Raw genomic sequence first — 57,671 nt, forward strand, 5'->3', positions numbered from 1 at the left:
CCGCTACATCGACGGGCTGATCGGACCGCTCCCGGAGGCGCTCGACCTGTACCGCACGCGCGCACCGGTCAACAACGTGGACGGCTTGTCGTGCCCGGTTCTGTTGCTGCAGGGTCTGGCGGATCCGATCGTTCCACCGTCGCAAGCCGAACGATTCCGGGATGCACTGGTGAAGAAGGGAATTCCACACGCCTACCTGGCCTACGAGGGTGAATCACACGGATTCCGCACACTCGAAACACAGGTGAACGCACGAGAGTCCGAACTGTCCTTCTACGGTCAGGTGCTCGGCTTCACGCCTCCCGGCATTCCTGAACTGGAGCTGTGGCGACCGTGAGCGGTGCTGGCTGGTTCGGGAGCTAGCACCCTTTTTGTGGGGTCGGCACACGTGCTCGGACCTGATTCGGCGTGTCAGGTCGGCAAAAAAGGTGCTAGCTCAGGCGAACAGCAGAGTGGGGCGCGGGGAGTTCCTGGCACGATCGGCAGCCGCACGTATCAGTCGGTCGATGTGCTCCGGTCGGTCGAGATCGGACCAGGTCAGCCGAACCACCTGCGCTCCGCCTGAACGCATCCGATCCTCGCGGACCTTCTCCTTCCAGGCTACGTCCGCCGGTGTTTCGCCCGCGGGTACCAGCCGACCGTATTTGACGAACCCGTCGAACTCGATCACGGTGAAGGTGCCGTCCAGGTAGAAGTCGACGCGGGCGAAGACGCCGTTGCCGTCGGACACTCGAACCTGAAGCCTCGGGGTGTAGCCGAGCTGGTGCAGCACCACCCGGCACCGGGATTCGCCGACGCTCTCGGACTTCCCGTTCATGAACTCCGCCACCCGACGGGCCTGACGATTGTTCGGATGGTTCGCGCATGCGTCGAGCGCCGCGACAACCTGTTCCGGAGTCAGATTTTTCGTTCTGGCAGCAAGATCGGCGATGCAGACGGCGTCTGCGAACGACAGCAATCGCGCCACGTCGGCAATGGTGCGAGGTAAGGCGGTCACCCGAACGCCATCGACGACGGCCACGTCAGAGGTGGAGTACGACGCTCCGTGCACGATGCGATAACCGTTGCGTCGGCCGCCGCCGGCTCTGTTCCGCGTGATGTGCACGTGCCGTAGGTCCGACGCGTTCACATCGAGACCGTGGAAGACCGCAGCCGTCGTATGGCTGAGTATCGCATCGTCAGCAGTAGCGGCGTCGAATACTGCTTCAGCGATGACGCGGTGTTTCTCGGCGGGCACGAGCGCATCGAATTCGCTTCGGCTGACGAATCTTCCAGGCCGAAGTCGTCGCCAGGCCTTTGTACGGCAGAAGCGCTGCAATTCAGCGTCGGACACTCCGCGTGTCAAAGCGTCGGACCTGGAAACGATTCGAGTCATGAGCGAATCGTGGCAAGCGCTCCGAGGCGGAACAAGAGCCGTTTCCGAAATGTGGACAAAGACGGGGGCTGTGGATAACTCGGGCTTTCGCGTGCACATTCGCGGAGTGGCGAGGGCGGAGTGTGCTAACGGACCTAACACCCCTACTGACGACTCCGCACGCCTGCTCTGAGGCGAACAGGCGTGCGGAGTCGGTAAAAAGGGTGTCAGGTTACTTCTTGCGTCCCGGAACCTTGGTGCCCGGACGGAACCCGAGTCCACCCGGCTTCGCCGGAGGAGGCGTCCTGGTGTCCCCGTTGGATTCCGTGCCGTTGCTCGACGCCTCGGCCTTAGTCGCTTCGGCCGTAGTCGCTTCGGCCTCGGCAGCGTTGTCGGACGCGTCGGCTGGTGCCTCGGGTTCGGTCGACTCGGGTGCCGGGGTTTCAGCAGGTGACTCGGCTGGTGCGGGTGCCGCAGCCTTGCCCGGTGTGCGTGCGCCCGGTTTCTTGAATCCGGACTTCACGGCCAGGCCTTTGGGCGCGACCGTCGGCTTGGACTCGACCGGTGCGGAACCGTCGACCTCCGTGTTCCGAGGTTCCGTGTTCCGAGTCTCCGGTGCCGACGTCTCCGGTGCCGACGTCTCCGGTACCGACGTCTCCGACGCGGATGCTTCGGGTTCAGCCGGCGTTTCGGTTGCGGTGTCCGAGGCTGCCGCAGCTTTACCGGGTGTCTTTGCGCCTGGCTTCTTGAAGCCCGACTTCACGGCCAGACCCTTGGGCTTGACCGTCGGCAACGACTCCGACGACGCAGCAGGTGCCGCCGACTCGGATGCCGCCGATTCAGTAGCTTCTGCTGCCGGCTCGGACGGTGCAGTCGCCTCGGACGGTGCTGCAGGCTTACCCGGTGCCTTGGCACCTGGCTTCTTGAACCCGGACTTCACCGCGAGGCCCCTGGGCTGAACGGTCGGCTTGGACTCGGCAGTCTCCGCTGCGGCTTCGGCAGTCGTGTCCGAAGCTTCTGGCTCCGCTACGTTTTCGGGCTCAGTTGCCTCGGCGGGCTTGCCCGGTGCTTTCGCGCCCGGCTTCTTGAAACCGGACTTGACCGCGAGTCCCTTGGGCTTGACCGTCGGCGTCGACTCGGATGCTTCGGCGGGTGCCGCTGCAGTGTCGTCCGTGTCGGCGGGCGCGGGGGCTGCTGCCTTCGCTCCTGGCGCCTTGCCCTTGATCGCGAGGCCCTTGCCGCCCGGCTTCGCGCCCCCGGCAATTCCGAGCCCCTTGGGCTTGGCCGGAGCATCGGTGCTCGCCTGAGGTGCCTCGGTGGCGTCGGGCTTGGCGTTTCCTGGTGCTTTCGCTCCGGGAGCCTTCGCGAGACCCTTCATCTTCAAGCCGCCGGCCTTGGGAGCCGGAGCAGCAGGGGCGGACTTGGCCTCTGCAGGCTCTTCGACGGGTTCGATTCGCTCGGCCTCTTCGACCTCGGCGGCTTCCTCGGACTCCAGCTTCTCCTCTGGAGTGAGCTCACGCGGGATCACCTTGATGTTCTCGCTGAGAACGGACGACTCGACGCGAGTGATCGACTCGAGCATCAGCTGCGCGACGTCGACGACCTCGACACCCTCGTGAGCGCCGCCTTCCTGACGTGCAGTGACGCCGTCGGTGAGCATGACGCGACAGAACGGGCAACCCGTGGCGATCTTCTGTGCTGGTGCCCCGCTCCCACCCAAGGTCTCCAGGGCTTCGTCGACCCGGTCGATGTTGATGCGCTTGCCGATGTTCTCTTCCATCCACATGCGTGCGCCACCGGCACCACAGCACATGGACCGCTCACCGTGACGCGGCATTTCCTTCAGGTTCGAACCCGACGCAGCCATGAGCTCGCGGGGAGCGTCGTAGACCTTGTTGTGACGACCCAGGTAGCAAGGGTCGTGGTACGTGATGTCCTGGCTGACGGACGCCACCGGGATGAGCTTCTTCTGCCGCACGAGACGGTTGAGGAGCTGCGTGTGGTGCACCACCTCGTAATCACCGCCGACCTGCGGGTACTCGTTGCCGAGCGCGTTGAAGCAGTGCGCACAGGTGACGACGATCTTGCGCTTCTTCTGCTCGACACCCTCGAACACGCTGTTGAGCGTCTCGATGTTCTGCATTGCGAGCTGCTGGAACAGGAACTCGTTGCCTGCGCGACGAGCGGAGTCGCCGGTGCAGGTCTCGTCCGCTCCGAGCACCATGAACTTCACGCCTGCGGTGGCCAGCAGCTCCGCGACGGCCTTGGTGGTCTTCTTCGCGCGGTCCTCGTAGGCGCCTGCGCAGCCGACCCAGAAGAGGTACTCGTAGTCACGGAAGGAATCTGCGTCCTGGCCGAAGACCGGGATGTCGAAGTCCATCTCGTTGATCCAGTTGAGACGGTCCTTGGAGTTCTGGCCCCAGGGGTTGCCCTTGTTCTCGAGATTCTTGAACAGGCCTGCCAACTCGGACGGGAACTCCGACTCGATGAGCACCTGGTAGCGACGCATGTCGATGATGTGGTCGACGTGCTCGATGTCCACGGGGCACTGTTCGACGCAGGCACCACACGTGGTGCAGCTCCACAGAACCTCGGGATCGATGATGCCGCCCTCGATGGCGTCGGCGACGAGCTTGCGATCCGCTTCGTCACGAGCCGACTGCGGGATCTTGTCCAGCTTCGCCTGATCGGGATTGCCGTCGGCGTCGACGAGACCGACCTCGTCACCTGCCATGTCTTTCTTGCCGCCGGCGAGGAGGTACGGAGCCTTCTCGTTTCCGTGATCGCGGAGCGACATGATGAGCAGCTTCGGCGACAGTGGCTTGCCGGTGTTCCAGGCGGGGCACTGCGACTGGCAGCGACCGCACTCGGTGCACGTGGTGAAGTCGAGCCAGCCCTTCCACGTGAAGTCCTCGATCTTGCCCGCGCCGAATGCGTCGACGTCGGGGTCAGCGTCCTCCATCACGAGGACCTTGCCGCCGGACATCATGGGCTTGGCGGCACCGAGTGCGACGCCGCCGTCGGCCTCACGCTTGAAGTAGATGTTGGGGAATGCCGTGAAGCGGTGCCACGCGACGCCCCAGTTGATGTTGCGGCCGACGATCAGAAGCCAGATCATGCCGGTCATCAATTTGACGAAGGCGAAGACGGACACCATCTCGGGGCTTGCGGGCAGTAGCTTGGCGACCTGCATCGTGAAGAAGTCCGAGTAGGCGTTCGCGTGCCCGTAGGTGGCGATCTTGCCGGCCTTGACGAGGATCATGCCGAGACCCTCGAGCAGAACGATGCCCTCGATGACGTACGCGACCTTCATGCGCGAACCGCTGAAGCGCGACTGACGCTCGGGCTTGCGCGGATGGTTGAGCTGACGGATCACGATGAGGGTGACGATGCCGACGACGGTGCCGATGCCGAGTAGCTCGTCCCACAGATGCCAGGCGAACGTGTTGCCGAAGAGGGGCCAGTGGAACTCGGGGTTGAACGTCTGGCCGTATGCCTCGAACCAGAGCAGGAAGCCGCCGAGGAAGCCGACCATGACGAGCCAGTGGGCCCATCCGACCGTTCTGAACTTCGTCATGCGCGTGTGGGCGATGAACTCGATCATCATCTGCTTGAAACGCGGGATGAACGGGCGCAAGCGGGTTTTGTCCGGCTGGCCTTGTGCGATGGCGGCGACCATCTTCCAGATTCCTCGGAAGAAGTAGGCCCAACAGACAAGGCTGAGGAGGAATCCGACCGTGCCCAACGTGATCGTCAGGGCGTTCATGAAGCGGCCTTTCGTTCAGTGGTAGCGGGGCTGTGCTACCTCGGGTCAGCCCGATCAGCCTAAGAGTAGCGGCGCTACCCGCTGGTAACAAGTTTGTTGTTACTGGCCGGTAACTTAGGTGCGGCTTAGATGCGGCTGCAGGTAGCCGCGGGTTTTCGCCCACCGACCGACGGGCTGAACCGGTCAGTAAGGCGTGTTCTGTAGGTCACGTTATGCCTAGCGAACCAAGGGGGCGCAGAGAAGGCAGTCCTAAGTACCCCGTCGAGGTGCCCCGAAAATTGGGGGCAAGAAGATTCGAATTGGCTGAATTGCCCTGTTTTCACTGGTCTCACCGATTTTGGGCCGGCGCTTTGTGACGGGTGATAACCAATGGGACTCGCACAGGCGCCAAGAGGATAACGTTCGGTCGGAGTTGTGGGATATGCTGCTGCGCGCACCGACTTACTCGCGGATCCAGTCTGGGGTGTATCTGCGTCTGACGGGCTACCTCTGTTCGGTACTGCCAGGCTCGATTGCATAGAAACGGAACAATCTCCACATGAAACTCAGCAAACTGGTCGTTACGGCAGCGTTCGTCGCTGCCGCAATGGGTCTTGCCAGCGGCACTGCCTATGCACAGCCGGCAACCGACGCCCCCGCACCGTCGGAAGAGGGCACCGCCGGCGAGAACATCGGCTTCGAGTCCAACCTCGAGGACCGCACGATCGTCACGACGATCGACGCCGGAGTCTTCAAGGTCGCCGACGACGGCAAGACCGTCGACGTTCTCGACTCGACCGACAAGGTCGTCGTCACCCTCCCGCTCTCGTTCAACCTCGGTGGTCTGAACTTCCCGTACGAGCAGAACGTCGACAACGACGGCAAGACTCTGCGCCTCGTTCCGCAGCTGGACCTGACCAAGGCGTCTGCCAACTCGCGCAGCATCGGCGCAACGCCCGTCGCGTCGCCTGACGAGAACCTCAAGGCTCAGCAGACCTTCGCGTCGCAGCTCGGCCTTGCGACCGCCATCGGTGGCTTCACGGGTACGGCAATCGGCTTCGGAATCGGTGCAATCGGCTTCCTCGCAGGACCGGTTGGACTCGGCACCGTTCCGACGTTCGCCACCATCGGCGGCATCATCGGCACCATCGTTGCCGGTGGACCCACCCTCGTTGTTGCGGGCATCGACCTGATCAACACGCTGAACGCTCCTCCGGGAACCACCAAGTTCGCCAACTGAGCTTCTGCACGAACGTAAAGAGCCCGTCACCTGTACTCAGGTGGCGGGCTCTTTCGTATGCACGCTCAATCAGATGAAGACTCCGGGCGAAGTCAGTTTGATCGTTTCGGCTGCGATGGTGAATGCGTAACCGAGGAGATCCAGGCCGACGCCGAGAATGCCGAGCATGAGGGGCCTTTCGTTGAAGGGGCGAATGTCTGTCGGTACTGGTGTACCGAATTTCCGGGTCGATCATACGATGCGTTGTTCCCTCGCGAGAGGTGTCGACGGCCGCGTCGGAGGCGTCGATCCGTGTCATGCGAACGGATGTAGTTTGTAGCTCCCTTTACGAACCCTTGGTACTTTGGAGTGGTGGAAACAGGCACTGCGACGGTTACGGTAGAAATCTTGTCGAGTGCCGAGTCGGTTGTCGACGACTGGGAGGATCTGGCGTCCAGGTCCGGCACCGTGTTCTCGTCCCGGCCAGGCTTCGTGCTCAACGTCGCGGGAGCGCTGCGGCTGAATGTCAGGTTCGTCGTCGTGCGTCGCGGTTGCCGTGTGGTCGCTCTTGCGCCGCTGAACACGGTCAGGCGTGGACCGTTCGTCCTGGCGAAGGTCATCGGCAGCACGTTGGGGGTTCCCCTCGAATTTCTCAGCGACGACGCCGACGCCTCGGACCTTCTCCTCGGTGCAATTGCCGATCGGGGGTGGATGCTGAGCGGTGATTCGATGATCGCCAATGATCCGACGGTGGTGCGGATGGCGCGGCACGGGGCGTGGGACGTCGACGCAGTGGTTCGCGAAAGGGTCCCGGTCGTCGTGCTGCGGCCCGGTGAGACGGCGTCGAACATCCGGAGTGCCAAATCGTTGAAGAGGCTTCGTCAGTACCGCTCGGAGGTCGAGCGTCGGTCGAATTTTCGGGTCGAGGAGATCCGAGACATCGTCCATCTCGATGCGCGTTGGAACGACATCGTCACGCTCGCCGCCGAATCGGTCGAGGGGACCGACAAGGTCAATTATCTGGTGGCACCCCACGGAGAGTTCGCGCGAGACTTTCTTCGGAGCGAGGCTCGGGCGGGCAGGCTGTGCATCACGGGGCTTGTGGTCGACGGACGGTGGGTAGCGCATGAGATCGGTGTGCGGACGCACCGCCGGATGGAAGGGTGGCTGACCCACTACGACTCCTCGATCGGCAAGCTTCAGCCGGGACATCAGCTGATCGAGTGGTTCGCCGATGCGCACGACAGACTGGGCGTCGCCGAGCTGGATCAGGGCGTCGGAGTCAACAAGATCAAGAGCGTGTGGGCCAACGCGGGGTACGACGTACTACGGGTGACAGCAGTTCCGAGGGCCTGGTGGCTCTCTGGGTGCATGAAGTCGGCTCTCCGTACGCTTCCGTCGATCCTGGCTCGAACCCGCTCGACGCTGCACAGAGCGGCCGAGCGGGCCGGAGCTCGTTGATCAGCGCGGCGGCGCCGGCAGGAAATCGATGGCGGTTTGCCACAGCGTCACGAGATACTGCGCGAGATCCAGCCAAATTCCGTTGAATGCAGACACTTTCCGCTCCCCCTACTACGTAGTCACTGACCGAGAAAGCATACCTTCGGTTCGAAAAAACGTCCGCAATTGAACCCCAGGTTTGTTCCATGGACAAGAATGTCGCCGCATCTCGTAGCGAGATGCGGCGACAGGTCTGCGACGGCTAAGCGACAGGCGACGTGCGCACGGTTGTTCCGGTTTCCGCGGCGACCTGGTCGATGGGGATGCCGAGGCTCGCCGTGCCGCCGTACTGCGCGAGAGCGAGGTTGGCCTCGGTGCAGTCCGGTGCGCCACCGCTGTTGGAGCCGCTGGTGATGCCGAGCGCCAGGGTGCCGGTGACGATGGCACCGCCGCTGTCTCCCGCGAGAGTGCATGCCGTGCTGGCGAATCCGCGAACGGCTCGGCTGCTGCCGTCTTCCATGTACAGCTGAGTCTCGACACGATCGGCAGCGACGATGCCGCAGGTGAACGACGACGACTGCCCCGACTTGCACACCGGTGCGCCCACCACGGGAGATGCGGTGCCGGTGATGGTGACGGTGCTGCCGTTGGCGCCGCGAACGGTGGGGCGGTCCAGCCCGGAGGCGACGCCCTTGTCGTTCAGGCCGATGACGGACCAGTCGAGACCGCTGGCCGACCCGAGGCTGGAACGGTCGAAGCTACCGATCTGGGTGCTGTCGGTGACGTTCGCCGGGTTCGGCAGGTACACCGGCGCACCCCCGGCGCCGGTGTCTGCGTTGGGATTGCAGTGTCCGGCACTGAGATTGACCGGATTGCCCGAGCCGTCGGTGGCGTTGAACCCGAACGAGCAGACACTGATGTCCGTCGGCGACGTGCTCTTGATGTCGGACTCGGTGGTGATGTACGTGTCGCCGCCCATCGGAGACGGGTCGACGGGCTTCGGCGCACCGGGGGACAGAATGACCTTCAGATTGGCAAGCAGCGTCGGCAGATTGAGCGCATTACCGATCGGGCTGTTGACCACGTCGATGACGATCTGGTTGTCGAGAATGTCGATCGACGTTCCGTTGACCTGGCTGGCGACCTCACGAGGCAGCGACCCGATCCACGCATTCAAGTCGGACAACGACTTCTCGAGACCGTCCGCGGACACCGGTGCCTTCGCGGTGTCATAGCCGTCCTTGGCCACGGCCTGAGCGGCAGCGTCGGACGTCACGGCGACGACAGCATTGCCGTCGGGCCCGATCCAGGCGCCTGCGAAATCGGACGGACGAGACGCACGGAAGTCGGACGCATACGTCGACAACTCCTGTGCACGTGCCGCGCGGTCGAGGTACTCCTGGGGAGAGATCTTCAGGTCACGCACCACCGCGTCGGCCAGTTCGCGAGGAAGCTGATCGGCGGGGCTCTGCACCACGGAGTTGGCGTCACTCACCGGATCCGCCGAAGCGGGAGCCGAGAAGAGGCCGATGGACAGAAACGCCGTCGAACAAAGCACTGCGGCGCGCAGTGCCCCCGTGTTACGCATGAAGTCCCTTCATCGGGTGCTGAGCATCAGCGACCCACCATAGGGCATGGCGAGGACATTCCCGGGAATCTGCAGGTCGGAAGCCTGGCGACGCCGCTGTTGATCAGTTCTGCGGTGCCTCGCGCGGGGACGGCGCGTTACCGCTCGGTAGCTCCTCGGCGGGTGTTTCCTCATCGGAATCCTCGACATCGACACCGCCTTCGCCGGTTTCGGTGTCCTCGTCGACCGGGTCCGTGCCCGGCTCCTGCACGAGCGGGGGTTCTTCCGTCGGAGACTCCTCGGTACTGGTGGGAGGAGGTGTTTCGGCGACCGGGACGGTACGTGGAAGTTCCGGGGTGGTGGTCTCGCTCGTGGGAGCGGGCTCGGTGGGGATGTACTGGACGGCCGGTGCAGGAATCTCGGGTACGTCGGACGCGATGGGGACGACCGTCGGGAAGGGCAGTGTGGCGCGCGGCGCGGGTGTGGTCGACGGCGATGCAGCGACCGGTGCGCTCTCGATCTCCGGCAAGGCCGGGGCCGACGAATCCTGCAACACCAGGGCAGTGACGGCTCCGCCGAGGGTCAGGACGCCCGCGAGCGCGACGGCGGCGAGCACCGGCGTGCGAGCCCAGAGGGGGCGAACACTGCGCGCGACGACGATTCGTTCCGTCACCGCGTCGACCGGGTACTCCGACGCGATCGCTGCTGCGCCGCGTGCTGCGGCGACACCCGAATCCGAGCCGGCCCAGGTGGACTGACTCGACTCCGCCCAGGCGGTCAATGCCTCGGATTCTGCGACGAGTGCGACGTGGGCGAGGTCGTACCGGTTCATCGCCATGCGGACGGCCGAGACGCGCTCGGCTGTCCAGGTGGCGGGGAAGGTCGCGGCGGCGGCAACCGACGCCATGTCAGCGCCGATGGACTGGGACACCTCGGCGAGGAGGCAGCGAAGAGTCATCGCGACGAGGTCGCCCGCCTCGTATCCGGAAGGTACCTCGTCGGCGACGTAACCGGTGAAGACGGCCGCATCGGGGTCGTCGGTACCTCCGAGCGATGCGGAACCATCGGTGTGGATGTAGAGGACAGTGTTGTGCAGGGACGCGATGTGCAGCGACGGGCTCGCGCTGTAGGGGTGTGAGACGGCAGCGATCGACCGCTGATCGTCGATGTACAGCCCGACGTCCGGAATCCCACCGTCCGCCAGGTTGTCACCGGCCGCCAGGTTGTCACCGTCTGCCACGTGCCGGTTCACCATCGCCTGCGCTTTCCTGGTCTGCTCCGAGCCGGCGCACGACGCACCTGCTCACTGACCTGGATGTCGCATTCGGGGGTCTCGAAGTTACAGATCGGGCGATCCGGCGCCGTACCCGAGCGCGCGCAGCATGGACAGCAACTCGGATCGGGATCCGGCGCCCAGCCGACGACGGATACGTGCCACGTGATGCTCGACGGTTTTCGCCGATATGTAGAGGCGCGCACCCGCCTCGCGGTAGGTGACGCCCAGGACGAGGAGCTCGGCAACTTCGGCTTCCCGTGCGCTGAGCGATCCTTTCGGCTCCGCGGTCTCGTCCGTCGTCGGTGCGGCGGTGGGAAGCCGCAGAGAGCGAGCAGTCTGGAGCAGCGACGTCGCGACCCGGGTGTCCGCCACGCGCAACGCCGCCTCACTGGCGAGTCGAGCCCCGTCCCACGACAATCCGTACCGAGTCAGCGACTGCGCGGCGGCTTCCACGTCGGCGACGTTCGGGCTGCCCTGCAGTACCCCGAGCCACGCGCGGCCGGCTCCGGCCAGCGCCGCGGCGTACCGGTTGGACTCGGCGGCCTGGGCAAGTGCACGGGCGTGCGGGACGAGATCGGCGGGATGCTCGGCGAGAATCGCGGCCTGGACGCCGTACCAGTGCAGCGACGACGACCACGCGTGAGGTTCGTGCAGATCGGCAAGCACCGCGTCGGCCTGCGCGGTCAGATGTGCGACGCGTTCCGGTTGTCCCAGGCGGACGGCCGCCAGGAGCAGTTCCCCGACCGGGAGAAAGGACAGAAGATCCACCGAGTACGACGCGACGACGTCCAAGGCATCGTCCCATGCGGTCAGCAGTGCTCCGGTGTCACCGGATCGCCGTGCCAGACCGACGCGAAGGCCCGCTTCGAAGAGTCGGTTTCGCGCATGAGACAGCGGGATTCGAACCGAGTCGAGGTGCGCTTGCGCGTCTGCGGTGTCGCCCGCGAGCATCGATGCCCACGCCCGCAGCAGAACGAGCCTCGCCCAGTGTGGATGCGCCGCGGGATAGGCGTCGACAGCCCGGCGAGCGGTGGCGTCGGCGCGTGCGAGATCACCGGTGTGGAGCGCGAAGAGTGCGGCGACGGCCGCCGCGGAATCGGGGCTCGCGCGACGAGTCGTGCCCGACGACATGGCGGTCGCTTGCAGGAGTGTGCTTGTCGCGAGCGACACTTCGGGCGTCGAGGTCGCTCGGATGGACTGCCGTATGCCCTCGGCGAGGAGCGTCGCCCGAGCCCCGGCCGCAGTCGGCGGACCGGTGGCGTCGGACGCTGCGAGCGCCTCGGCTGCCGCTGAATTACCGGCGACGAGGGCGGCTGCGATCGCCAGATCCGCGTCGACGCCCGTCCGCTGCGGACCGAGCCAGGTGTAGAGCTGGGCGGCACGGGTCAGCATTCCGCGCTCGGCCGCGACGGCTGCCGACACACGCACCGCGACGCGGACGTCAGCGACGTCGATCGAATCATGGTGCGCCAGAGCCGAGTCCGCCAGATCCTCGGCCGCGTCGAGATCGCCGAGAAGAAAGCAATTCTCGGCCCGCGCCGGTGCGACGCTCACAGCATCGGCCCCCGCAGCGACGGCGTGCTCGTACAGGCGGACCGCACGTTCCGGCTCGGCCGCCGAGGCGGCAACCGTCAGGTACGTCGCGAGCTCCGGATGTCGGATTCCGATGCTCGCCAGAGTTACTGCGGTACCGAGATCGAGAGTGTCGGTCTTGCAGCGGTATTCGAGTAATTCGGTCGCAGTCGACTGCACGCGTCGTGTACCGACGACGGAGTGCAGCGCGCGTTCGACTTCCGGCAGTGATTCCAGCGTGGTCGACAGCAACCCTGCGGCGACGGCATCGTCCGTCGCGGACACGACATCCGGTCCGCTGCCGACCAGCTCGGTCACGACCTCCGGATCCGAGCCGCCGCCCAGGTGCGCCAGCAGAACAACCGTCTGCGCGGACTCCGAGAGGGAGCGCAGGGCTGCGACCCTGTTCTCGAACACGGCGTCGGACACTGCTCGGGTGACCGCAACATCGGGCTCGGCCCGGGTGGCGGCGTCGAGTGCCACGTCGACCGACCTCGGGCAACCACCGGTGAGCGTCGCGATCGCGGCGGCCAGCACCGCGGACACCGGACGGCCCCTCGACGCGGCCAGTGCTGCAACGTCCGACTTGGTCAGCGCAGTGTGCACGGAATCAGTTTTGTCCGGGAAGGACGTTTTCGACTATGCCCGATACCCCGCCGAGAGTCGTATCGACAATCCCTTCGGCCCTATCGAGGGTTTCAGGCAGGGGATTTGGAATCTTCGGCACATTCACCGACGGTGCCTGTGGGAATTGCGGGCTCGGGACGTTCACGCTCGGCGCGGTCACGTCGGGAACCGTCACGACCGGTGCGGTGGGTGCTGTGCCGGCCGGAGGGACGGTGCCCCCTGCGACGGGTGCGGCGGGGTTCTGCGCGGCGTTCGGGTCGGCGACGACGGTGCCGTCGGGTGCGATGATCGTGCCCGGTGCCGGAACGAGGGTTCCGTCGGCTGCGACGGTCGGTGCGGGAAGGCCGTTCTGGGTGGTTGCGGCCGAGTCGGTGCCCTGGCCGGTGTCGGCGACGACGGCGGCCGTCGTGCCGGGCGCAGTCGTGCTCGTCGTTCCCGCGGTGTTCTCCGAGACGGTCTCGGCCGGCTTGTCGTCGGACGTCAATGCCGTGCCGACGGACAGGCCGCCGCCGGCGATGACGACGAGAGCGGCGACAGCGGCGACGACGATGCCTGCCTTCTTCCGGCCGGACATTCCGGCGGGCTCCGCCGATGCCGATGCCGATGACGAGGTCGGAGCCGGGCGTGGGGCGGGGCGGGTGGCGTCGGCGAGCGTCGCTGCAGGGGGCGCGGGCGGTGCGTCGGCGACGACGGCTGCGGAGATCTCGGCTGCGATGATCGCGCCGCCGATGGCGGGGATGCGCCCGGGGTGCGGACCGGTGACGACCGGGACGCGCAGTTCCGACGAGATCAGCTCGGCGACGAGGGGAATGCTGGAGCTTCCACCGGTCAGGAGAACCTGGGTGACGTCGCCGACGTCGAGGCCGGTGGTGTGCAGCGTCTCGCGGATGAGCTCGACGGAATCGAGGATGGGTCGTCGGATCAGATCTTCGAGTTCGTCTCGGACAAGCCGTGTCTCGCTGCGCAGGCCGGGGAGGTCGACGGTCAGCGTGGTCGCGGTCTCGTACGACAATCGCTCCTTCGCTTCGCTGCAGCGTGCGCGCAGTTCGACGAGAGCGCCGACGGTGTCCGGATCGAACGCGTCGAACTCGAAATCACGGCTGCTGGAGACGGTGTCGAGGACGTACTGGGTGACGATGTGGTCGAACTGCGAGCCACCGAAGTCCTGCGAGTGGACGCCGGTACCGATGACACCTGCGTCGATCCCGGTGCGCATGAGCGTGATGCCGAGCGAGGTGGCGCCGAGGTCGTAGATGACGGTCAGGCCCTCGCCCTGCTGCCCGCGTGAGCCTTCGAGCCAGCGCATCGCGGCGAAGGACTCGGGGACGAGGGTGGTGTCGGGGAGGCCGACGCGATCGAGCGCCTCACGCAGCACGTCCGAGGTGTAGCCGGTCCACCGGTCGGGGTGGGCGACGACGATCGTCGCATCGGAACCGTCTGCGTCGTGCGAGAGTTCGGAGACGAGGACGTGGGTTGCCGTCGCGAACAGGTCCTCGGCGGCGTAGGAATTGCCCTCTTCGTCGATCAGCGGGACAGGGTCTCCGACTCGGTCGGCGAACCCGGTGACGAGGTGCCGCTGCTGGCGGTCGGAGAGTGCGGCGAGATCGGGGGAGGAGTCGGGACGAAGATCGAGGGCGGTCCGACGCTCGACCGTCGGCATGGCCTCGTCGGTGGCGAAATCACGCGGTGCGTACGGATCGTGAGAGGCGTCGAGGGTGGCCACCGAGGTGACCGTTCCGATCCGAATACCGATCCCTGCGCTCATCATCATCTCCGACTTCGTAATAGGCAGCGACACCCGTCGACGCTGCTGGTGATGTCGACAGCATCGCATCTTTCGTTACGTCTCACAGCTGGTGGCGGGCCGATCGCGGGCAAATCCCCTAACGGCCCCGAATCCCCTAATGCCGGAACCCTGGGTGGTGCCGATGGAGTAGGGGGTTCGTCCCCGTTGGGCGAACCGCCCCCGACCCATAGCTTTGTGATCAACCACGAACGACCCTCCGGAACCCCGCTTCCGAACATCCAAGGAGCCTCAGATGGCCACCAACGCAGTACTCGACTTCATCCTCAGCCTGCTTCGCGACGACGAAGCCGCAGCCGCGTACTGCGCCAACCCCGAAGCAGCCCTCGCGGCGGCCGGCCTCGGCGACGTCTGCCACGCGGACATCGTCGCCGTCGCCCCGCTCGTCGCCGAGTCCGGCTTGTTCGCCGGAGCAGGTTCGCAGCTCTCCGCGATCCTCGGTGCAGGCGCCGGCGCGGCAGGCAGCCTCGACGGTTCCCTCGCCGGTGGCGCTGCCATCGGAGGCGGGCTGTCGACCGGACTCGGTCTCACCGCCGGAGCCGTCGTGGGCGGCGGACTCGCAGGCGGCGGTGTCATCGGTGGTGGACTCGGCGGTGGACTCGGCGGCGACATCGACTTCGCAGGCGACATCGCCGCCCAGATCGGCGCCGCGCTCACCGCAGCACTGGCTGCAGGCGGCCAGATCGGTGTCGAGCTTGGAGCAGCGTTCGGCGCGGCACTCGAAGCCATCCTCGGCGCAGGCGCAGCCATCGGCGGTGGCCTCGATCTGGACGGCGGCCTCGGCCTGGGTGGCGGCCTCGACCTCGGCGGCGCGCTGACCGGTCTCATCGGCGGCGGCCTCGGCTTGGGCGCAGGGATCGGCGCGGAGCTCGGCGCAGGCGTCACGGCAGGCCTGAACACGGCCCTCGACGCAGCGCTCGGCGCCGTCGGCGGAATCGACCTGGGCGCCATCGCAGGCGTCGAAGGGGCCCTCAGCGGAGCACTGGGTGCCGCATTCGGCATCGGCGGAGAGATCGGCGCCAACCTCGGCGCAGCACTCGGAAACGTCGTCGGCGCCGTCGTCGACGCGGGCCAGATCGACCTCGGCCAGCTCGACCTCGTGGGCGGCCTGGCAGGTGGCCTCGGAACCGCACTGACCGCAGGCCTCGGCCTCGGCGGAGGTGTCGCAGCCGGACTCGGGTCGGCCCTCGACGCAGCTATCGGCGCAGGCGCGAGCCTCGGTGCAGGACTGGGCGGCGGACTGGGCGCGGGACTGGGCGCAGGGCTGGAAGGCGTGTTCGGCCTGCAGAGTGGTCTCGCGGCGGCTCTCGGATCCTCCCTCGGCGCCGTGCTCGACGCCGGCGCCCTGGCAGACCTCGATCTCGGTGGCCTCGCCGGACTGGACCTCGGCGGCATCGTGGCAGGCACCCTCGGAACCGCCCTGGACCTCGACGCGGGTGTCGTCGGAGATCTGACCACGTCCCTCGGGACCGCCATCGACGGCGCGCTGGGAGCGGGCCTGGGCGGTGCCGCGAACCTCGAAGGCATCCTCGGCGCGGCATTCGGAATCGGCGGAGAAGCAGGCGCAGGCATCGGCGCCGCACTCGACGGCATTGCCGGACTCGGCTCGGGACTGGACCTGGGTGCGGCTCTCGGTGCAGGCGGAGCGCTCGGCGGCGCCCTCGACGGTGCGTTGGACGCAGTCGTCGGAGCAGCAGGCGGCCTGGACCTCGCGACCGGTCTGGAAGGACTCTTCGAAGCCGACGGCGGCCTGGCGTCGACCATCGGATCCTCCCTCGGCGCCGTGCTCGACGCCGGTGCCCTCGCGGACCTCGATCTGGCGGGCGTCGCAACCGGCGACCTGGGCGCACTCGTCGGCGGAGCCGTCGGAACCGCACTCGATCTCGACACCAGCGCAATCGGCAGCCTGACGGCCGCCCTCGGATCCGCGATCGACGCGTCCGCCGGGGTCGACCTCGACGCAGCAACGAACCTGGAAGGCGTCCTCGGAGCAGCCTTCGGCGTGGGTGGACAGGCAGGAGCCGACCTCGGCGCCGCACTGGACACGGTCCTCGACACCAGCGGAGCACTCGATCTCGGCGCAGCACTCGGCGGCGGCGCAGAACTGGGCGGAGCGTTGACCGGAGCAGTCGACGCAGCCCTCGGCGCTGCAGGCGGTGCCGCAGGCGACCTGACCGGCGGCGCAGCCGGTGACCTCGGCGCAGGTGCAGTCGGGGGCGTGACCGCAGGACTCGGCGGCGGACTCGCCGCCGTCGGCGGCGCAGGTGCAGGCCTGGCAGGCGGACTCGGTGGCGGACTGTCCGGCCTCGGCTCCCTCGGCGGTGGCCTAGCAGGCGGACTGGGCGGCGGCCTGACCGGTGCAGTCGGAGGCGCGGTGGACGGTGCTGCTCAGGCAGGTGCCGGTCTCGGTGGCGGACTGGCAGGAACGGTCGATGGTGCGGTCGCCGGTGCGGCCGGACTCGGCGGCTCGCTCGCAGGCGCCGTCGACGGAACCGTCGGCGCGGGTGTGGACGCTGCTGCACAGGCAGGCGCCGGACTGGGTGCCGGACTGGGTGCAGGACTGGGTGCAGGACTCGGTGCCGGACTCGATGCGGGTGCGTCGGCAGGTGCAGAGGTCGCAGGCGGACTGGCGAGCGGCGCAGCAGCCGGAACCGACATCGCCGGCGACGTTGCCGGTGGCCTCGCCGGCGGTGCGTCGGCTGGGGCCGACGTCGCAGGCGACGTGGCAGGCGGACTGCAGGGCGGAGTGGCCACGGGAGCAGACGTTCTCGGCGGCGCAGCAGGCGGACTGTCCGGAGGCTTCGACAGCGTCACCGACGCTGCAGGCAGCGCATCCGGCTCGTTCGACTCGCAGTTCGACTCCAGCAGCTGGTCTTCGGTGGACTCGAACGTGTTCGGTTCGGCGCAGTCCTCGCTGGACTCCTCGCTCCACTCGGAGGGCAGCCTGCACGGTGCCGCCGACAGCACCGCTGACTCGGTGGCCGACATCGCGTCGGTCGATCACCACACGGACCTGATCAACCCGTAACGTTCCTCTCCAGAGAAGTATGGCCCCGGGCGGTTCTTCCGCCCGGGGCCTTTTCTCTCGTTAGAGTCAGGTCGGACGAATGCACGAGCACCGAAAGAAGGCCATGGACGGGCAAGCGAAACAGCTGGCCGAGTTGCTCGATCGAACTGCGGCAGTGGCGCAGACGGTCGGTCGCTCCGATCTGGTGTCGAGAATGGAACTCGCGAAGGAACGGGTACTCGACCCGAGGAGACGCATCGTCGTCGTCGGGCCGCTGAAACAGGGAAAAAGCCAGTTCGTCAACTCGCTGCTGAACCTAGAGGTCTGTTCTGTCGGCGACGACGAGACGACGGCCATACCGACCGTCGTGCAGAACTCCGAGCGTTCCTATGCCGAACTGGTGCTTGCCGATCCAGGTAACGACGCCGTGCGCGTCGAGGTTCCGTTGGACGAGCTGCAGAACATCACCCCGGCCAGTCCGCGAGCCGAGGGACGCGAAGTGCTCAGGCTCGAAGTGAACGTTCCGAGTCCGCTCCTCGCCGACGGACTGGTCCTGGTGGACACGCCCGGTGTCGGCGGCCACGGAAACCCGCATGCGGCAGGAACTCTCGGCCTCATACCGTCCGCAGACGCAGTGCTCGTCGTGTCCGACGCCAGCCGCGAGTTCACCGAACCCGAAATCGCCTTCCTCCGTCAGGTACTCGGCCTGTGCCCGTCGGTCGCAGTGCTGATCACCAAGACCGACCTGTACCCCCACTGGCGTTCGATCGTGGACGCCAACCGCGCACACCTGCAGCGCGAAGGCCTGGACGTGCCGATGATCTCGCTGTCCTCCCTGCTCCGCTCGCACGCACTGCGACTCAGCGACGAGGAACTGAACGTCGAATCAGGATTCCCCGACCTCTACGCGTTCCTCCGGGACAACGTGGTCGCGCGCGCCGACGCCACCACACGAACGGCGGTATCGCTCGACATCCGTTCCGTCGCAGAACACCTGACACTCGCCATGGGAAGCGAACTCGCCGCTCTTCGTGACCCGGAACGAGCCGCTGCAGCAGTGGCCGGTCTGCAACGAGCCAAGTCCGCCGCCGAGGACCTGCACAAGAAGACGTCCCAATGGCAACAGACCCTCGCCGACGGCATCGCCGACCTGGCGTCGGACATCGATCATGATCTTCGGGACCGGCTGCGCAGAGTGACCCGCGAAGCGGAGGAGACCGTGGACGAGGGCGATCCCGGTTCCGATTGGGCCGAGCTGGGTGATTGGCTGGAGGAACAGATCGCGGCATCGGTGGGCGACAATTTCGTGTGGGCGCACGAGCGTGCGCTGTGGTTGGCCGAACTCGTCGCCGAGCACTTCGCCGCCGCAGGGGCGGTGGCGCTTCCCGATCTCGATCTCGGTGATCTCGACGACGTGCTCGATCCCGTTGCGTCGCTTGCAGACCTGGAGACGGGCAAGATCGGCATCACCCAGAAGGTGCTCGTCGGAATGCGCGGTTCCTACGGCGGCGTGCTGATGTTCGGACTGATCACCACCTTCGTCGGGCTGAGTCTGCTCAACCCCATCTCGATCGGCGCGGGTGTCCTCCTCGGAACCAAGGCGTACAAGGAGGACAAAGAGAATCGCGTTCGGACCAGGCGCTCCGAGGCCAAGATGGCGATCAGGCGGTTCACCGACGACGTGAGCTTCCAGGTGGGCAAGGAATCGAAGGATCGGCTTCGACAGATCCAGCGTGTTCTGCGCGATCACTTCACGTCGATCGCGGAGCAGACGCTGCGGTCGCTGAACGATTCTTTGCGCGCAGCGCAGGAAGCCGCCAACGTCGAACAGGCCGAACGAGGCACGCGCACAGCACAGTTGGATCGTGAGATGAAAGTGGTCGCCGAGTTGAGCGAGCGGGCGGCTGCGTTGGTTCCGAGTGAGACGTCACAGTGACGACGCTGGCCGATGCTCGTGCTCTGATCACCGCGGCTCGAAGCGCGTACTCCATCGACACCTACGGTGCCGCGACGTTGACCGCGTGCTTGGAGCGGTTGGATCAGCCGCTGCGGGTGGCGCTGGCGGGGTCACTGAAGGCGGGCAAGTCCACTCTGCTCAATTCGCTTGTCGGCCAGGACATCGCGCCGACAGACGCGACCGAGTGCACCAAGGTCGTGACGTGGTACCGCAGCGGCGCGACCCCGAGCGTCACGGCCTGGTACGACGGCGACCGATCCGCTCACGTTCCGGTGCAGCGTCGCAGTGGGCGTTTGACGTTCGATCTGGGCGAACTGACGGCGACTCAGGTCGACCGACTCGACGTCGAATGGCCCGCGCGGGCGTTGACGCACACCACCATCATCGACACCCCCGGTACCTCGTCGTTGTCTCGGGACGTGTCGGCGCGGACCCTGTCGATGCTGACGCCGGAGAACGCGTCGTCCGGGGCGGATGCCGTCGTGTATCTGCTGCGGACCCTCAACGCGACGGACGTGTCGTTTCTCGGTCAGATCGGCGCGCACGTCGGCGGCGAATCGGGGCCTCTCGGCGTCGTCGGCGTCGTGTCGCGCGCCGACGAGGTCGGTGCGGGCCGGATGGACGCGATGATGTCGGCCAAGGAAGTGGCGGCCAGGTTCGCCTCGGAACTGGAGGCGACCGGACTGTGCCAGGCCGTCGTGCCCGTCGCCGGCTTGCTCGCATTGGCCGCGAAAACGTTGCGGCAGGCGGAGTTCGCTGCCTTCGAGGTCCTCGCACAGGTGCCCGACGAGGACCTGCAGTTGGCGATGTTGTCCGCCGACAGGTTCTCGCGGCCCGGGCTGTTGCCGGTCGACGCGGACCTGCGTGCGTCGATCGTCGACCGGTTCGGCCTCTTCGGAATCCGCATGGCCGTCACGCTCGTCAAGCTCGGTGTACGAGATTCGCCCACGCTCGCCGCGGAACTCGTCGAACGCAGTGGGCTCGACGAGCTCAGGTCCGTCATCGACGTCCAGTTCGGCCAGCGTGCGGATCAACTGAAACTGCATTCTGCGTTGGTGACGTTGCAGCGGACGTTGGAAGCTCGGCCCATTGCCGAGTCTGTACAGTTCCGTGCCGAAGCCGGGCGAATGCTCGCCGACGTTCACGGTTTCCAGGAGCTGCGGTTGCTGGGCAAGATGCGCGGAACCACGCCCACGCTGCCGGAACCCGAACTCGCCGAATTGCAAAGGCTCATCGGCGGATTCGGCATCGACTCCTGGGTGCGGCTCGGCCTCGACCCGGATTCCGGGCAGGCGGAACGCTACGATCGCGCGCGTGCCGCCGCCCAGAAGTGGCGCAGACTAGCCGACCATCCGCTTCTCGATCAGTTCACCGCGAGGGCGTGCGGAGTCGCCGCTCGCAGTGCGGAGGGCATTGCGGCTACGGCGTAGGTGTGTACAGCTGCTCGGCGAGGTCCAGGCTCCACAGCGCGGTGATCGGGCCGCCGTCGTTGGTGAACTTGTCGGTACGCACGACCCGGTTCGACTGCACGGCAGGAAGGCCGGTCCACAGCGGATTGGAGTTGAGGGCACGCAGCTCCTCCTCCGAGGTGATCGCAGCGACGAGCGCCTGCGCATCGGAGATCTCCGAGAGATTCTCCGGTCCGAGATCCAGCTCGGGCGTCGCCCGGTCCCATGCGCTGCTGAAGTTCGCACCGATGTCGATCAATGCCGCCGCCGACACGCGCTCACGACCGATCGAAATTCCGCTTCCGTCGGACGTCGTGATCGGCAGAACCTCGGTGTTCGCGATGGCGTCGGCGTGGTCGGTCTTGATCTGCTCGACGCGGGCGTCGTACTCGTCGACGATCTCGGCGGCGCGGTCCTGCATGTTCAAGGCCTCGCCGACGGCTTCGACGTCCTGCTGCCAGGTGATGCCGGTGCCGTTCGAACCGACGGGCAGCACTGGCGCGACGGCGCTGAGCTGGTCGTAGATCTCCTCGATCACTTCGTTGCGGCCGATGATCAGGTCGGGGTCGACGCGGGCGATCGATTCGACGTCGATGACGTTGCGTGGGAACAGCTCGGGCACCCCGGCGTCGCGCAGGCTCTTCATCGGTTCGGTGAGCGGGCCGGGGATTTCCGGTGGAGCTTCGGTCTCGACAGGCATACCGATCACCGGCAGGTCGAACGCGATGGCGATGTCCAGGTCGCGCCTGCCGTCGATGACGACGACGGACTCGATCGTGTCCGGAACGGCGACGGTACCGAACTCGGTGACGACGTCATGGGTGCCGGACGCGGACGGCGTCGACTCGTCGGTGGAGCTACACGAGGCGGCCAGCACGATCAGCGCGAGTGCGGCGGAAGCGCGGAGGAGTGGTGTTTTCACCTGGCAAGTAAAGCAAGCCTAAGCATGTATACAACAATCGGGCGGCGAAGATCACTTACCGGAGAGGCCACTCCCCGCCGCCACCGCGGCAATACCCGCACACCCCGCCCCGACAAGAGGAGCCCACTGAAGCGCCCCCGCCGCCACCGACCCGGCGTCGGACATGAAGGACCAGAACAGCACGAACGCGCCCGTCGCAGCCAACCCTGCAACGAGCAGTACGACGCCTGACAGGGAGCGGAGCCCGCTCAGTGCCCCATGGGATCGTGACCTTCCGGATGCCGCGAGGCTCAAACCGAGTGCCGCGACGATCAGCAGCACGGCGCCCACCGCGGCGCTTCCGAGTAGCGTCACGGTCACCGTGTCCGAGATCTCCGACGCGGTGGCGCCGGAACCGTCGTCCGACACTGCGGTTTCCAGGGCAGATCGCACCGCGTCGTAGTTCAAGGCGACGACCGCTGCCAGCGCCAGCGCGACGACAGTCACGGCGGCCCAAGCGCCGAGGGCCATCCGGAAGGCAACGCTCGGCCCCCTCGGGTCCCTCGTTCCCCCCGACTCCTGGCGCGGGCGGAGCGGCTGCACGGCGAACTCGGGGCGCTCCGGCTGCGGGCGGAGTTCTCGGCGGGTGTTCTCCGGTTCGGTCACGGGTGCAGATCCTATCCGTCGACGTGCCGGAGCCTCTGCACTAGCGCAGGATCACCGGGATTCCTTGGTACGGACCCAGTGTCAACGGGAAACTGTTCAACTCGTCGACGACGCCGATGTCCGAATCGTCGAACATGTCGTACACCCCGGCACCCGCGGTGAGATGCTTCGACTGGATGGTCGCGGCCACCTCGTCGGACGTGAAGTTGATGACGGTTGCCTGGATGGTGCCCTGACCCAGTTCGTGAACCAGCACCAGCAGGCCCTTGTGGGACACCGTCGGCACATCCAGCTGCTGGGCGGTGGCGATTCCGTACCTGTTGCGCAACTCGATGATCCGAGCGAGCCTGCGGGCGAAGGACGATGGGTCCTTCAGCTGCTCGGGCAGCGATCCGTAGAGGCTGCGGCCTCGGGGAATGCCGGATTCGGAGCGCACCGCATCCGGGTAGCTGTCCATCAGGTCGTGCGCGCCACGGTTGATCCACCGCGTGTCGCCCTCGCGGATGAGATCGGCCACGTCGTCGGCGTCGATGGGCAGGATGCCCAGCAGATCCCAGCCCGACAGTGCGAACACACCAGGCTGCAACGCGTTGTACATCGCGAGCATCAAGTGCGCGGTCTTCACCGTCTCGATGTCGGACTCGTCCATGCGATCGAGATCACGAATGCCGAGCGAGGCCGTGATGACACTGGCTGTGGTGCAGGCGATTCCGTTGGTGGTGAACGTGCGGTTGTACGGCGCCCAGCGGCCGGTCAGGCGATCGGTCAGGTCTGCACGAATCTGATCACCGAGGTCGGACCCCTTCACCACTTCACCACAGTATTCGAACTCGTCCTCGGCGTGCAGCGTGGCGAAGTGGATGAGCTCGAAGGTCAGCTCGTCGTGATTCTGCAATGCGTGCACGAGCGAGGCCGGGTCGACGCCGTGATCGCGCGCCAACGTCATTGTCAGACGCAGGAATTCGGTGTTCCCCATGACCAAGGCGTGGTGGTAGGCGGGCCGGTTGATGAAGTCGTACGACAGATCGGCGCCGTTGGTGCCCATGGCCTTGATGTCGTCGATCGTCAGATTCAGCTCCTGGAAGGTGAACCCTCCCATCTTGCGCACGACACTGGCGATCAGATGGTTCGCGGCCTCGGACAGGGGGTGCCCCTCGGACCAGCCAGGACCCTCGGCGCGGCGTTCGACACCCAGGAATCCGTTGGCGTCCAACCGAAGTGCACCCGCACCGAGATCGGCGATCGAATGGCACGCGTCGCCGATCACCAGGCGCATCCCCGCGAAAGACGGGTCCAGCCAGTTGATCGACGGTTGTCCCGCCTTGAAGTAATGCAGGTAGACCCAACGTCGCTCGACGCCGTCGACACCCACGACGGGCGCGGTTGCACTCCAGTTGGTTTCCTTGACGCCGAGTTCGTAGAAGATCACCCGCTGCAACTGGCCGATGATGTAGCCGGCGCGCGCGAGGTTGGCCTCGGCTTCCGCGTCGATGTTCTGGGAATCCGCCCCTGCGCGTACGCGGGGGAGCAGATGCCAGTCCTGCGGCTCGATCTCGACCATGTGGTAGATGCCCGGGTAATCCGCTACGGCCATCTCTGCGAGCCTGAAATCCGCGCCCTTGCCGGTGTGGCCGGGCACGATGTCGTCGATGACTGTTCCGTCGTACGCGGCCGCGACGACGCACAGGCGTCGGAACTCGTCCTCGGAGCCGAACGCCGGGTCGATCTGCATGCCGATGCGATCGAAGTGACCATCGACAGAGGGTGTCGGCCGCCAACCGTGAATGCCGCCCGCGACCTTGACCGGACCGGTGTGGACCGCAGTGATCCCGATGTCGGAGAACGCCTGCCACAGAGCCTCGTCGCCGAGGGTGCTGAGAAAGCTGGTGCGTGGCGCGTTGATCACGGAGATCGGGTACGCGGTGAACCAGACGGGTGCGCGCTCGACGGCGCCGCGCGGATTGGGGTCCGCATACGGGTTCTGCCACATGCTGCCCTTGCCGGAGAGTTGCTCGGCGATGAGTTTTGCGTCGCGCAGCATGGACTGCTCGGTCAGCCATTCGACGTATTCGGGGTTGTCGGCAGCAGGTTCGCCGTCCTGCGGCGTCGAACCGTTTCGGTTCGCTCGACGTACGGAGGGGCGTAGCGGCTTCGGTCTGGCCGGATAGAACTTCTCGTCGTAGGTGATCTCGCTCGGTTCGTGCTGCACTTCGGGATCCATGTGCCTCCGTAGCCTCGCTTTCTTCCAAACCCTACGTACCCGGCGCTGCTTCTGCAGAGTTCCCCGCATGCCCTGAAAATCGGGGGTCGAAACCGAATTACATGCGTGTAAGCCGAGACAACCGGTGTATCGGACCGTGTCCGTATCGAGACTGCCTGGTATGGAAAGTCCGCTTGTAATAGGTAATAGTTGAACGCAACAACAGCCACTTCAGTCACAGGAGTCACACATGCGTCGCATTGCCCGCACCACAGTCTTGGCCTCGACGGCCGTGTTCGCCGCCGCCGTCGGTGCGGTCGCCCTGGCGCCCATCGCGTCGGCCGAGCCCGAGCCGACGGCCCCCGAATTCGGATCCTCGGTCGCGGAATCGACCGACCTGGTCGTCACGCTCGGAACCACCTGTGTCGACAAGACCGCCGACAAGCCCGAGGACGGCAAGGTCGTCGCCCTCGAGGTGACGGTGAAGAACGTCGGCGAGAGCGATGCGGCGAACGTCTCGGTGAACTACGGAGCTATCCCGGCCCCCGCCGGCGCCGTCACCGAGGACAAGATCGTGAAGGGCGAGGACGCCACGATCACCGTCCCCAGTGGGGACGCGGCGTGGGTCTCCCGCCCCGCCGGAGCCGTGGCCTTCTCTCCCCAGCTCGACGCCAACTACGTGGACAACGTCAAGGTCGAGTTCCTGACCCTCGACTGCTCCCCGGCCGAACCCGTCGAGGACGGCGAGTAGAAGCTCTGCTCCCAGCCCGCACACCAGAGGGCGCACCGACTACGCACGACGAACTACGCCGCGACGAGCATCTGCCGTCGCGGCGTAGTGCTGTCCCCGCTCACATGAGAGCGCGGAGCGACCGGCCGGGAACAAATCTTCAACTGCCTCCGTTGGAGCTTTCGTAGCCTTGAGTGGATGGGGCTCAAGTCCGGTTTGACAGAAGTTGAAAACGTCTTGCAGACTTGAGTGCAGTTCGCTCAGCTAGGAACCAATCAAGCAACAAACAGGAGGAAACACTATGGCTCGTGCGGTCGGTATCGACCTCGGGACCACCAACTCGGTCGTGTCCGTCCTCGAGGGCGGCGAGCCGGTTGTGGTCGCCAACTCCGAGGGATCACGCACCACCCCGTCGATCGTCGCTTTCGCCAAGAACGGTGAAGTGCTGGTCGGCCAGCCCGCGAAGAACCAGGCGGTTACCAACGTCGACCGCACGATTCGCTCCGTCAAGCGCCACATCGGCACGGACTGGACCGTCTCGATCGACGACAAGAAGTACACCTCGCAGGAGATCTCCGCGCGTACGCTGCAGAAGCTGAAGCGCGACGCCGAGGCTTACCTGGGCGAGGAAATCACCGACGCGGTCATCACCGTTCCGGCCTACTTCGAGGACGCACAGCGCCAGGCGACCAAGGAAGCCGGCCAGATTGCAGGCCTCAACGTCCTGCGCATCGTCAACGAGCCCACCGCGGCTGCGCTGGCATACGGCCTGGACAAGGGCGACAGCGAGCAGACCATTCTGGTCTTCGACCTCGGTGGCGGCACCTTCGACGTCTCCCTGCTGGAAATCGGCGACGGCGTCGTCGAGGTCCGTGCGACGTCCGGTGACAACCACCTCGGTGGCGACGACTGGGACGAGCGCATCGTGACCTGGCTCGTGGACAAGTTCAAGGCTCAGAACGGCATCGATCTGACCAAGGACAAGATGGCCCTGCAGCGTCTGCGCGAGGCTGCGGAGAAGGCGAAGATCGAACTGTCCTCCGGGCAGAGCACCTCGATCAACCTCCCGTACATCACGGTCGACGGCGACAAGAACCCGCTGTTCCTCGACGAGCAGCTCAGCCGCTCCGAGTTCCAGAAGATCACCTCCGACCTGCTCGACCGCACCCGTGCGCCGTTCCAGGCAGTGGTCAAGGACTCCGGCATCGCCGTCAAGGACATCGACCACGTCGTGCTCGTCGGCGGTTCGACGCGTATGCCTGCCGTCTCCGAGCTGGTCAAGGAACTCTCCGGTGGACGCGAGCCCAACAAGGGCGTCAACCCGGACGAGGTCGTGGCCGTCGGTGCTGCACTGCAGGCCGGTGTGCTCAAGGGTGAGGTCAAGGACGTTCTGCTCCTCGACGTCACGCCGCTGTCCCTCGGCATCGAGACCAAGGGTGGCGTGATGACCAAGCTCATCGAGCGCAACACCACAATCCCGACGAAGCGGTCCGAGACCTTCACCACGGCTGACGACAATCAGCCTTCGGTGCAGATCCAGGTCTTCCAGGGTGAGCGCGAGATCGCCTCGCACAACAAGCTCCTCGGCTCCTTCGAGCTGACCGAGCTGCCCCCGGCTCCTCGCGGCGTCCCGCAGATCGAGGTCACCTTCGACATCGACGCCAACGGCATCGTGCACGTCACGGCCAAGGACAAGGGCACCGGCAAGGAAAACACGATCAAGATCCAGGACGGCTCCGGCCTGTCCAAGGAAGAGATCGACCGCATGGTCGCCGACGCGGAAGCTCACGCGGACGAGGACAAGGCTCGTCGCGAAGAGGCCGAGGTCCGCAACCAGGCCGAGTCGCTCGTTCACCAGACGGAGAAGTTCGTCAAGGACAACGAGGACAAGGTCGACGCAGAGCTCAAGGGACGCGTCGAGACGGCTATCGAAGAGGCCAAGTCGGCTCTCGCAGGCAGCGACATCTCGGCAGTCAAGGCCGCCGTGGAGAAGCTGTCCACCGAGTCACAGGCTCTCGGCACCGCCATCTACGAGGCTCAGGCCAAGGAGCAGGGCGGCGCAGAAGGCGGAGCTCAGGCTGCTGACGACGGTGTCGTCGACGCAGAAGTTGTCGACGAGCCCGCCGACGACGCGGAGAAGAAGTGAGCTCGCGCGACAGCGATCACGATCTGCAGCACACCGAGCAGGAACCGGTCACTTTCGTGGACAAGCGAAAGATCGATCCCGAGACCGGTGAGCCTCGGGAGGGTGACGCAGTACCGGAGCCCCTCGCGGGCACCGGCACTGCGCCCCAGCCCGACTCGGTGGACGACGAGGGCATCGAAGCAGAGGTGGTCGTCGACCCGCGCGATACGCAGGTCTCCGAACTCACTGCAGATCTGCAGCGAGTGTCGGCGGAGTACGCCAACTACCGGCGTCGGACCGACCGGGAGAAGCAGACGGGCGCGGAGAACGCCAAGGCGTCCGTCGTGTCCCAGCTTCTTCCCGTCCTCGACGATCTCGAGCGTGCGCGTCAGCACGGTGATCTCGAGACCGGGCCGCTGAAGTCGGTGGCGGACAAGTTGGCAGGAGTGTTCGCCAACATCGGTCTGACCACGTTCGGCGCCGAGGGCGACGCGTTCGACCCGGCGATCCACGAGGCCGTCTCGCACGAGGGCGACGGAAGCAATCCCGTCGTCGGAACCCTGATGCGTCCGGGTTACAAGCTCGGCGAGCGGGTTCTGCGGACAGCCATGGTCGGCGTCGTCGACGATGCTGGACAGCACTCGGATGCGCCTGCATCCGACGAGCAGTAAAAAAGAGATAGCGCGGAAGGAGGAAACGCCCGGTGAGCCAGCGGGAGTGGATCGAGAAGGACTTCTACAAGGAGCTGGGCGTTTCCTCCAGCGCATCTGCAGAAGAGATCAAGAAGGCGTACCGCAAGTTGGCGCGGGACAATCACCCCGACGCCAACCCCGGAAACGCCAAGGCCGAGGAGAAGTTCAAGGCCGTCAGTGAGGCCAATGCGGTCCTGACGGACCCGGCCAAACGCAAGGAGTACGACGAGGCCAGGCGGCTGTTCGCGTCGGGCGGCTTCGGTCGCCAGGGCGCCGGCGGATTCAATCCTGGTGCAGGCGGATTCGGCGGCGGTGGGCAAACGTTCGACGTCGGCGACATCTTCGGTCAAGGTGGCGGCGACGGCGGTATCGGCGACCTGTTCGGTGGCCTGTTCAACCGCGGCGGCACTCAGCAGCGCACCGCGAGCAGTCGTCCGCGACGCGGAAGCGACGTCGAGACCGAGACCACTCTCGGTTTCCGTGAAGCCACGCAAGGTGTGACGGTTCCGCTACGTCTGACCAGTCCGTCGTCCTGCACCACCTGCCACGGCAGCGGTGCCAAGCCCGGAACCAGTCCGCGGGTGTGCCCCAAGTGCAATGGCGCGGGCGTGATCAACCGCAACCAGGGAGCGTTCGGGTTCAGCGAGCCGTGCGACGACTGCCGCGGAACCGGTTCGATCATCGACGACCCGTGCGCCGACTGCCGCGGAACCGGCGTACAGAACCGCACCCGCACGATCACCGTGCGCGTGCCACCGGGCGTGTCCGACGGCCAGAAGATCCGTCTCGCAGGCCAAGGTGAAGCCGGACTCCGCGGAGCTCCGTCGGGTGACCTGTTCGTCACGGTGCGCGTGCGCGCGGACAAGGTGTTCGGACGAGACGGCGACAATCTGACGGTCACCGTCCCGGTCAGCTACGGCGAGTTGGTACTCGGAACCACGCTGTCGGTTCCCACGCTCGACGGCCGCGTCGGAGTGAAGGTGCCGCCGGGAACTGTCGACGGTCGGGTGCTGCGCGTCCGCGGACGCGGTGTTCCGAAGAAGACAGGAACTCCCGGTGACCTGATGGTCACGGTCAAGGTCGCGGTCCCGCAGAAGCTCGACGACCCGGCCACCGAAGCATTGCACGCTTATCTGGAAGCCGAGAAGGCCAGCGGATTCGACCCGCGGGCCGGGTGGGCAGGTGCGTAATGACTGTTCCTCCTGGCGGGGGTTCGGGCCAGGGTAATTCTGGCCATTCCGCAGGCTCCACTCCCGGTGACCCCGACGCTCAGGTCTTCGTCATCTCGGTGGCGGCCCAGCTCGCGGGAATGCACGCACAGACGCTGCGCACCTACGACCGCCTGGGTCTGGTCACCCCGCACCGGACCACCGGCGGTGGGCGTCGGTATTCGCCGCGTGACGTCGCGTTGCTCCGCGAGGTGCAGCGACTGTCGCAGGACGAAGGCGTCAACCTGGCCGGTATCAAGCGCATCATCGAGCTGACCAATCAGGTCGAGGCTCTGCAGGCTCGGGTGTCCGAGCTGGCGCAGGAACTGGCGAACGTCCACGCGAGCTACCGCCGCGACCTGGTACCGGTTCAGCGGAACGCCCTCGTCGTCTGGAAACCGCGCAACCAGCGCTGACAACCGACCCACGCTCGCCGACGCCTGTGCGTCGGCGAGCTTTTTCGTGCCCGGGCCCCGGCTGCATCGGCACTCGGCCCCGGCTGCGCGGGTTTCAGTGGGTGCGCGTGCTGCAACAGGTGCTTGGGCTGGAACCCACGCGTTCACCCCCGGTTGGTGACCGACTGAGTCGTTCGGTCACTCGGCCTTGCATCACCCGAACGGGCAACCCGACGCCCCGCGGGAGACGAAGTTGGGTCGGATGTCCATGTCGGGTGGGTCGTAGAGCCGGTGGAAGGTCGGGGTGATGCCGGACGACATGGGCGGGTTGATCCACGACCAGTCCGTCGGGCAGGTGCGTCCGGCTCGGGCTTCGCGGTCGACGTGGTCGACGAACTGCTTGGCGACGGTGTGGTGATCCACCATGTAGGCGCCGGTTTCGCGGAAACTGTGGATGACGGCTCGGTTGAGTTCGACGAGCGCGCGGTCCCGCCACAGTGTCCGTTCGGAGCTCATGTCGAGGCGTAGTTTCTTGGCGATGGTGGGGAGCATGTCGTAGCGGTCGGTGTCGCTGAAGTTGCGTGCGCCCACTTCGGTGTTGACGTACCAGCCGTTGAACGGTGCACAGGGGTAGCGGACGCCGCCGATCTCGAGGTCCATGTTGGAGACGGCGGGTACGGCGTGCCATTTGAGCCCGAGGCCCGCGAACCAGCGGTAGTTGGGGTGGACGAGGTCGACCTCGAGGACGAGGTCGCGGGGGACGTCGAACCAGCGGATCGGCTCGTCGGGCGTGGAGATCATCAGTGGCAGTACGTCGAATGCGGTGCCCTCGCCGCGCCATCCGAGCCGCTGTGCCAGGGCGGTGAGTTCGAGGTGCGCGGGGTCGCCGGTGATCGTGCCGTCGTCGGCGCGGTAGCCGGCGTAGCGGATGAGTTGGGGGCTGATGATCCGGTATTCGCGGCCGTCGGGCAGGGGCGGCGGGCCGACGGTGACGATGGATTGCAGTGCGCCGCCGTTGGTCGCGACGCGGAGGTGTTCGAAGCAGGCGTCGGCGATGTCCTGTGCCGTGGTGGCGTGTCGTGCGTCGATCAGCTTGAGAGTCCGCCAGTGTTTGCGTCCGACGCACCGCGCGTGGTTTCGCCACGCCAGTTTGGCGCCGATGAGGATCTCCTCGGCGGATTGAACGTAGGTGCCCGTGGCACGGAGCTCGGCGAGCGCCTGCGTTGCCCGAGCGGCGGGTAGGTGCTGCAGTTCCGGTTGATCGAAGAACTCGCGGCACTCGGCGAGTCGCGCGCTCAGGCCCGGATCCTCGATACGTGGCCCGACTTTCCGATCGTTCGCTGGTTCCTTCACATCCGCCCCGACAGCGACAGTCACGTTTTGCCTACCCCGTTTCGATCGGCACCGCTGAATGATCTTGTTTCGACGCAACCGAATCCTAGGTCCTCGAACTGTCGGTGAAAAGGCCTGTAAATCGATGCGACTCAATCGATTTCGACCTTCGGGTCGGTTATCGGCGAAGACGGCAAGCTATTTCCCGGTTAACGCAGCCAAAGCGGGTCGGACGAATTCGCTCGGTGAGTCATGTCCGAGTCCCTGGGTTAGACTGCCTGGAAATCACGGCGGTCGAGAAACTAGTGCCGACTGCCTTGGCGCACGTCCGGGTAGACGTCGGACGCCGACTTCTACGCGGTGAGGGGGCCTTCGAGAGATGGATGCTCGGGCGATTTCGCTTGTGAGAACCACGTTCAAAGCGGTCGCGGCTGTCGACGGTGGTCCGGAGAAGCTGACGCGCTCGTTCTACGCCATTCTGTTCGCTCGCAATCCCGAGGTGCGGGACTTCTTCCCCGCGTCGATGGAGTCCCAGCGGGACAAGTTGGTGACGGCGATCGCCTATGCCATAGACCAGCTCGAAGATCTCGATCGTCTGCTGCCGTTCCTGGCGCAGCTCGGCCGCGATCACCGCAAGTACGGGATCGTCGATGCGCACTACGCGGCCGTCGGAGATGCACTGATCACGGCCTTGGAGCAGTTCGCCGGCAACGAGATCTGGACCGACGAGGTCGACGCCGCCTGGCGCGAGGTCATCGCGGTGATGGCGGGCACGATGATGGAAGCCGCGGAGGCCGACGACGGACCGCCGGTATGGCAGGGCACCGTCGTCGAACATCTGCGTGTTCTCGACGACGTGTCGATCGTGCGGCTCATGCTCGACGAACCGCTGGATTACAGCGCCGGACAGTACGTCAGCGTGTCGATTCCGAGTCGTCCGCGCATGTGGCGATATCTATCGCCTGCAATTCCCGCGAACGCGGCGGGCGAGATCGAATTCCACATCCGGCGCGTCACCGGCGGGTGGGTCAGTCCGGCACTCGTAGGAAGCACCTCGGTCGGGGACCGATGGACCATCGGCGCGCCCCTCGGCAGCATGACGCGGCACAGCGCGCCCGGTCGTGACCGTCTCCTCATCGCATCGGGCACGGGAATTGCGCCGCTGCGCGCGCAGCTCATGGAGATGGCCACCAAGGCCGACAACCCGTCCGTCCACGTCTTCTACAGCGGCCGCTACCCGTGCGACCTCTACGATCTGCAGACTCTGCAGCAGATCGCGGCGATCAATCCGTGGCTGTCCGTCGTCGGGATCGTCGAGGAAGAGACAGATCCGTGGTGGTACGACGGCCCGCAGTACCGGGACCATCTCGGTGGCTCGTCGCCGATCGTCGGGCAGGTCGGGAAGGTCGTCGCGGAGTTCGGATCATGGGACGGGCGCGACATTCAGATCGTCGGCTCGCCTTCGATGATCAACACCACCAAATTCCGCCTGCAGGGCGCAGGAGTCGACCTCTCCCTCGTCCGCCACGACCCTTGGTGACCGGTCCTTGTTGCAGCCTCGACTGGGTCATTCCGCAGGCTCCACTCCCGCCCCTCGCCGCATAGTCTGGACACATGCAGACGTGGAAAGCCGAGGTGGTGCAGTACCACCGGTTGCGCAACGACCTGGCCGTGGTTCGACTCGAAGGTGAGGCAATACCTTTCGAGGCAGGTCAGTCGCTCGATGTCACCGTTCCGCAGAATGCGCGGCTGAGTCGCCGGTACTCGTCGGCGCTGCCGCCGTCGCTCGACGGAAAGTTGGAATTCCACGTCCGGGCCGTCCCGGCAGGGTGGGTCAGCGGCTCGATCGTCAACGAGACGAGGCCGGGTGACGTGTGGACGCTCCGCGATCCCGCGGGCAGTCTGAAGGTCGACCACTCCGGGCGCGACGTCGTGATGATCGCAGGCGGCACCGGGCTCGCACCGCTGCGTGCGCTTGTTCTGCATCTGTCCCGGCGGGAAACACCGCCGAACGTGACGCTGTACGTCGGTGGGCGTTCACCACGCGACCTCTATGCGGCCGACCTACTGTGGATATTGGCGTCCGAACTGCCGTGGCTTACCGTCGTTCCCGTCGTGGATCAGTTGACGGATCCGTGGGCTCCCGACCGCTGGCACGATGCCATCGGAGCCGAGATTGTCGGTGTCGCAGAGATGTTCGGCCCCGAGCACTGCTGGGAGGGCAGTCTGGCCGATGTCATGAGTGTGCAGCAGCCGTTCCTCGACTCCCAGGTGCTTGTCTGCGGTTCACCGGGGATGGAAGCGGCCACGATCGCGGCGTTGATCGACAACGGGACCCCGGAGAGCGCCATCGTGCGGTGACGCCGGACGTCAGGCGACGTGTGTCGCGGTGTTCGTGCCGACCGGTAACACCCGCGACGGCGCGGGAGAGAACAATTGCCGTACGGAGTACCGTCCCTTGGCCGGGTCGTACGGCCGGTACACGGCGAAGACGAGAATGTGCCACCACCAGTGCAACCGGAGTGCCTTGCGACGCTCGGGAGTCATGACGCCGTGCCGCTCGAACGTCTTGATGCCGCACTCGATGTATTCACCGAATTTCGACGGCGGAGTGAGGGCACGGCGGGGAGATACGTCGACGTTCATGTCGGACAGCTGAGCCAGCTTGACGTCGACGGAGGTCAGGCACAGGGCCAGGTCGAGATCCTCGTGAAGTTCCGCGTCGGTGCTGACCAATGGCTCGACGCGGTGCCACGCGGACTTGCGGATCGCCATGTTGGCGCCGTGCAGGTTGGTGATCAGTCGACCGCCTCCGATCGCGCCCTTTCTGAGGTGACGACCGAACCACCACGCTTTGAGGCCACGGACCGGCGAGTCGTACGGCTGATTCAGCCCGGTGACACCGCCGACGTGCGCTCCGTCCGTGGAGAGGTAGTCGAGAACGGCCCTGGCCCACCCTGGTGTGACGCGGGTGTCGGCGTCGACGCGGCCCAGGACGTCACCGCGGGCAGCGCGAAACCCGGCGTTGCGTGCGTGCGCGACGCCTGCTGCGCGCTCGGGCAGGAGCCTGATCTTGGGGTGGGCGTCGGCGTAGGCCTCGACGACAGCGGCGGTGCGGTCGGTGGAGTTGTTGTCCACGACGATGATCTCGTGGATGTCGTCGCCCTGCGCGACCAATGCGTCGAGGCAGGGGCCGATGTAGGCCTCTTCGTTGTGGGCCGGGATCACGACCGACAAGGTTTCGGCGGGGAGCGTGGGAGTCGACACACTGGGAGATTATCGGTGACGAGGTGTGGAGTCGAATCGAAAAGTATTGTGTATCAAAGTATTCGGGTGAATTCGCTGATACATGGGTGTTTTGTCGAGATCGGGTCCGTTTTGTCCGCCGAGGGCAGTCGACCGGTCGGATCGACGGGATTGGACGGGGTGAAGTCATGCTCGATGACACGCTCATCGGCCAGGCAGCTAGGCTGGGCCGGACGTCGATCCGACAGCATGTGACTACCAGAGGAGATGAGCAGTGGCTTCCGAGATCGCAGTGGGCGACCTGGTTCAGGCGACCGGGCACGCCGGACCGTGGAAGGTGCTGGAAATCCGTCAGGGTCTGGCGCTTCTCGAGCATCATGCCGGTCATCGACTGTCGGTCCGCACGACCACGCTGTCCGTGGTTCGCAAAGCGTCACCCTCGGAGGCTGCGAAGCCCGTCGTGGACGAGCCGGACTCGCCGACCCTCTTCGACTGAAGGTCGGCGAAACAAGAGAGACGCGTCCCCGACGGCCGCGTCCTCGTGGCTTACCCGCTCAGGTCACTGGCGGGAAGTGGGTCGTTCTACAGTCCGCCGAGCAGCAGGTGAAGAGTATCTCCGACGACTGCGATCAGGCCGGCTACGAGTCCCATGTGATTCCTCTTTTCTGTGATTCGCCTTGCGGCGCTGCTCTTTTGAGCTGACAAGAATCTATGGGCGGCGTATTGCCCACGAGTTAACTGCGAGTAATGGCCTCGGCGGATGCGCGAAACATTACCTTTGCTCATCAATATGGCGGATTGAACGAGGGGCGTGATGAATGCGTCATCGGCCACGTGACTTGTACATGCGCCGCTGGAGCTTGGCGAGCTGTTTGGCCTCGGCGAGTCTCTGCTCGTTGGCACGTGCATCGTGTCTCGTTGTGGCCCAGTGATTCTCGCGTTGCAGGCGGTGGTAGTTGGCGATCCGCCGGGGGTCGATACCCTCCTGTACTGCGCAGCCGGGTTCGCTGCGATGGGTGCAATCGCGAAATCTGCATCGCGCCGACGCGTCCTCGATGTCCGAGAAAGTCTGCTGCAGGCCCACTTCCGACGCGACGAGGCCGACGGAGCGAAGTCCGGGAGTGTCGATCACCGTCATTCCGGCGGTGGGAAGCGGAACGAGTTCGCGCCGAACCGTCACGTGACGCCCTTTGCCGTCTGCTTCGCGCACGTCACCAGTGCTCAGGACCTCCTGTCCGACGAGCGTGTTCGCCAGAGTCGACTTCCCCGATCCGGACGGTCCGATCAGTGCGATGGTTCCGGCGAGATGCTCGGTGAGGCAGGGTATTCCGTCCCCGCTACGAGAGCTGATCGCGAGTACGGTCACGCCGGGTGACGACGCCTTCAGGTCGGTGACTCGGCCGGAATCGCCTGCGTCGCACTTGGTGAGTACGACGAGTGGTGTTGCGCCGCTGTCCCATGCGAGGGCGACGTATCGTTCGACGCGGCCGAGATCGAGTTCGGTGTCGGCGGCGACGGTCACGACGACGGTGTCGACGTTGGCGGCGAGGGTCTGAGTGTGGGACGTCGTGCCTGCCGATGCGCGGACGATGGCTGTGCGGCGGGGTAGGACTGTCGTGAGTACGGCCCCGCCCGTCGGCTGGGTGTCGATGCGTACCCAGTCGCCGGTGCACACGTCGAGGTGTCCGATGTGGGCGCGCAGCGTTCCGTGTTCGGTGGCGATGTCGCTGGACCCGCGGTAGACCGCGGTGACGCGCCCGGGTTCTCCGGGTGAGCTGTTCTCGTGGAATCGCTGGTGCCAGTAGGTGTCGAAACCCAAGTGGGACAGTGTGGTCGGTGAGGACACGGGTGAGCCTTTCGAAGGGCCGACCCGGTGCCCGGGTCAGCCGATGATGGGGGAGAAGGAGGCCGTGGGCACGGCCGTACGCCGGATGACCATGGTTTCTCCTCCTCTCGTCTCGCCTCGACTGCTCGGGTGGATGGAAAGTATCAGGGCAGCACTGGGCTACGCCATCGATTAAACGGCGCTCACTGCGAAGACGGGTCGGCCAGCACGCGAGCGACGAACGCGACGGCGAGATCGAGGAGGACGCGTGCCTCCGGTAGGGCGCCCGCCAGCACCGGGAAGGCATGAACCTGGCCCTTCCACACATGCGTCTCGACGGTTCTGCCTGCTGCTGCGAGCGAGGCCGTCATCGCTTCGACGTCGGGCCGCATCAGCTCGTACTGCGCGGTGGACAGGAACACCGGCGGAAAGATCGCCGGGTCGACGTCGATCGGGGACGGTGAACCGGCGATGGCGTCGGGCCCGTTCAGCCACCGATCCTCCAAGGCGATGACCTGCTTCATCGGAAGGTAGGCGTCCTTCTTCATGAACTCTTTCGGATGGCTCTTCAGGTCGAGGTTCAGCAACGGGGAGAACCCGACAACCGCCGCGGGCGGGGTGAGACCGTCGAGGACTGCCAGTTCGGCGACTTTCATCGCCAGGTATCCACCCGCCGAGTCACCGGCGACGATGATCTTGCTGGGATCGGCGACGGTCTCCAGCGCGGCGCGGTAGGACGCCATGGCGTCGGCGATCGATGTCCCGATGCCGCCGTAGGGGATCTGCCGGTACTCGACGGAGTAGACCGGGACCCCTGCACGAGCCGCCAGCGTCGCGCACGCACTTCGGTGGGTGGCGAGACCGCAGAACACGAATCCGCCGCCGTGGAAGTAGAGCACCGACGCGCCGTCGAGCGATCCGGTCGCGGTCTTGGGGTGCGTCGTCTTCTCGCACGGGACGCCGCCCAACCGGACCTGTTCGATGGTCACACGCTTGGGCTTCGGCAACCTGTCGACGGCCCGGTCGAGCTGACCGATGGCCTTGATCCCACCGTCGGTCAGCGGCCACAGCGAGAACGTCGGCTTCAACGTCAGGCGCATCGCGCAGGACAGAACGCGGGCTTGGCGGCTGATGTCGTCGTGCCAGGTGAGCGTATGGGTCATGGATACGCACGCTAGCACCGGTTGGAACGTGTTCTCATCGCTTCAGCCATGAATCGAGGTCAGGCGTGCTCCACCTGCTCGAAGCAAACAGAAACGTGTTCTACTGCGACCGGGTGGGGAGTGTGCCCTCCTGCTGCGGGTTCGACAGAGCGTTGAGGAAGGCCCGCGCCCAGCGGTCGACGTCGTGGGCGAGGACCTGGCGCCGCATCGCCCGCATGTGGCGTCGACCTTCTTCCGCCGGCTGTTCCAGCGCGGAGACGATGGCGTCCTTGACGCTGTCGAGATCGTGCGGGTTGCACAGGTACGCCTGACGCAGTTCGGCTGCGGCACCGGTGAATTCGCTGAGAACCAGGGCGCCACCCAGGTCGCTGCGGCTGGCGACGTACTCCTTGGCGACGAGGTTCATGCCGTCGCGCAGCGGGGTGACGAGCATGACGTCCGCGGCCACGAAGTACGCGATGAGATCGTCGCGGGGGATCGGACGGTGCAGGTAGTGCAGTACCGGGTGGCCGACCTGGCCGTATTCGCCGTTGATACGGCCGACCTGCTGTTCGATTTCACCGCGCATCGCCTTGTAGCTCTCGACGCGTTCACGGCTCGGGGTGGCGAGCTGGATGATGACGTTGTCCACCGGGTCGATGCGATGCTCTTCGAGCAGTTCGCGGAATGCGTTGAGCCGGACGTCGATGCCCTTGGTGTAGTCGAGTCGGTCGACGCCGAGCATGATGCGCTTCGGATTGCCCAGTTCCTTGCGGATCTGCTTCGCGCGATCACGGACGGCCTTCGAGCGGGACTTCTCGTCGAGGTCCCCGGAGTCGATCGAGATCGGGAACGCGCCGACGCGGACGGTGCGGAACCCGACCTGCACCGAACCGAGCCGCGACCGAACGCCGACGGTGCCACGTGAGGTGACCTGGCCGGCGAGGCGTCGGGCGAGGTAGAGGAAGTTCTGGGCGCCGCCCGCGAGGTGGAATCCGATGAGGTCGGCGCCGAGGAGGCCTTCGACGATCTCGGTGCGCCACGGCATCTGCATGAACAGTTCAACCGGTGGGAACGGGATGTGCAGGAAGAAGCCGATCGTGAGGTCCGGCCGAAGCATCCGCAGCATCTTCGGAACGAGCTGGAGTTGGTAGTCCTGAATCCAGACCGTCGCGCCCTGGGCAGCCGCCGCGGACGTGGTCTCGGCGAAGCGGCGATTGATCTCGACGTACGCGTTCCACCAGGAGCGGTCGTACACCGGCTTGACGATGACATCGTGGTAGAGCGGCCACAGGGTGGCGTTCGAGAAGCCCTCGTAGTAGTCGGCCACTTCCTGCTCGGTCAACGCGACCGGGCAGAGTTCGAGCTCGTCCTCGACGAACGGCTCGACGTCGACGTCGGGGACTCCAGGCCATCCGACCCACGCGCCCTTGTTCGCGCGCAGAATCGGTTCGAGAGCCGTGACGAGTCCGCCGGGGCTGCGCTTCCATCGCGTGCTGCCGTCGGGGAGTTTCTCCATATCGACGGGCAGCCTGTTGGCTACGACCACAAAATCCGAGCCCTGCGAGGCGTCAGCCACTACTGTCCAATCTTCTCGAAACGGGGTAGGTCAGTCGACCTTCGCTGTGGGATCGATACCCAACATCGACAAAAGCATGCGGCACTCGTCGGCGTCCGTCGCATAGGCGGCGACGACGCGTTGCGCCTGGCTGGCGGTCTCGTCGGCCAACGGCTCCAGGTCCTCGTCGGCGATGTCGGTGTCGGTGGTGGTCTTGGCGGCCATGGTGTTCTCCATCTTCTGTGGCTGCTCGAGTATGTTGCGCCCCGACTCTATGAGAATGCGGTGCTCTCTCGCCACTTTGCGCCGGCAGCGAGCGTCCCGACGGACCCCCGGAATGAAATAGCATCAGGCAATGCGTTTTTCTCCCGCAGGCTCCACTCCTGGCCCCCTGGGTCGTTCCGCGGGCTCCACTCCTGTCACGGGCAGTGCGATTCTTCGGCGAACCGTCGTACGTCAACGGGCCCGAATGATCATTTCGTCACTGTTCTTCTGCGTGCACCAGTTCTGCGAGACCATGGTGCCCGTCGCGATCGGCTTGATCGTCGGCCGCGCGATCGACACCGGTGACGGTCGGGCGATGATCATCTCACTGTTCGGCCTGGCCGGGTTGTTCGTCGTGCTGTCGTTCGCGTACCGCTTCGGGGCGCGAATCATCGTCGTCGCGATCGAACGCGAGGCGCACATGATGCGCGTCGAAGTCGCCGGTCGGGTACTCGACCCGCGTGGTGTTCGTACCGATCTGGTGTCCGGTGAACTGCTGACGGTGTCCACGTCCGACGCGGAGAAGACGTCCTGGATTCTCGACGTCATCGCGCGGACGGTGGCTGCCATCGCCGCGACGGTCGTGTGCGCGGTGGCATTGCTCGTCGTGGACATTCCGTTGGGAATCGCCGTGCTGGTGGGCACTCCCGTCATCATGTACCTCCTTCAGCGCGCGGCGCCGCTGCTCACGAGGACCGCGACGACGCAGCAAGCCGAGGTCGCTCGTGTCTCCGGGATGGCCACCGATCTGGTCAGTGGGGTTCGGCCGTTGCGCGGCATCGGCGCCGAGAACGCTGCTGCGGCGCGGTTCCACGCGTCGAGCCGGACGGCGCTGGGCGCGACGATGAAGATGGCGAAGGCCAACAGCGTCTACCTCGGATTCTCGACGACGGTCACCGCGCTTCTGTCGGTCGGTATCGCCGGGACCGCCGGGTTCTTCGCTTTGCAGGGCCGAATCTCGGTGGGCGAGTTGATCACCGTCGTCGGGTTGTCGCAATTTCTGATCGAGCCGTTGACGACGATGTCGCGGCTGCCGGGCGTCGCGGCGATGGTGCGTGGTTCCGCGGACCGGCTCGCCCTCGTTCTCGGCGCCGACCACGTACTTCCCGAGGGTGGCTCCGACGCACCGTCGTCGACGAATTTGGGCGTCCACGGCGTCGGATATCGGTCGCTGGACGGCCTGGAGATGTCGGTCGCGCCGGGTGAGCTGCTGGGAGTCGTCGCTCTGCGCGCGCAGGACGGGGAGGCGCTGGCTGCCGTGTTGTCCGGGCAGATCGCGTCCGACGACTACGTCGGCGACGTCACCATCGGCGGCGCCGGTGTCGACACGCTCGGTCTGACGGAGGTTCGTCGCACGGTGCTGGTGGAGCCCCACAACACCGACCTGTTCGCCGGAACGGTGCGGTCCAACATCACCGCCGGAGCCGCACGCGCGAACGACGAGCTGGCGCCGGTGTTGGCGGCCTCGGCTGTCGAGGACGTGGTGGCCCTGCACGAGAACGGACTCGATCACGCCGTGACCGACAGGGGTGCCTCGTTGTCCGGTGGTCAGCGGCAGCGCGTCGCACTGGCCCGCGCACTGTCGGTGTCCGCTCCGGTGCTGGTGCTGCACGACCCGACGACCGCAGTCGACGCAGTCACCGAACACGCCATCGCAGCCGGCATCAAAGATCTGCGGCACGACGGTGACAAGTCCCAGACCACGGTGTTGATCACGACGAGTCCCGCGCTGCTCGCGGTCACCCACCGGGTGATCGTCGTCGACGACGGACGGGTTGTCGCCGAGGGAACCCACCACGAACTCGCCGCCCACGACGACCGCTACAAGGACACGGTGCTGCGATGACTACGACACCCGAACTGCTGCCCATCGCGACGGGCCGACGATCGTGGGCGTTCCTGCGCGGCGAACTGAAGGGGCGACGCGGCCTCGGGGCTGTCACGTTGCTGATCTCCGCTGTCGCAGCGGCGATGTCGCTCGTGCCGGTCTACGTGTTCGGCGTGCTGGTCGACCGGGTCACCGACGGTGCGCCGACGTCGACCATCGTCTCCGTCGTCGCGATCATCACCGTCGCCGCCGTGGTCGGTGGAGTGTTCACCGCGTGGAGTTCGTACCTGATCAGCAAGCTCGGCGAGGGCATCCTGGCGTCGCTGCGTGAACGTGTGCTCGGCCGCGCACTGCACCTTCCCGTCGGAACCCTGGAGCGAGTCGGCAAGGGAGACTTGCTCTCTCGTGTCGGCGACGACGTGGCCGTCATGGCGAAGTCCATCGGCGAAGTGATCCCCAACATCGTGTCCGCTCTGCTGCTGGTGACGCTCAGTGTCGTGGCGATGCTCAGCCTCGACTGGCGACTCGGACTCGCAGGCATGGTTGCCATTCCGATGTACGTGCTCGCGCTGCGCTGGTACCTACCGAGGTCCGCGCCGCTGTACGCCGCCGAACGCGTCGCCATGGGTGAACGGTCGCAGGCCCTGATCTCCAGCATGCAGGGAGCCCGCACCGTTCGGGCCTACGGACTCGAAGAATCGCACCTGGGCGAGATCGACAAGGCGTCGGGCAAGGCGCGGGACATCGGTATCACGGTGCTTCGCCTCTTCACGCGGTTCGGTTCGCGCAGCAATCGCGCCGAATGCGTCGGCCTCTCGGTCATTCTCGCGGCGGGCTTCCTGTTCGTCCAGGACGGCCACGTCACCGTCGGTCAGGTCACCGCCGCGGCGTTGCTGTTCCATCGGCTGTTCAATCCCATCGGCATGTTGATGTTCTCGTTCGACGACGTGCAGTCGGCGGGAGCGTCGCTTGCCCGACTCGTCGGCGTCATGGACATCCCGGATCAGCGGTCACGCGGCACCGGCGTGGTGCCTGCCGACGCCACCCTCGAGGTCATCGGGCTGCGTCACTCGTACGACGGCGGGCACGAGGTGCTGCACGGCATCGACCTCACGGTCCGTGCTGGGGAAACCGTTGCGCTGGTGGGTTCCACGGGCGCAGGCAAGTCGACCATCGCAGCCATCGCGGCCGGGTCCATCGACGCGACGGACGGGCAGGTGCGCATCGGCGGTGCGAGCCTGGACGACCTCGGCGCCGACGGTCTGCGTCGCCACATCGCGATCGTCAGCCAGGAGGTGCACGTCTTCTCCGGCACTCTCGCCGAGGATCTGCTGCTGGCTGCTCCCGATGCCACCCGCGACGAGATCCACGCGGCGCTGACGACCGTCGGGGCGGGCGCGTGGGTCGACGCGCTCGCTGACGGCGTCGACACCCAGGTCGGAGAGGGTGGCCACGAGCTGGCAGCGGCGCAGTCGCAGCAGCTTGCGCTGGCCAGGCTCGTGTTGGCCGATCCTGCCGTCGCAGTCCTGGACGAGGCGACCGCCGAGGCAGGCAGTTCCGGTGCGCGCGATCTCGAGGCCGCGGCGCACGCCGCGACCCGTGGACGAAGCACGCTCGTCGTCGCGCACCGCCTGACGCAAGCCGCTGCCGCCGATCGTGTGGTCGTGCTGGAACACGGACGGATCCTCGAGGAGGGCGGCCACGACGAACTCGTCGCCGCCGGTGGTCGTTACGCAGAACTCTGGGCAGCATGGGAGGGCACCACGCCGGTGAGTGGTAGATAGGCGGTCTTTCGAAAAACGATGCAGCTCAGCGGCCGGCGTCACCAGCTCGCAATGACTCGTCGGGTGGGCCGTTCGTTGCTGTCCGAGAACAGGTGCGGACTTGCTTCCTTGATCCGCTCGACGTCGTCGAACACTGCGCGCAGGTGATCGCGCATCGCGCGTTCCGCGGCGGCGAAATCTGCCTGCTCGACGGCGTCGGCGATGGCGGTGTGCTGGGCGATGAGCTCGGGAATCGGGCGGGTGTCCCGTAGGCCGAGGCGCCGGGCGCGGTCGAGGTGGGCTTTCGCGGACTCGACGGACCGCCATGCTGCCGAGTGCCCACCGGCGGCCAGAAGCGCCTGGTGGAATTTCTCGTCGAGTTCGAAGAAGTCGTCCATGCTCAGGCCTGGTTCGCTCTGCTGAGCCAGGTTGTCACGCAGGGCGGCGATGTCCGCGTCGGATCGTCCGGCGACCGCGTCCTTCAACGACGCGATCTCGATGGCCTCCCGGACGAACTGCGCGTCGGCGACCTTCTCGGTGTCCACCCGAGACACGAACGTGCCGAGTTGAGGAAAGACCTGCACCAGGCCTTCCTCGGCGAGGAGAATCAACGATTCGCGCACGGGAGTGCGGCTCACCGATAGGTGTTCGGCCAGCTCGTTCTCCGACAGGGGGCTGCCCGGAGGCAACTTCAGCGACACGATTCGGTGCCGCAGCTCCTTGTAGGCGGCTTCGCGCGCGGTGACTTTTCGGGTGCTCACCGCGTCAACAGTAATGGCCGGTCGGATACGTGAGCTATGCGCGGCAGGGACAGGAAAGTTGACGCACGTCACTTACGCACTAGTATGGCAGTGCTGGTATTCAAGACTGAGGAACTGCGAGGCACCGATGAACACCCAGGGCCGAGATCGTGCTGCGATCCTGCACGCACGCCGCGATCTGAGAATCGAAGACGTCGACCGCGCCGAGATCGGCCCAGGTCAGGTGCGCGTCGAGATCGCCGGTGTCAGTCTGTGCGGATCCGACCTCCACTACTACGCCGACGGCAAGAACGGCACCAACGTCCTCACCCGACCCACGGTGCTCGGGCACGAAGGCTTCGGCCGCATCGTCGAGGTCGGAGACGGCGTGCCGTCCCATCGCCTCGGTCAGCGCGTCGCGATCGAGCCTGCCGTGCCGGGATCGCACGCCCAGCACGCACTGCGTGGCCGTTACAACGTCGATCCCAGCGTCGTCTGCTTCGGCTCCCCGCCGAACAACGGATTGCTCCGCGGGTCGGTCGTGATGCCCGACGCCTTCGCGCACACACTCCCGGACACCGTCACCGACGACGTCGCGGCACTGATCGAACCGTTGGCCGTGGCCGCGTGGGCGGCAGCCCGAGCCGGATCGGTGCTGGGCAAGACCGTCGTGATCACCGGCGCAGGGCCTATCGGGCTCCTGGTGCTGCAGACCGTGATCGCGCTCGGCGCGCAGCACGTCACGATCACCGACGTCTCGCAGGCGCGCTTGGACGTCGCGGTCCGGCTCGGCGCCGACGTCGCGCTGCGCTCCGGAGAAGCGTCGTTGGACACGGGTTTCGCCGACGTCGCCTTCGACTGTTCCGGCCACCCCGCCGCGATCGCCGACGCCGCCAGATCCCTCGGCCCAGCCGGCGTGCTCGCCCTGGTCGGCGTCCCGAGCCGCGGCGACGCCGAATTCCCGATCGGCCTGGTGCAGCGATGGGAGCTCGACGTCCGGGGTTGCTTCCGCTACGGACCCGACGCGTTCGCCCACGCGATTTCCCTTGCCGCTCAGGGCCGCGTGAACCTGAACGTTCTGGTCACGTCCAGATTCCCGCTCGAAGAGTCGGCCGCTGCGCTCGACGCTGCACTGTCCGACCCCAGTCAACTCAAGATCGTCATCGACACCGCTTCACAGAACTCCGAGGACAACCGATGAAGATCATCGACGCAACCGTCATCGTCACTGCGCCCGGGCGCAACTACGTCACGCTGAAGATCACCACCGACGAGGGCATCGTCGGATGGGGTGACGCCACCCTCAACGGCCGGGAACTCGCCGTGGCGTCGTACCTGCGTGATCATCTGTGCCCCTTGCTGATCGGTCGCGATGCTCAACGCATCGAGGACACCTGGCAATACCTGTACAAGGGTGCGTACTGGCGACGCGGACCGGTGACGATGACGGCCATCGCGGCGGTCGACGTCGCGCTGTGGGACATCAAGGGCAAGGCCGCCGACATGCCGGTCTATCAGCTCCTCGGCGGCGCCGCGCGCGACGGCGTCATGGTCTACGGCCACGCCAGCGGAACCAGCGTCGACGAGATGCTCGACGACGTCGCACGGCATCTCGACGAGGGATACAAGGCCGTCCGTGCGCAGTCGGCGATACCCGGGCTGGACAAGACCTACGGCATCCCCAAGAACGGCTTCTACGAGCCGGCGTCCGACGCTGCGCCGCAGGAGGATTCGTGGGACACCGCGCCGTACCTGAAGTTCGCCCCGGAGATGCTCGGTGCCGTCCGTGAGCGTCACGGCTTCGGGTTCCACCTGCTGCACGACGTCCATCACCGTCTGACGCCCATCGAAGCCGGTCGTCTCGGCCGCGACCTCGAGGACATGCGGATGTTCTGGATCGAGGATCCGACGCCTGCCGAGGATCAGAGCGCGTTCGCGACGATCCGTCAGCACACCACCACTCCGATCGCCGTCGGCGAGATCTTCAATTCCATCTGGGACTGCCAGGACCTCATCACCAACCGGTGGATCGACTACATCCGCACCTCGGTGTCGCATGCAGGCGGAATCACGCACCTGCGTCGCATCTTCTCGCTCGCCGATCTGTACGGCGTCAAGTCCGGTTCGCATGGCGCAGGCGATCTTTCACCGGTGTCGCTCGCCGCGGCCCTGCACGTGGACCTGTCCATCCCGAACTTCGGCGTCCAGGAGTACATGGGCCACGTCGACCCGACGTCCGACGTCTTCCAGACCGACTACACGTTCGAGAACGGCTTCATGCATCCGGGCAACAAGCCGGGCATCGGCGTCGACGTCGACGAGGCTGCCGCCGCGAAGTACCCGTACAACCCCCGCTATCTTCCCGTCAACCGCCGCCTCGACGGCAGCATGCACGATTGGTGAGACGAACAATGAACAGCAACACAGCTTTCGACGTCGTCCTCCTCGGCGAGCCACTCGTCGAGATATCGACGACGCAGCCGTTCGCGCACGGTACGTCCAGTGTTCTCGGCGTCTCCGGCGACGTGGTGAACGCAGGCGCCGCAGCGGCAGCCGCAGGCGCGTCCGTCGCCCTGGTCGCCCGGGTATCCAATGACGAACTGGGCGACGCGGTGTGTGCACGGATCCGGTCCCTCGGCATCGACGACACCTTCGTCAGTCGTGTCGATGGTCAGCAGGGCGCGTATTTCCTGCACATCGATCCGTTGGGGCAGCGTCAATTCTCCTACGCGCGCACCGGTTCGGTGGGGTCGGGGCTCGACGTCTCCGACGTACCGGCCGACGTCCTCGCCGCGGCAGGGGCGGTGCTGGGAAGCGGAATCACGGCGGCACTGTCCGATTCCGCACGTCGCGCACTGGCGTTCGCCGCGAAGAACGCGTCGACGTTCGTCTACGACCCCAACTTCCGGCCCCGGCTCACCACAGCCGCCGAGTCCGTGAACTTCCTCCGCGAGATCGCGCCGTACTGCTCCGTCGTCGTGCCGTCGGCGCCCGGTGAGATCGACGACCTTCTGGGCATCACCGACCCGCAGGCCGCGGCCGCCAGGTTGATGGAGTGGGGCGCGAACGCTGTTGCCGTGACGCAAGGATCCGAGGGCATCACCGTGGTGACCGGCGACGACGTCCGCTTTCAGCCGTCCGTTCCGGCACCGGCCGTCGTAGATCAGACCGGGGCAGGTGACGTGTTCGCCGGCACCCTGACAGCGCGGATAGCTTTGGGAGACAGCCTGCTCGACGCCACGGCGCTCGCTGCGAGTGCGGCGTCGCTCAGTGTCGGAGGGCGAGGCGGAACCGGCCTGATCGCGTCACTCGACGAGGTCCGCGCGCACCGCGATCGGCTCGCCGTATGAGCAGGCTCTCGTCGGCGACGGCTCCCGACGTCCCGAGGCCGGTGACGCGTGGAATCGTCCATCTCGGGCTCGGTGCGTTCCACCGTGCCCATCAGGCTGCGTTCACCCATGAGGCAGCTTTGCTCACCGGCGATTCGTCGTGGGGCATCACCGGGGTGACGCAGCGAAGTGCTGCCGTCGCCGAGCAGCTGCGCCCTCAGGACGGGCTGTTCACGCTGGTGGAGAAGGGGCCGGGTATCGACCGCGCTTCCGTCGTCGGGTCGATCACCGAGGTGATCAGCGCCGTTCACGACGCGGATGCCGTCGTCGACGCCATTGCCGACCCGCGCGTGCGGATCGTCTCCCTGACGGTGACGGAGAAGGGGTATCGGCTCGACCCGGCCACCGGACGGCTCCGATCCGGCGACCCGGAGATCGTGGCCGACCTGACCGGCCGTTCTCCCGCGACTGTAGTGGGTCAGCTGGTCGCCGGGCTTGCCCTGCGAGCGAAGATCGATGCTGCCGTGACGGTGCTGAGCTGCGACAACCTACCGCACAACGGGGTTCTTCTCGCAGGGATCGTCCGTGATTACGTTGCGCAGAGGGATGATTCGACTGCGCTGCAGGGCTGGATCGACTCCGCTGTCGCATTCCCGAACTCGATGGTGGACCGCATCGTTCCAGCCACGACCGACGAAGACAGGCGTCGGCTCGAGGACGAGACGGGCCTACGCGACGATGCCGTCGTCGTGTGCGAGCCGTTCCGGCAGTGGGTGATCGAGGACAGCTTCGCCGCCGAGCGGCCCGCGTGGGATCTCGTCGGAGTGCAGTTCGTGACCGACGTCGAGCCGTGGGAGACGATGAAGCTCCGCGTGCTCAACGCGTCGCACTCGCTCCTCGCGTACCTCGGGGTGCGGTCGGGCCACTCGACCATCGCCGACGCCGTGGCGGACCCAGTCCTGAAATCGTTGGCGCACAGGATGATCGTGACCGACGTCGCTCCGACGTTGCATCCGGACATGAACCCGGACGCGTACGCGAACGAGGTGCTCATGCGCTTCGCCAACCCGACGTTGCCGCACACCACCCGTCAGGTCGCGATGGACGGCTCCCAGAAACTCGGTCCGAGGCTGCTGGGCACCGTGCGCGACGCCCAGGAACGTGGATCGTCGACGACCTGGCTCGCGGTGGCGGTGGCGTCCTGGGTCGCGTACGTGATCGACGAGGTACGCGCCGGACGCGCCCTCGACGACCCGATGGCGGACGTGCTGTCCCGGGCCGCCTCACAGGACGACGCGATAGCAGCGCTACTGAGCGTCGAGCAGATCTTCGGTGCCGACCTCGGTCCGGAATCCCCGTTCGGTCGCCGGGTCGCGGCAGCCGCCGAACTCCTCGTCGGCTCTGCCGCAGTCACCACCGAATTCGTAGCGAACATCGAAAGAGAACTGTCATGAACACACGTGAGGTCATGGGCATCAGCCCGGTCATTCCCGTCGTCGTCGTCGACGATGCGTCCGACGCAGTTCCGTTGGCGCGTGCCCTGCACGAGGGTGGCGTCGACGTGATCGAGTTGACGTTGCGCTCCGAGGCGGCGCTCGCTGCGATCGAAGCGATCGCCACCGAGGTGCCCGAGATCGTCATCGGCGCCGGGACGGTGCTCACGCGTCGCGATGCGGAGAAATCGATCGACGCCGGGGCGCGGTTCCTGGTGTCACCGGGCGCTCCGACGGACCTCCTCGACGCTGCGCACGGGTGGTCGATCCCGTGGCTGCCGGGGGTGTCCACGGCAACCGAGGCGATGAACGTCTCGAACGCGGGTCACACCGAACTGAAGTTCTTCCCGGCGTCGACCTCCGGGGGCGCAGCCGCTCTCGGTGCCCTCTCCGGACCGCTTCCGCATCTGACGTTCTGCCCGACGGGCGGAATCTCGACGGGCAACGCCACCGATTACCTCCGGTTGCCGAACGTCGCGTGTGTCGGCGGAAGTTGGTTGACGCCTCGAAACCTTCTGCAGGCCAAGGAGTGGGCTGCAGTGAGCGAATTGGCGCGTGCGGCAGCAGGTCTGCGCAGCTCGGTCTGACAGCACTGTTGACTCATTGGTATAACAGTGCTTGTATATCAGTGTGGCACGGGCCACTCACCATCTCTTGCAGGTCGTAGGTCTCAGTAGGGGCGTAGGTGCAACGGATTCCGTTGACACCGCGATGGACGACCGGACAGCCTTGAACAAACGGAGCACAAGATGTCTCACGACACGAACGAAGCGCCGAGCCCAGCCGTGGCCGACGAGAAGCCGAAGCGGTCGACCCGCGACCTGACCAAGGCCGCGGTGTCCGGTTGGCTGGGAACAGCAATGGAGTTCATGGACTTCCAGCTGTACTCGCTGGCCGCGGCCATCGTCTTCAACCGGGTCTTCTTCCCCGACGTCAGCCCGGCGATCGGCCTGATCGCAGCCATGGCCACCTACGGCGTCGGCTACGTCGCCCGCCTCGTCGGTGCCATCTACTTCGGCCGGATGGGCGACCGAATCGGTCGTAAGAAGGTCCTCTTCATCACGATTGCGATGATGGGAGCGTCCACGACGCTGATCGGTGCGCTGCCGACGTACCAGACCATCGGCATCCTCGCGCCGATCCTGCTCGTCGCGCTACGCCTGATCCAGGGATTCGGCGCCGGAGCGGAGATCGCAGGCGCCACGGTCATGCTCGTGGAGTACGCGCCGGACAAGCGTCGCGGTCTCATCGGTTCGTTGGTCTCGCTGGGCACCAACTCGGGAACGCTTGCAGCGTCGGGAATCTGGGCGATCCTGCTCGTCGTCCTGACCGACGACCAACTGGTCAGCTGGGGCTGGCGTATCCCGTTCCTCGCGAGCTTCTTCCTGATGCTCTTCGCAGTGTGGTTGCGCTCCAACCTCAAGGAAAGCCCGGTGTTCGAGGAACGCGCCGACGTGGTCGACGGTGTCGCCCTCTCGCGTGCGGAGATCGAGCAGGTCGACGCGGAAACCAAGGAAAGCGTTCTCGAGTCCGGACTGCGTCAGCGCAAGGGCCGTGCGTTCTTCGTCGCCCTCGGGCTTCGCTTCGGGCAGGCCGGCAACTCGGGTCTGATCCAGACGTTCCTGGTGGGCTACATCGCGTCGACTCTGCTGTTGGAGAAGTCCATCGCCACCACGGCAATCGTTTACGGTTCGCTGCTCGGATTCATCACCATTCCGGTCATCGGCATCCTGGGTGACAAGTTCGGTCGCCGCCCGATGTACATGATTCTCAGCGCCGCGACGATGGTGTTGGCGTTCCCGTTGATCTACCTGGTGACCAGCGGTAACAACGCAACCCTGATCATCTCGGTCGTTCTCGCACTCAACATCGGTGTGCTCGGCCTGTTCTCGCTCGAGAGCGTCACGATGGCCGAACTGTTCGGTGCCAGAACGCGATTCACCCAGCTGGCCCTCGCCAAGGAGATCGGCGGCATCCTGGCCACGGCCATCGGCCCGCTGATGGCGGCAACGCTGACGGCAGTGACCGGAAGCTGGTGGCCGATCGCCGCAATGCTGGTGGTCTACTCGGCAATCACTCTGGTGTCCGCGTACCTCGCGCCCGAAACCCGCGGACGCGACCTGGTCCGGCTCGACGACGCCATCTAGCGCCGGCCCGAGCGGCCGTCGATCGGCACAACAGAGGACCCCGAGCGCGCGGCAGATGTCCGCCATGCGCACGGGGTCCTCTGGACGTGAGAACGTCGAGCCGGCCGAGCGAGCGATTTATCGAGCCCGGGTGATCAGTCCGATTCCTTCTCCGCGAGGAACAGCTTCTCGATCCGCGCTGCCTCTTCCTTCTTGTCCTCGGCCTCTTCCTGACGCTCCGCCGCGTCGGCGAGCTCGGACTCCGCAGGCGCTGACGCTGCCTTCTCGACCTTGTCGATCTGGTCCTTCTGCTTGCGCTCCGCATCCTCGGCGGCCTTCACCCGCGCCGCCGCTGCGTCGTCGGCCTGCTTCTTGCGGGCCGCAGCCTTTCGGTCGGCCTCTTCTTCGGCCTCGGCCTTGCGCTGCTCGGCTTCTGCCCGTGCGTTCTCGGCCGCCTCGCGTGCGGATTTCGCCGCGGCGTCACGTTCCTGCTCGGCAGTTCGACGAGCCGTTTCGAGCTTGGTCTTCGCCTCGGTCTCCGCGGCGTCGGCCTGCGCATCGAGCTTCTTCGCGAGACCAATGTGGTCCGCGTGGTCGACCTTGTCCTGCCCTCGCGATCGAACGTCGGCATCGCCGAGGATCTTTCCGACCTTGTGATCGAGGGTCCCCACGGCCCGTTCGTACGCGAGCCGTGCAGGGGCTTCGGTGGACCACGTCTGCACGACGTTGCTCTCGAACAGGTCGAGCGGGATGCGAACTATCCGATACTGGAAGCGCAGTATCGAGCGCGGTATGTCGAGCACACTCATTGTCGGTTCTCCTGATGCTTGGTGTCGGCTGGTCTACGCATTGCGTCGAATGCGATCGGCGGCGTCTCGGGCTGCGTCTGCGGCGGCGGCTTCCTGCCGGTACTTGGCGACGGCTTCCAACTCGTCCTGGTCGGCGTCCGCAACCTCCGACCGGGCGTCGGCTGCGGCTTCGATCTGCTCGGCCCGAGCGTCGACCTCCGCGTCGGCGCTTTCCGCGGCCACCGCGCGGTCCTTGTCCTTCTCCGCAGCGATTCTCTGAGCCTGCTGAGCGCGACGAGCCTCGTCCTCGGACTCCTGAGCACTGGCCTCGACGGAATCGCGCTGGGCGTCCGCACTGTTCTTGACCTCGGCCAGACCCTCGCCGGCCTCGGCTGCCTGTGATTCCGCGGCCAGTTCCGTGGCCTTGGCTTCCTTCTTCTCACGGGCCTGCGCGGCCTGGAGCTGCCCCTCGGTGGTCAGCGAGTCATTGCCCGTCACGGCGCCGGCGACCTCCTTGGCCTTGCCTTTGACGGCGTCGAGCAGGCCTTTTCGTGCCTCGTGCGATGCACTGTCGTCGGTCATGGTGCCTCCTGTGCAGTCGTGTCGATAGGGCGGGAGAGAACTACCCGAACGCCACTGCTGGAAACCCGTCGTTCGACGCATGTCCACGGTCGGCCGTAAACTCTGCGCGAGCACAAGGCAACAGACGAGGAGTTTCATGCCCACCGCGACGGTGAACGGGATAACGCTGAACTACCAGGTCAAGGGTTCCGGGCCGCTGGTCGTGCTGATCATGGGCACCGGCAGCCCCGGTCGTGTGTGGGATCTGCATCAGGTTCCGGCGCTGGTCAAGGCGGGATACCGGGTGTGCTTCTTCGACAACCGCGGCATCGCGCCCTCGTTCGAGTCCGTGCAGGGCATCACCATCGACGACCTGGTCGCGGACACCGCCGCGCTGATCGAGCTGGTGTGCGAGGGCGACGAGAAGGCGTTCGTCGTCGGTACGTCCATGGGTGCTCGGGTCGCCCAAGAGCTTGCTCTCCGACGTCCGGAGCTCCTCCGCAAGGCTGTGTTCCTCGCCGGCCATGCTCGCCTCGACGAGTTCCAGCGCACTCTGGGCGAGGGTGAGGTCGCGTTGGCCGACGCCAAGACTCAGCTGCCACCCAAGTACGCCGCAGCCATCACGGCCGCGCTGAACCTTTCTCCGACCACGCTGGCGGATTCGAGGACGGCTCGGGACTGGCTGGATCTGCTGGAATTCTCCGTCGCACCCGTCACGCCGGGGGTCCGCGCGCAGATCGGCATGGACGATTCTTTCGACCGCACCTCGGCGTACGGCAAGATCGATCTGCCCTGCCTGGCGGTCGGGTTCGAGCACGACCGGATGATTCCCGCGTTCCTCGGAGCCGAGCTCGCGAAAGCCATTCCCGACGCGCAGTACATCGAGATCCCCGACGTCGGTCACTACGGCTACCTGGAGCGTCCCGACGCCGTCAACGACGTCATTCTCGAGTTCTTGAAGAGCTGACTGCCCGCTGCGCTAGTGTGCGTTGCTAGGGTCAGGGGGCACTTCACCCATGAAGACTGCCTATTTACGTATGCGACGAGTGAGGCGAGATGAGTACCAATCCATTCGATGACGAAGACGGACGCTTCTTCGTGCTGGTGAACGACGAAGACCAGCACTCGCTGTGGCCGACCTTCTCCGATGTCCCGCAGGGATGGCGCGTCGTCTTCGGCGAGGACAGCCGCGCAGCGTGCCTGGAGTACGTGGAGAAGAACTGGACGGACATGCGCCCCCGCAGCCTGCGTGAGGCCATGGAGGCCGACGCTGCAGCACGTCAGTCCGCCGAGGGCACTCCCGAGGCCTAGGCCTTCTTCTTTTTCTTCAGCTCGACAGGACCGCGTCGCCGACGAACAGTCGGACGGCGCGGTTCTTCTTTGCGCCGAAGAGTCGGGCGAAGCAGCTCTTCGGTGCGCGCGAGGATGCGCGGACGGCGGAGAGTACGTGCGCCCCACTCGCCGAGCGTGACACCTGCGGCGATTCCGCAGCCGATGCCGAACGCGGCGAACAGCGAACTGATGCCGAGCAGCAGCTGGTCGTTGAGAATCGCGTACAGGCCTCGGTACAGCGCAAGGCCGGGCAGCAGCGGCGTGATGCCCGCGACCGCGACGATCAGCGGTGGAATCAGCGCGCGACGTGCCATCAGACCACCGGCGAAGCCGACGACCGTGGCAGCGAACGCCGAGGCGATGATCGGTCCCGTGTCGACGGTCTGCACGAGCAGCGATACCAACGCTCCGGCGAAACCGCCGAGGAACGCAGCCGTCAGTGCACGCTTCTCCGCGTAGCAGGCGAGGGCGTAGAACAACGCCGCCGCAGCACCGGCGAGCACCTTCGTCGGAACCTCGAGAATGTCCGGCGGGGCGGTATTGCTGATGAGCGGCAGATCGCTGCCGATGATCGCCGCCAGCTTCAACGACGTGGCGACGCCGGCAATGATGCCGCCCGTCATCATCAAGACCTCGAAGAACCTGGCCGACGCTGTGATCGGCGCCCCCGTGATGGCGTCCTGAACCGAGCCCACCAACGACAGCCCCGACAGCAACACCGTCACACCGGCAGCGATGACGAGCGACGGCGACACCGTGACGCCCAGCTGATCCTGGAAGTTGAACAGCGTGATCGCCGGTGTCGCCGCGACGAAGCCGCCGACGACCTGCTGGAAGAAGAACGGAAGACCGACCCGGTTGAGGACGCGGCCGATTCGGTCGATCACCATCGTCGTCAGGAAGCTCACGACGGCCACCAGCACACCACCGCCGAGCAACACACCGATGGACGCGGCCATGCCCGCCCACGCGAACGTCGCCGTCCACCGGTTGTACGGGTGCGGGGCAGTGGTGATCGCGTCCAACGTGTCGAGTGCCTGCGACGGCGGAATCAGCTTCAACCGAATGCTGCGGATCAACCGGTCGACAGCCGCGAGCCGCGTGAAGTCCATCGAACGGTAATGAACGATGCGCATCGTCGTCGACGGCGGACGCGTCGGACCACGATGGGCGCTGATGGTGATGGAGTTGTACGTGACATCGACATCACAGCGCGCAAGACCATACGTGGCCGCGACATTCTGGACCTGGGTCGTCGTATCCATCGCAGCGGTGCCCGACGCCAGCAGAACCTCGCCCACCCGAACCGCCAGATCGAGCACCTCCGCCACCACTGCGTCGTCGGTGAGGTCGATCGGCTGCAGCGGTGACGGCGCTGCAGTGGGCGTATCGATAGTGGCGCGACGCTCGCCGGTCAGACGACTCAGCGAGGTCGTCAAGTCTTGCAGAAAGCTCATGTCCGTTTTCTGTAGCTGGGGTGATCCACCGACAAGGTACCTGTTTGGACTGTGCGTTCGATGAACGGATATGCTGTCCCCGCACAACGCCTCCTTAGCTCAGCGGTAGAGCACTCGCCTTGTAAGCGAGCGGTCAACGGTTCAATCCCGTTAGGGGGCTCCGCACATGAAGGCCCCGACCATGTCACGCGGTCGGGGCCTTCGTCGTTGCGAGGTGCGTTGGCTCGAGATCAGGTGACCCCAGTGCACGGTATCGATCCGTATCCGCGGGATTCCGCTGATTGCCGGTGGTCGTGTGCACTGGGGTCAGTGGTCAAACCCCGGCGGGCCGATGACTACCACAGAACCATTGTCAGGAATCCGATTCCCAGGATGATGCCGAGGGCGCCGGCGCCGTAGGCGAGGGCCGCATCGGTGCGTGATGCGGGAGGCCCCGAGAGGATCGGGCTGCGGTCGGCCCAGAGTGCGGCGCCGAGAGCGAGGATGCCGAGCGCGACTCCGAAACCTGGGGTCCAGAAGCACACGATGGACAGTGCGCCGATCATCAGCGCTGAGTCGGTGTTCTCGCGGCGGTCGAATGCCCGCCGGTTCCACCACCGCCGATCCTCCGGTCCGCCGGGGGTTCCCTCGGCATTGTTCCTGTCGGCCGTCAACGTCATTGCGTGTGCTCCTTCATGTGTCGCATGCTGCCCGATACGGTTCTCGCGCAGCATCATCGGCCGTCCTCGTGAGACGGCACCTGCCCCGAAAATTTTTCGAAAAATTGTGCACAACCATCTTGGCACTCAAGCGGCGAGAGTGCTAATTTCTGTATCGCACAGTCAAGAGCAGCCCGCTACAGGGGCGGGTGCATCTGGAGTTGATGGAGGTGGTTGCTGTGCTTCGCTTCGATCCGTTCCGTGACCTCGATTCCATTACCTCGGCCATGCTGGGGACGTCGAGCGGTTCCGATCGTGCGCCACGGTTCATGCCGATGGACCTGTACAAACTCGACGATCACTACGTTCTGTCGGCGGATCTTCCCGGGGTGGATCCGGGATCGATCGATGTCGATGTCGACCGCGGAACCCTCACGCTGACGGCGCATCGCACTGCACCCGATACCGATGGGGTGCAATGGATTTCCTCGGAACGTTTCGCCGGTACATATCGTCGCCAGCTCGCGCTGGGCGACGGCGTCGACTCCGAGCGTATTTCCGCGTCCTATGACAACGGGGTCCTGTCGGTGACGATCCCGCTGGCCGAGCGCGCCAGACCGCGGAAGGTCCAGATCAGCGCCGGCACCTCCGACGGTCAACGGTCGATCGAGACGCAGTCGACCTGACCGCCGCGGTCAGTCTGGTGTCGATATCCGTTGTGGCGCTTCACGTCCACGAAAGAACGGGGTGATGAACAAATGATCGATCCGGTGATGTGGCCCGATGGAGCCTGCGAGTGTGCGCCAGCAGATTTCGTCGAGCAGCGTATCGAAGTCCCGTTCGACGACGATGCGTATCCATCGACCCCTCGCTTCGAGGTTGTCGGGACGGAGTAGACCAGGCGGATGTGTCGGTGTCGGGGTGGCGCGGGGCGCTGCCGGTTTCTTGACAGCGCCCCGCGCCGCGGTACGTCCGTGTAGCGGGGTACCGGCAGCCCGGATGCCACGACTGCCGCGTACCCAAACCTGGCCCCTGCGGTAACTCGAGCATCGGCGGCGCATTCGATTCCGGTTCCGGATGATCGTGTGGTCGAATCTGTTGGTGAAGGATTCTGTGGTCACTGATGCCAGTACGGCGGAGGGCGAGAGCCTCGCTGCCGCCGATGACGCAACTCGCGCGGCTGCCGCTCGCTTCGGGGCGGTGGTCGCTTCGATCGGCGACTCCATCCGCGACGACGACCATGTTCTCGAAACCCTCGACCGACTCGTCGGAGCAGCGTGCGAGCACATCGGGGATGTCGACCACGCCAGTGTCACCATCGACGTCGACGGCCGAAGCTTCACAGCGTGCTCGACCGACGACTCGACGATGGCTATCGACCTCGAGCAGTACGATCTCGATTCCGGCCCGTGCCTGACCGCTGCTCGCACGCCGGAAACAGTGGTCGCGGACTGCGATGTGATCGACGAGCGATGGCCGGACTTCGGACCGACCGCTCGCGCTGCAGGTGTGCATTCGATTGTCGCCGAACCTATCTCGTCGGCGCAGGTGACATTCGGTGCCGTCAACCTCTACAGCCGCACCGCGCATGCTTTCGACGATATCGATCGATCCCTGCTCGCGGCATTGACCGCCTCGATCGGATCCGCCGTCGGCGACTTCGCACGGATCGGCGCCGCCCAGGACACCGTGGACGTCCTGCGTACCGCTATGGAACATCGGGCCCCGATAGAGCAGGCAAAAGGGATCCTGATGGCTCTGCACCGCATTGGACCCGACCAGGCCTTCGACATCCTGTCCACCCGGTCTCAGAACACTAATCGTCGCCTTCGTTCGATCGCCGTCGAATTCGTCGCCGCCGTCAGTGAGATCAGTGCAACGGTGACCGATACTCCGACGTAACCGACGCGCTTCGTCTCGGCCGGGGAGCTATCGTGATCGAGCTCTGAGATGTCCACTGCGACCGGTCGCAGTCCAGCATTGCTCGACGCATAGACGCGTGATCCGATATGCGTCGACCGCAAAGCGTCACTGCTGTCGTCGTGGTGCGGTCCGAGAGAGGCTGATGCGAACGGGACGTCGAGGGTTGACTGCGCGGACGACGGGTACTGAAACGGGCATGATGCTGTGGACATCCATGAAGTAGTGGACATCGCAGAGGAATGTGCACTTGTGGTGACTGACGACGCGGATCCGTCACCGTTTCGCGCAGTTCTCACCTCGGCAGGGCGCACCCGAGTGCTGACTGTTCGGCGAGCTGGACATGTCCGCTGGGCCGGATCCGGCAACAGCCGCATCCACCGCGGCTGCCGACGC

General features: G+C 65.9%; 48 protein-coding genes and 1 tRNA gene (2 of these 49 running past the window's edge). 29 read left to right on the top strand and 20 right to left on the bottom strand.

The features are described 5' to 3' along the window. Positions 1-337, top strand: the 3' portion of a protein-coding gene (locus ACFULT_RS04930) for a prolyl oligopeptidase family serine peptidase (RefSeq protein WP_378480808.1). The gene continues 1,574 nt to the left of window position 1, outside the view; the window shows 337 of its 1,911 coding nt (coding positions 1,575-1,911); the start codon falls outside the window, past its left edge; it ends in the stop codon at positions 335-337. Positions 338-436: 99 nt separating this feature from the next. On the opposite strand, the gene ACFULT_RS04935 is transcribed toward ACFULT_RS04930, so the two are convergent. Together ACFULT_RS04935 and ACFULT_RS04940 are read right to left on the bottom strand one after the other, a co-directional pair. Further along, positions 437-1,237, bottom strand: a complete 801-nt coding sequence (locus ACFULT_RS04935; protein ID WP_378480809.1) for a hypothetical protein — start codon at positions 1,235-1,237, stop codon at positions 437-439. 349 nt (positions 1,238-1,586) lie between these two features. Further along, positions 1,587-5,120, bottom strand: a complete 3,534-nt coding sequence (locus ACFULT_RS04940) for a heterodisulfide reductase-related iron-sulfur binding cluster (RefSeq protein ID WP_378480810.1) — start codon at positions 5,118-5,120, stop codon at positions 1,587-1,589. A gap of 538 nt (positions 5,121-5,658) precedes the next feature. Between ACFULT_RS04940 and ACFULT_RS04945 the strand changes: the two genes are divergently transcribed. Both ACFULT_RS04945 and ACFULT_RS04950 read left to right on the top strand, forming a co-directional pair. Continuing rightward, positions 5,659-6,339, top strand: coding sequence for an ammonium transporter (locus ACFULT_RS04945; protein ID WP_378480811.1), 681 nt, complete (start codon positions 5,659-5,661; stop codon positions 6,337-6,339). A 387-nt stretch (positions 6,340-6,726) separates the two neighbouring features. Then, a complete protein-coding gene (locus ACFULT_RS04950) occupies positions 6,727-7,779 on the top strand; it encodes a GNAT family N-acetyltransferase (protein WP_378480812.1) in 1,053 nt (350 codons plus the stop codon). 241 nt (positions 7,780-8,020) lie between these two features. Here the strand turns inward: ACFULT_RS04950 and ACFULT_RS04955 are convergent, their stop codons facing one another. The 4 genes from ACFULT_RS04955 to ACFULT_RS04970 form a co-directional block, all read right to left on the bottom strand. Continuing rightward, positions 8,021-9,346, bottom strand: a complete 1,326-nt coding sequence (locus ACFULT_RS04955) for a S1 family peptidase (RefSeq protein WP_241483591.1) — start codon at positions 9,344-9,346, stop codon at positions 8,021-8,023. Between the two features lie 103 nt (positions 9,347-9,449). After that, on the bottom strand, positions 9,450-10,565 hold the full coding sequence (locus ACFULT_RS04960; RefSeq protein ID WP_378480813.1) for a hypothetical protein: 1,116 nt from the start codon (positions 10,563-10,565) through the stop codon (positions 9,450-9,452). 99 nt (positions 10,566-10,664) lie between these two features. Further along, entirely contained in the window at positions 10,665-12,779 is a 2,115-nt protein-coding gene (locus ACFULT_RS04965; protein WP_378480814.1) for a LuxR C-terminal-related transcriptional regulator, read from the bottom strand. 4 nt (positions 12,780-12,783) lie between these two features. After that, complete coding sequence (locus ACFULT_RS04970) at positions 12,784-14,565, bottom strand: Hsp70 family protein (RefSeq protein WP_378480815.1); 1,782 nt, start codon at positions 14,563-14,565, stop codon at positions 12,784-12,786. Positions 14,566-14,839: 274 nt separating this feature from the next. On the opposite strand from ACFULT_RS04970, the gene ACFULT_RS04975 reads away from it, so the two are divergent. The 3 genes from ACFULT_RS04975 to ACFULT_RS04985 all read left to right on the top strand — a co-directional run bounded on the left by ACFULT_RS04975 (position 14,840) and on the right by ACFULT_RS04985 (position 20,998). Further along, entirely contained in the window at positions 14,840-17,632 is a 2,793-nt protein-coding gene (locus ACFULT_RS04975) for an IniB N-terminal domain-containing protein (RefSeq protein WP_378480816.1), read from the top strand. Positions 17,633-17,735: 103 nt separating this feature from the next. Then, the gene (locus tag ACFULT_RS04980; protein ID WP_378480912.1) at positions 17,736-19,547 is read left to right on the top strand and encodes a dynamin family protein; all 1,812 of its coding nucleotides are present in this window, start codon (positions 17,736-17,738) and stop codon (positions 19,545-19,547) included. Further along, positions 19,544-20,998, top strand: coding sequence for a dynamin family protein (locus ACFULT_RS04985; protein WP_378480817.1), 1,455 nt, complete (start codon positions 19,544-19,546; stop codon positions 20,996-20,998). The genes ACFULT_RS04980 and ACFULT_RS04985 overlap by 4 nt, the downstream gene beginning before the upstream one ends. Here the strand turns inward: ACFULT_RS04985 and ACFULT_RS04990 are convergent. Genes ACFULT_RS04990 through treS form a run of 3 tightly spaced genes read right to left on the bottom strand, consistent with a single transcriptional unit; the run spans position 20,988 to position 24,804 of the window. Further along, positions 20,988-21,938: an ABC transporter substrate-binding protein gene (locus ACFULT_RS04990; RefSeq protein WP_378480818.1), complete on the bottom strand. Its 951-nt coding sequence runs from the start codon at positions 21,936-21,938 to the stop codon at positions 20,988-20,990. The two genes, ACFULT_RS04985 and ACFULT_RS04990, sit on opposite strands and share 11 nt — an antisense overlap. Before the next feature lie 51 nt (positions 21,939-21,989). Then, the gene (locus ACFULT_RS04995; protein ID WP_378480819.1) at positions 21,990-22,583 is read right to left on the bottom strand and encodes a hypothetical protein; all 594 of its coding nucleotides are present in this window, start codon (positions 22,581-22,583) and stop codon (positions 21,990-21,992) included. A 40-nt stretch (positions 22,584-22,623) separates the two neighbouring features. Beyond that, the gene (gene treS / locus ACFULT_RS05000) at positions 22,624-24,804 is read right to left on the bottom strand and encodes a maltose alpha-D-glucosyltransferase (RefSeq protein WP_037104392.1); all 2,181 of its coding nucleotides are present in this window, start codon (positions 24,802-24,804) and stop codon (positions 22,624-22,626) included. Between the two features lie 229 nt (positions 24,805-25,033). Here treS and ACFULT_RS05005 point away from each other — a divergent pair, with 229 nt between their 5' ends. The 5 genes from ACFULT_RS05005 to ACFULT_RS05025 all read left to right on the top strand — a co-directional run bounded on the left by ACFULT_RS05005 (position 25,034) and on the right by ACFULT_RS05025 (position 29,954). Continuing rightward, entirely contained in the window at positions 25,034-25,534 is a 501-nt protein-coding gene (locus ACFULT_RS05005; RefSeq protein WP_378480820.1) for a Pro-kumamolisin, activation domain family protein, read from the top strand. A gap of 280 nt (positions 25,535-25,814) precedes the next feature. After that, positions 25,815-27,659 carry a molecular chaperone DnaK gene (gene dnaK, locus ACFULT_RS05010; RefSeq protein ID WP_037104397.1) on the top strand — a complete coding sequence of 615 codons (1,845 nt, stop codon included), beginning with the start codon at positions 25,815-25,817 and terminating at the stop codon, positions 27,657-27,659. Continuing rightward, positions 27,656-28,309 carry a nucleotide exchange factor GrpE gene (gene grpE / locus ACFULT_RS05015; RefSeq protein WP_094719695.1) on the top strand — a complete coding sequence of 218 codons (654 nt, stop codon included), beginning with the start codon at positions 27,656-27,658 and terminating at the stop codon, positions 28,307-28,309. Before dnaK ends, grpE begins: the two co-directional genes overlap by 4 nt. A gap of 32 nt (positions 28,310-28,341) precedes the next feature. Further along, on the top strand, positions 28,342-29,520 hold the full coding sequence (gene dnaJ / locus ACFULT_RS05020; protein WP_378480821.1) for a molecular chaperone DnaJ: 1,179 nt from the start codon (positions 28,342-28,344) through the stop codon (positions 29,518-29,520). Continuing rightward, positions 29,520-29,954: a heat shock protein transcriptional repressor HspR gene (locus ACFULT_RS05025; protein WP_080732826.1), complete on the top strand. Its 435-nt coding sequence runs from the start codon at positions 29,520-29,522 to the stop codon at positions 29,952-29,954. The genes dnaJ and ACFULT_RS05025 overlap by 1 nt, the downstream gene beginning before the upstream one ends. A gap of 192 nt (positions 29,955-30,146) precedes the next feature. Here the strand turns inward: ACFULT_RS05025 and ACFULT_RS05030 are convergent, their stop codons facing one another. Next, positions 30,147-31,286, bottom strand: coding sequence for a nitric oxide synthase oxygenase (locus ACFULT_RS05030; RefSeq protein WP_371828828.1), 1,140 nt, complete (start codon positions 31,284-31,286; stop codon positions 30,147-30,149). 358 nt (positions 31,287-31,644) lie between these two features. On the opposite strand from ACFULT_RS05030, the gene ACFULT_RS05035 reads away from it, so the two are divergent. Then, positions 31,645-32,805 (top strand): globin domain-containing protein, encoded by a 1,161-nt coding sequence (locus ACFULT_RS05035; protein WP_378480822.1) that lies wholly within the window; start codon positions 31,645-31,647, stop codon positions 32,803-32,805. Positions 32,806-32,879: 74 nt separating this feature from the next. Then, on the top strand, positions 32,880-33,626 hold the full coding sequence (locus tag ACFULT_RS05040) for an FAD-binding oxidoreductase (RefSeq protein WP_378480823.1): 747 nt from the start codon (positions 32,880-32,882) through the stop codon (positions 33,624-33,626). A 9-nt stretch (positions 33,627-33,635) separates the two neighbouring features. On the opposite strand, the gene ACFULT_RS05045 is transcribed toward ACFULT_RS05040, so the two are convergent. Further along, positions 33,636-34,532: a glycosyltransferase family 2 protein gene (locus tag ACFULT_RS05045; protein WP_378480824.1), complete on the bottom strand. Its 897-nt coding sequence runs from the start codon at positions 34,530-34,532 to the stop codon at positions 33,636-33,638. A 253-nt stretch (positions 34,533-34,785) separates the two neighbouring features. On the opposite strand from ACFULT_RS05045, the gene ACFULT_RS05050 reads away from it, so the two are divergent. Next, complete coding sequence (locus tag ACFULT_RS05050) at positions 34,786-35,007, top strand: hypothetical protein (RefSeq protein ID WP_019663814.1); 222 nt, start codon at positions 34,786-34,788, stop codon at positions 35,005-35,007. Positions 35,008-35,334: 327 nt separating this feature from the next. On the opposite strand, the gene rsgA is transcribed toward ACFULT_RS05050, so the two are convergent. Then, positions 35,335-36,330: a ribosome small subunit-dependent GTPase A gene (rsgA, locus tag ACFULT_RS05055; RefSeq protein ID WP_378480825.1), complete on the bottom strand. Its 996-nt coding sequence runs from the start codon at positions 36,328-36,330 to the stop codon at positions 35,335-35,337. Here rsgA and ACFULT_RS05060 point away from each other — a divergent pair. Continuing rightward, positions 36,317-36,532, top strand: coding sequence for a hypothetical protein (locus tag ACFULT_RS05060; RefSeq protein WP_170945170.1), 216 nt, complete (start codon positions 36,317-36,319; stop codon positions 36,530-36,532). The genes rsgA and ACFULT_RS05060 overlap by 14 nt on opposite strands. 7 nt (positions 36,533-36,539) lie before the next feature. Here the strand turns inward: ACFULT_RS05060 and ACFULT_RS05065 are convergent, their stop codons facing one another. The 3 genes from ACFULT_RS05065 to ACFULT_RS05075 all read right to left on the bottom strand — a co-directional run bounded on the left by ACFULT_RS05065 (position 36,540) and on the right by ACFULT_RS05075 (position 39,261). Then, positions 36,540-37,499, bottom strand: a complete 960-nt coding sequence (locus ACFULT_RS05065) for an alpha/beta hydrolase (RefSeq protein WP_378480826.1) — start codon at positions 37,497-37,499, stop codon at positions 36,540-36,542. Positions 37,500-37,599: 100 nt separating this feature from the next. Continuing rightward, the gene (locus tag ACFULT_RS05070) at positions 37,600-39,057 is read right to left on the bottom strand and encodes a trehalose-6-phosphate synthase (RefSeq protein ID WP_094654143.1); all 1,458 of its coding nucleotides are present in this window, start codon (positions 39,055-39,057) and stop codon (positions 37,600-37,602) included. A 30-nt stretch (positions 39,058-39,087) separates the two neighbouring features. Then, the gene (locus ACFULT_RS05075; RefSeq protein WP_167336916.1) at positions 39,088-39,261 is read right to left on the bottom strand and encodes a hypothetical protein; all 174 of its coding nucleotides are present in this window, start codon (positions 39,259-39,261) and stop codon (positions 39,088-39,090) included. A gap of 244 nt (positions 39,262-39,505) precedes the next feature. On the opposite strand from ACFULT_RS05075, the gene ACFULT_RS05080 reads away from it, so the two are divergent. Further along, positions 39,506-41,146, top strand: coding sequence for an ABC transporter ATP-binding protein (locus ACFULT_RS05080; protein ID WP_378480913.1), 1,641 nt, complete (start codon positions 39,506-39,508; stop codon positions 41,144-41,146). Next, the gene (locus ACFULT_RS05085; protein WP_378480827.1) at positions 41,143-42,912 is read left to right on the top strand and encodes an ABC transporter ATP-binding protein; all 1,770 of its coding nucleotides are present in this window, start codon (positions 41,143-41,145) and stop codon (positions 42,910-42,912) included. Before ACFULT_RS05080 ends, ACFULT_RS05085 begins: the two co-directional genes overlap by 4 nt. A gap of 38 nt (positions 42,913-42,950) precedes the next feature. Here the strand turns inward: ACFULT_RS05085 and ACFULT_RS05090 are convergent, their stop codons facing one another. Then, positions 42,951-43,652 carry a GntR family transcriptional regulator gene (locus tag ACFULT_RS05090; protein WP_037107088.1) on the bottom strand — a complete coding sequence of 234 codons (702 nt, stop codon included), beginning with the start codon at positions 43,650-43,652 and terminating at the stop codon, positions 42,951-42,953. Between the two features lie 127 nt (positions 43,653-43,779). Between ACFULT_RS05090 and ACFULT_RS05095 the strand changes: the two genes are divergently transcribed. From ACFULT_RS05095 to ACFULT_RS05120, 6 genes are all read left to right on the top strand, one after another. Beyond that, the gene (locus ACFULT_RS05095) at positions 43,780-44,832 is read left to right on the top strand and encodes a zinc-binding dehydrogenase (protein WP_378480828.1); all 1,053 of its coding nucleotides are present in this window, start codon (positions 43,780-43,782) and stop codon (positions 44,830-44,832) included. After that, positions 44,829-46,034: a D-mannonate dehydratase ManD gene (manD, locus tag ACFULT_RS05100; RefSeq protein ID WP_019663802.1), complete on the top strand. Its 1,206-nt coding sequence runs from the start codon at positions 44,829-44,831 to the stop codon at positions 46,032-46,034. Before ACFULT_RS05095 ends, manD begins: the two co-directional genes overlap by 4 nt. A gap of 8 nt (positions 46,035-46,042) precedes the next feature. After that, positions 46,043-46,981 (top strand): PfkB family carbohydrate kinase, encoded by a 939-nt coding sequence (locus ACFULT_RS05105; RefSeq protein ID WP_378480829.1) that lies wholly within the window; start codon positions 46,043-46,045, stop codon positions 46,979-46,981. Beyond that, a complete protein-coding gene (locus tag ACFULT_RS05110; RefSeq protein ID WP_378480830.1) occupies positions 46,978-48,414 on the top strand; it encodes a mannitol dehydrogenase family protein in 1,437 nt (478 codons plus the stop codon). The genes ACFULT_RS05105 and ACFULT_RS05110 overlap by 4 nt, the downstream gene beginning before the upstream one ends. Beyond that, positions 48,411-49,040, top strand: a complete 630-nt coding sequence (gene eda / locus ACFULT_RS05115; protein ID WP_378480831.1) for a bifunctional 4-hydroxy-2-oxoglutarate aldolase/2-dehydro-3-deoxy-phosphogluconate aldolase — start codon at positions 48,411-48,413, stop codon at positions 49,038-49,040. The genes ACFULT_RS05110 and eda overlap by 4 nt, the downstream gene beginning before the upstream one ends. A gap of 162 nt (positions 49,041-49,202) precedes the next feature. Next, the gene (locus ACFULT_RS05120) at positions 49,203-50,600 is read left to right on the top strand and encodes an MFS transporter (protein WP_037107076.1); all 1,398 of its coding nucleotides are present in this window, start codon (positions 49,203-49,205) and stop codon (positions 50,598-50,600) included. A 134-nt stretch (positions 50,601-50,734) separates the two neighbouring features. Here ACFULT_RS05120 and ACFULT_RS05125 read toward each other — a convergent pair whose 3' ends face one another. Both ACFULT_RS05125 and ACFULT_RS05130 read right to left on the bottom strand, forming a co-directional pair. Further along, positions 50,735-51,388 carry a hypothetical protein gene (locus tag ACFULT_RS05125; RefSeq protein ID WP_378480832.1) on the bottom strand — a complete coding sequence of 218 codons (654 nt, stop codon included), beginning with the start codon at positions 51,386-51,388 and terminating at the stop codon, positions 50,735-50,737. Between the two features lie 33 nt (positions 51,389-51,421). Next, positions 51,422-51,949 carry a hypothetical protein gene (locus ACFULT_RS05130; RefSeq protein WP_037107071.1) on the bottom strand — a complete coding sequence of 176 codons (528 nt, stop codon included), beginning with the start codon at positions 51,947-51,949 and terminating at the stop codon, positions 51,422-51,424. Between the two features lie 136 nt (positions 51,950-52,085). On the opposite strand from ACFULT_RS05130, the gene ACFULT_RS05135 reads away from it, so the two are divergent. Further along, the gene (locus tag ACFULT_RS05135) at positions 52,086-52,895 is read left to right on the top strand and encodes an alpha/beta fold hydrolase (protein ID WP_378480833.1); all 810 of its coding nucleotides are present in this window, start codon (positions 52,086-52,088) and stop codon (positions 52,893-52,895) included. An 89-nt stretch (positions 52,896-52,984) separates the two neighbouring features. Beyond that, positions 52,985-53,239, top strand: a complete 255-nt coding sequence (locus tag ACFULT_RS05140) for an MbtH family protein (protein WP_019663793.1) — start codon at positions 52,985-52,987, stop codon at positions 53,237-53,239. On the opposite strand, the gene ACFULT_RS05145 is transcribed toward ACFULT_RS05140, so the two are convergent. Then, positions 53,236-54,717, bottom strand: coding sequence for a threonine/serine exporter ThrE family protein (locus ACFULT_RS05145; protein ID WP_019663792.1), 1,482 nt, complete (start codon positions 54,715-54,717; stop codon positions 53,236-53,238). The genes ACFULT_RS05140 and ACFULT_RS05145 overlap by 4 nt on opposite strands. 88 nt (positions 54,718-54,805) lie before the next feature. Between ACFULT_RS05145 and ACFULT_RS05150 the strand changes: the two genes are divergently transcribed. Further along, positions 54,806-54,877 (top strand) — tRNA-Thr (locus ACFULT_RS05150). 175 nt (positions 54,878-55,052) lie between these two features. Here ACFULT_RS05150 and ACFULT_RS05155 read toward each other — a convergent pair. Continuing rightward, a complete protein-coding gene (locus ACFULT_RS05155; protein WP_378480834.1) occupies positions 55,053-55,376 on the bottom strand; it encodes a hypothetical protein in 324 nt (107 codons plus the stop codon). A gap of 218 nt (positions 55,377-55,594) precedes the next feature. Between ACFULT_RS05155 and ACFULT_RS05160 the strand changes: the two genes are divergently transcribed. The 3 genes from ACFULT_RS05160 to ACFULT_RS05170 form a co-directional block, all read left to right on the top strand. Beyond that, a complete protein-coding gene (locus tag ACFULT_RS05160) occupies positions 55,595-56,041 on the top strand; it encodes an Hsp20/alpha crystallin family protein (protein WP_170945172.1) in 447 nt (148 codons plus the stop codon). A 427-nt stretch (positions 56,042-56,468) separates the two neighbouring features. Then, a complete protein-coding gene (locus ACFULT_RS05165) occupies positions 56,469-57,257 on the top strand; it encodes an ANTAR domain-containing response regulator (protein ID WP_378480835.1) in 789 nt (262 codons plus the stop codon). Between the two features lie 273 nt (positions 57,258-57,530). Then, positions 57,531-57,671 carry the 5' end (the start) of a hypothetical protein gene (locus ACFULT_RS05170; RefSeq protein WP_378480836.1) on the top strand. The gene runs 183 nt beyond the window's last position, so 141 of the gene's 324 nt are visible here — the first part of the coding sequence; it begins with the start codon at positions 57,531-57,533; its stop codon lies off the right edge, out of view.

Source organism: Rhodococcus sp. NPDC057297 (assembly GCF_042667435.1).
GTDB lineage: Bacteria > Actinomycetota > Actinomycetes > Mycobacteriales > Mycobacteriaceae > Rhodococcoides.

Excerpts from the sequence above, each read along its gene's own strand:
- ACFULT_RS04940 (WP_378480810.1), bottom strand. The coding sequence starts at position 5,120 with ATGAACGCCCTGACGATCACGTTGGGCACGGTCGGATTCCTCCTCAGC.
- ACFULT_RS04945 (WP_378480811.1), top strand. The coding sequence starts at position 5,659 with ATGAAACTCAGCAAACTGGTCGTTACGGCAGCGTTCGTCGCTGCCGCA.
- ACFULT_RS04955 (WP_241483591.1), bottom strand. The coding sequence starts at position 9,346 with ATGCGTAACACGGGGGCACTGCGCGCCGCAGTGCTTTGTTCGACGGCG.
- ACFULT_RS04970 (WP_378480815.1), bottom strand. The coding sequence starts at position 14,565 with ATGAGCGCAGGGATCGGTATTCGGATCGGAACGGTCACCTCGGTGGCC.
- ACFULT_RS04975 (WP_378480816.1), top strand. The coding sequence starts at position 14,840 with ATGGCCACCAACGCAGTACTCGACTTCATCCTCAGCCTGCTTCGCGAC.
- ACFULT_RS04980 (WP_378480912.1), top strand. The coding sequence starts at position 17,736 with ATGGACGGGCAAGCGAAACAGCTGGCCGAGTTGCTCGATCGAACTGCG.
- treS (WP_037104392.1), bottom strand. The coding sequence starts at position 24,804 with ATGGATCCCGAAGTGCAGCACGAACCGAGCGAGATCACCTACGACGAG.
- ACFULT_RS05005 (WP_378480820.1), top strand. The coding sequence starts at position 25,034 with ATGCGTCGCATTGCCCGCACCACAGTCTTGGCCTCGACGGCCGTGTTC.
- dnaK (WP_037104397.1), top strand. The coding sequence starts at position 25,815 with ATGGCTCGTGCGGTCGGTATCGACCTCGGGACCACCAACTCGGTCGTG.
- ACFULT_RS05025 (WP_080732826.1), top strand. The coding sequence starts at position 29,520 with ATGACTGTTCCTCCTGGCGGGGGTTCGGGCCAGGGTAATTCTGGCCAT.
- ACFULT_RS05035 (WP_378480822.1), top strand. The coding sequence starts at position 31,645 with ATGGATGCTCGGGCGATTTCGCTTGTGAGAACCACGTTCAAAGCGGTC.
- ACFULT_RS05040 (WP_378480823.1), top strand. The coding sequence starts at position 32,880 with ATGCAGACGTGGAAAGCCGAGGTGGTGCAGTACCACCGGTTGCGCAAC.
- ACFULT_RS05065 (WP_378480826.1), bottom strand. The coding sequence starts at position 37,499 with ATGACCCATACGCTCACCTGGCACGACGACATCAGCCGCCAAGCCCGC.
- ACFULT_RS05075 (WP_167336916.1), bottom strand. The coding sequence starts at position 39,261 with ATGGCCGCCAAGACCACCACCGACACCGACATCGCCGACGAGGACCTG.
- ACFULT_RS05080 (WP_378480913.1), top strand. The coding sequence starts at position 39,506 with ATGATCATTTCGTCACTGTTCTTCTGCGTGCACCAGTTCTGCGAGACC.
- ACFULT_RS05085 (WP_378480827.1), top strand. The coding sequence starts at position 41,143 with ATGACTACGACACCCGAACTGCTGCCCATCGCGACGGGCCGACGATCG.
- ACFULT_RS05095 (WP_378480828.1), top strand. The coding sequence starts at position 43,780 with ATGAACACCCAGGGCCGAGATCGTGCTGCGATCCTGCACGCACGCCGC.
- manD (WP_019663802.1), top strand. The coding sequence starts at position 44,829 with ATGAAGATCATCGACGCAACCGTCATCGTCACTGCGCCCGGGCGCAAC.
- ACFULT_RS05105 (WP_378480829.1), top strand. The coding sequence starts at position 46,043 with ATGAACAGCAACACAGCTTTCGACGTCGTCCTCCTCGGCGAGCCACTC.
- ACFULT_RS05110 (WP_378480830.1), top strand. The coding sequence starts at position 46,978 with ATGAGCAGGCTCTCGTCGGCGACGGCTCCCGACGTCCCGAGGCCGGTG.
- eda (WP_378480831.1), top strand. The coding sequence starts at position 48,411 with ATGAACACACGTGAGGTCATGGGCATCAGCCCGGTCATTCCCGTCGTC.
- ACFULT_RS05120 (WP_037107076.1), top strand. The coding sequence starts at position 49,203 with ATGTCTCACGACACGAACGAAGCGCCGAGCCCAGCCGTGGCCGACGAG.
- ACFULT_RS05125 (WP_378480832.1), bottom strand. The coding sequence starts at position 51,388 with ATGAGTGTGCTCGACATACCGCGCTCGATACTGCGCTTCCAGTATCGG.
- ACFULT_RS05130 (WP_037107071.1), bottom strand. The coding sequence starts at position 51,949 with ATGACCGACGACAGTGCATCGCACGAGGCACGAAAAGGCCTGCTCGAC.
- ACFULT_RS05135 (WP_378480833.1), top strand. The coding sequence starts at position 52,086 with ATGCCCACCGCGACGGTGAACGGGATAACGCTGAACTACCAGGTCAAG.
- ACFULT_RS05140 (WP_019663793.1), top strand. The coding sequence starts at position 52,985 with ATGAGTACCAATCCATTCGATGACGAAGACGGACGCTTCTTCGTGCTG.
- ACFULT_RS05145 (WP_019663792.1), bottom strand. The coding sequence starts at position 54,717 with ATGAGCTTTCTGCAAGACTTGACGACCTCGCTGAGTCGTCTGACCGGC.
- ACFULT_RS05155 (WP_378480834.1), bottom strand. The coding sequence starts at position 55,376 with ATGACGTTGACGGCCGACAGGAACAATGCCGAGGGAACCCCCGGCGGA.